This is a genomic window from Xanthomonas sp. LMG 12459 (assembly GCF_009192905.1).
GTDB classification, from domain to species: domain Bacteria; phylum Pseudomonadota; class Gammaproteobacteria; order Xanthomonadales; family Xanthomonadaceae; genus Xanthomonas_A; species Xanthomonas_A sontii.
Genome location: NZ_NSGT01000057.1, coordinates 1 through 42,281, shown reverse-complemented (window position 1 = coordinate 42,281; position 42,281 = coordinate 1). Strand labels below are relative to the sequence as shown.

Genomic DNA, 42,281 nt, shown 5'->3' with positions numbered 1-42,281 from the left:
CCATCCCGCCCATGCCGTGCTCGAACGCAGCGTGGCCGTGCGCGTCGTACATGCGCCGGCGATTGCCGTCGGACAGCACCTCATAGGCTTCCTTGCATTCCTTGAACGCGGCCTCGGCGGCTTGGTCGCCGGGATTGCGGTCCGGGTGGTACTTCATCGCGCAACGGCGATAGGCCTTCTTCAGCTCGTCGTCGCTGGCGGTGCGGGCCACACCCAGCACTTCGTAATAGTCGCGTTTGCTCATGGCTGGGAATCGGCGATGGGGAATGGGGAATGGTTCAAAACGGGCATCCTGTAGCGATCGGTCATAGCGGCGATGAAACCGGGAACCTTAAAACGGCGAAGGAGCGGAGCCTGAGCACCGCTCCTTCGAAAACCGATTCCTTAAGGCTGGATCACGCCTTCTTGTCGTCCTTGACCTCGGTGAACTCGGCGTCGACCACGTCGTCGGCGTGGGCCGAGGACGCATGCGCGCCGCCGGCGTTGCCGCCCGGCTGCTGCTCGCCCGCCGCTGCGGCCGCGTACAGCGACTGGCCGGCCTCTTCCAGCGCCTTGGTCTTGGCCTCGATCTGACCCTTGTCGTCGCCCTTCATCGCGGTTTCCAGGTCCGCCAGCGCCGACTCGACCTTGCCGATCACGTCGCCGCCGACCTTGCTGCCGTGCTCGGTGATCGCGTTGCGGGTGGCGTGGATCAGGCCGTCGGCCTGGTTGCGCGCCTGCACCAGCTCGTGGAACTTCTTGTCTTCCTCGCGGTTTGCTTCCGCGTCGGCGACCATCCGCTGGATCTCGTCGTCCGACAGGCCGGAGCCGGCCTTGATCTCGACCTTCTGTTCCTTGTTGGTCTTCTTGTCCTTGGCCGACACGTGCAGGATGCCGTTGGCGTCGATGTCGAAGGACACCTCCACCTGCGGCAGGCCGCGCGGCGCCGGCTCGATGCCGGACAGGTCGAACTTGGCCAGCGACTTGTTGTAGCGGGCCTGCTCGCGCTCGCCCTGCAGCACGTGCACGGTGACCGCCGACTGGTTGTCCTCGGCGGTGGAGAACACCTGCGAGGCCTTGGTCGGGATGGTGGTGTTCTTCTCGATGATCTTGGTGAACACGCCGCCCAGGGTCTCGATGCCCAGACTCAGCGGGGTCACGTCGAGCAGCAGCACGTCCTTGACGTCGCCCGCCAGCACGCCGCCCTGGATCGCGGCGCCCAGTGCCACGGCCTCGTCGGGGTTGACGTCCTTGCGCGGCTCCTTGCCGAAGAACTCGGCCACCGCCTGCTGCACCTTCGGCATGCGGGTCTGGCCACCGACCAGGATCACCTCGGTGATGTCGCTGGCGCGCAGGCCGGCGTCGTTCAGCGCGGTGCGGCACGGATCGATGGTGCGCTTGACCAGGTCCTCCACCAGCGCCTCGAGCTTGGCCCGGGTCAGCTTGATGTTGAGGTGCTTCGGGCCCGACGCGTCGGCGGTGACGTACGGCAGGTTGACTTCGGTCTGCTGCGAGGACGACAGCTCGATCTTGGCGCGCTCGGCGGCGTCCTTCAGGCGCTGCAGCGCCAGCGGATCCTTGCGCAGGTCGATGCCCTGGTCCTTGTTGAACTCTTCGACGAGGTAGTCGATGACGCGCTTGTCGAAGTCTTCGCCGCCCAGGAAGGTGTCGCCGTTGGTGGCCAGCACTTCGAACTGCTTCTCGCCGTCGACGTTGGCGATCTCGATGATCGACACGTCGAAGGTGCCGCCGCCCAGGTCGTACACCGCGATCTTGCGGTCGCCGCCCTGGCCCTTGTCCAGGCCATAGGCCAGCGCAGCCGCAGTCGGCTCGTTGATGATGCGCTTGACGTCGAGGCCGGCGATGCGGCCGGCGTCCTTGGTCGCCTGGCGCTGGCTGTCGTTGAAGTACGCCGGCACGGTGATGACCGCCTCGGTGACGGTCTCGCCCAGGAACGCCTCGGCGGTCTTCTTCATCTTCTCCAGCACCTGCGCGGAGATTTCCTGCGAGGCCAGCTTGCGCCCGTCGGCGGTGGCCACCCAGGCGTCGCCGTTGTCGTGCTGGACGATGCTGTACGGCACCAGGCCGATGTCCTTCTGCACTTCGGCGTCGGTGAACTTGCGGCCGATCAGGCGCTTGACCGCGTAGAAGGTGTTCTTGGGGTTGGTGACGGCCTGGCGCTTGGCCGAGGCGCCCACCAGCACTTCGCCGTCCTTGGTGTAGGCGACGATCGAAGGCGTGGTGCGGTCACCCTCGGAATTCTCGATGACGCGGGCCTTGCCGCCGTCCATGATCGCCACGCACGAATTGGTCGTGCCCAGGTCGATGCCGATGATCTTGCCCATTGCAATGACTCCTGAAAGGTCGTGTAGCCGGCCAGTGCCGGGATCTGGTTCGGATATAGGGATGGCTGCAGGTCATTCAAGCCATCGCCGCAAATTAGCGTTCCACCGCCGCCGCGCCGGGTTCAGGCGCGGGCGGCCGGCGCGCTCAGTCGTGCTTGGCCACCACCACCAGAGCGGGCCGCAGCAGGCGGTCGTTGAGCAGGTAGCCCTTCTGGAACACCTGGATCACATGACCCGGGGCCACGCCCTCGGCCTCTGCCTGGCTGATCGCCTGGTGATGCTCGGGGTTGAACGGCTCGCCGGTCGGGTCGAGCAGGGTCAGGCCGTTGTCGGCGGCGACCTTGAGCAACTGCTTGTAGGTCAGCTCCAGGCCGTCGCGCAGCGGGCTCGGCTCGCTGCCGGCAGCGCTCAGCCCCGCGTCCAGACTGTCGAACACCGGCAGCAGGTCGCCGAGCAGGCGCTCGTTGGCGAACTTGCGCGCCTGCTCCACGTCGCGGGCGATGCGCTTGCGCTGGTTCTCCAGGTCGGCGCGCTCGCGCAGGGCGTCGGCCTTGACCAGGGCCAGTTCGCTGCGCAGCGTCTCGATCTCCGCCTGCAGCGGATCGGTCGAGGGCTGCTGCGCCTCGGTCAGGTGTTCGGAATCGAATTCGGGGTGCTCTTGCGTCATGTCCGGGTCCCTGGCGGGGTACGTCCCGCCTTACCGGACCACCTATGTGGGCGGCGCGAGCGGATTCAAGTGAGGCCGGGATGATCAGCCATTCGGCTGCTGAAAAGCGGGGATTGGGGATTGGGGATTCGCCCGGGCGCGGCGGCGCTTTGCTAGTGCTGGCTCAGCGGTCGCCGGACGGGGATGGGTCGAGGCGGGCGCCGAGGACGTCGGCGGCGGTCTGGACCAGGGGGATGACCCGGTCGTAGTCCATGCGCTTGGGGCCGATCACGCCGAGCACGCCCAGCACCTGGCCGCCGGCCATGTACGGAGCGGTCACCAGCGACACGCTCTCCAGCGGCACCATGCCGGTTTCCTCGCCGATGAAGATGCGCACGCCAGGCGCGCGGATGGTGCGTTCGAGCAGTTGCAGGAGTTCGCGCTTGCTGGCGAAGACCTCGAACAGTTCGCGCAGCCGCTCCAGGTCCGACAGGTCCTGCACGCCCATCAACTTGGTCTGCCCGGCCAGCACCATGTCGTCGCCGGCCGGGGCCAGCGCCTGCTCGGCCAGCTCGACGCTGTGTGCCAGCAACTGCTCCATCTCGTCGCGCGCGTGGCGCAGGTCGCGCAGCAGGCTGGCACGGATGTCGGCCAGGGCGCGCCCGGCGAAATGCCGGTTCAGATAGTTGGCCACCCGCTCCAGTTCGGCCGGCTCGTAGGCCTTGCGCGGTTCGATGACGCGGTTCTGCACCTCGTTGTCGGCGAACACCAGGATCGCCAGCACCCGCCGCGCATCCAGCGGCACGAAGTCGATGTGCCGGAAGGCGAACTGTTCGCGCTTGGGCGCGCTGACCACGCCGACGAAGTGGGTCATCGCCGACAGCAGCTCCGAAGCGCTGCCCAGCAACGCCTGGGTGCCGGCGGCATTGGCCATCTCCGCGCGCAGCCGTGCCACCTCGCCTTCGGCCGGCGGGCGCATCTGCACCAGGCTGTCGACGAACACGCGGTAGCCGGTGGCGGTGGGCACGCGCCCGGCCGAGGTGTGCGGCGAGCTGAGCAGCCCGGCGTCCTCCAGGTCGGCCAGGATGTTGCGGATCGTCGCCGGGCTCACATCCAGCCCGGCATGGCGGGCCAGGGTCTGCGAGCCGACCGGCTCGCCGTCGCGGATATAGCGCGAGATCAGCGTGCGCAGCAGCTGCCGGGCACGCGGATCGAGGCTGGAATGGACCGGGGAAGCGCGCATGGAATCAACCCGTGAGACTGGTCCTTAGATAATGTCTGCACGCCGGCTTGGCAAGTCATTGGCCCACCTACCCGCGCATGCTAGCGTTGCGCGGCTCCGGATGCAGACCCCATGCTCAGACATCTCTCGATCAAGGATTTCGCCGTCGTACGCGGCACCGAACTGGAATTCGGCCCCGGCATGACCGTGGTGTCCGGCGAAACCGGCGCCGGCAAGTCGCTGATGGTGGACGCGCTCGGCTTCCTGTCCGGGCTGCGCGCCGACAGCGGCGTGGTCCGCCACGGCGCCGACCGCGCCGAACTGTCGGCCGAGTTCGTGCCCCCCGCCCAGGCGCGCGCCTGGCTGCGCGAGAACGAACTCGACGACGACGAACACTGCCAGCTGCGGCGGGTGATCCGCGCCGACGGCGGCTCGCGCGCGTGGATCAACGGGCGCCCGGTGACCCTGTCGCAACTGGCCGAGCTGGCCGGCCACCTGGTCGAGATCCACGGCCAGCACGAACACCAGGCCCTGCTCTCGCGCGGCAGCCAGCTCGGCCTGCTCGACGCCTACGCCCGCAACGACGCCGAGCGGGCCGCGGTGCGCGCCGCCGCCGCCCGCTGGCAGGGCCTGCTCAGCGAGCGCGAGACCCTGCTGGCGCAGGGCGACGTCAGCGACCGCATCGGCTTCCTGCAGCACCAGCTGGCCGAACTGCAGCGCGAGGACCTGGACCCGGCGGCGATCGCCGCCCTGGACGCCAACCATCGCCGCCAGGCCCACGCCGCCGCGCTGATCGGCGCCTGCGAAGGCGCGGCGCAGCGGCTCAACGGCGACGAGGCGCCGGCGGTGCTGGACCTGCTGCAGCAGACCCGCCACGAACTCGGCAAGGTCGGCGAGTACGACCCGCGCCTGGCCGAAGTGCAGGCGCTGATCGACAGCGCCAGCATCCAGTTGGAGGAAGCGCTGGCGCTGATCGACCGGGTCCGCGACGACCTGGACGCCGACCCGGCGCAGTTCGACGAGATGGAACGCAAGCTCGGCCGCCTGCACGACCTGGCGCGCAAGCACCGGATCAGCGTGGACGCGCTGGCCGACCACCGCGACGCCCTGCTCGCCGAAGTGGAGAGCCTGCGCGGCGCCGGCGAGCGGCTGGACGTACTCGACGCCGAGATCGCCCAGGCCACCCAGGCCTGGCGCGACGCCGCGGCGGCCCTGACTGCCACCCGCGACCGCGGCGCGCAAGCGCTGTCGCACGACACCACCGCCCTGATCGGCGAACTGGGCATGGGCGGCGGCCGCTTCCTGATCCAGCTCGAGCCGCACGAAAGCGAACGCCCGGACCCGGCCGGCGCCGAGCGGGTCGAGTTCCTGGTCGCGGCCAACGCCGGACAGCCGCCGCGCGCCCTGCGCAAGGTCGCCTCCGGCGGCGAACTGTCGCGCATCTCGCTGGCGATCGAGGTCGCCGCGCTGGGCCTGGACGCGGTGCCGACCATGGTCTTCGACGAAGTGGACTCGGGCATCGGCGGCGCCGTCGCCGACATCGTCGGCAAGAAATTGCGCGCGCTCGGCGAGCAGCGCCAGGTGCTGTGCGTGACCCACCTGCCGCAGGTCGCCGCGCAGGGCCACGCCCACTACCGGGTCAGCAAGGCGCCGGTCGAAGGCATGACCCAGAGCTCGGTGGAACTGCTGGCCCCGCGCCAGCGCGAGGAAGAACTGGCACGGATGCTGGGCGGGGTCGAAGTCAGCAAGGAAGCCCGCGCCGCGGCCAAGCGGCTGCTGCTCAGCGCGGGCTGAGTGGCTGGCGATCGGGCAGCGCCTGGCAGTGCAGCCCTGCCCAGGCGCCACAGGTCACTGAAAGCATCAAAGGCCCCTCTCCCACCGGGAGACGGGTTGGGGTGAGGGTTCGGCGCAGAGCGACCCGCTGACGTGATCCACGAGGCGGCACCCGCACCCTCATCCGCCCCTGCGGGGCACCTTCTCCCGACGGGAGAAGGGAGACGCTTTAGCCCCTCTCCCACCGGGAGAGGGGTTGGGGTGAGGGGCCGGCGCGGAGCGACCCGCTGAGGTGATCCACAAGACGGCACCCGTACCCTCATCCGCCCCTGCGGGGCACCTTCTCCCGGCGGGAGAAGGGAGAAGCCGTAGCCCCTCTCCCACCGGGAGAGGGATTGGGGTGAGGGTTCGGCGCGGAGCGACCCGCTGACGTGATCCACGCGGCGAAACCCGTACCCTCATCCGCCCCTGCGGGGCACCTTCTCCCGGTGGGAGAAGGGAGAAGCCTTAGCCCCTCTCCCACCGGGAGAGGGGTTGGGGTGAGGGTACGGCGCGGAGCGACCAGCTGACCGATCCAACGGGCGACACCCGCACCCTCATCCGCCCCTGCGGGTCACCTTCTCCCGGCGGGAGAAGGGAGAAGCCTCACCCCTTCTTGCCGCTCGGCCGCTTGCTGCGCACATACAGCACCAGGGAATGCTCCTCCAGCTCGTAGCCGTGATCGGCGGCGATCTTGCGCTGCAATTCTTCGATCTCCGCGCTTTCGAACTCGATGATCTTGCCGGTATCCACGTCCACCATGTGGTCGTGGTGGCCGCCGCGGTCCAGCTCATACACCGCCTGGCCGCCCTCGAAGTTGTGCTTGAGCACGAGCCCGGCCGCCTCGAACTGCGTCAGCACGCGGTACACGGTGGCCAGACCGATCTCGTCGCCGTGGTCCAGCAGCTGCCGGTAGATCTCCTCGGCGGTCATGTGGTGCCGCGCCGACTTCTGCTCCAGCAGCTCAAGGATGCGCATCCGGGGGTGCGTGACCTTCAGGCCGACTTTGCGCAGATCGTGGGATTCCATGGCGTCTCCGTTCATAGCTGGTTTATCGCCAGCTGCCTGGGAATGGGTCGCGGCGGTCGCCGGGAGTGTATCATCGACGTGATTTCATTCAGCCATGTCCCCGATGCGCAATCTCCTGCTGGTCGCCGCTGTTGCCCTGTCCACCGCTGGCTGCGGCATCATTTACAAGCAGCCCATCTACCAGGGCAATCTGATCAAGCCGTCGGCCGTCGAACAGCTGAAGGTCGGACAGAGCAAGCAGCAGGTCAGCGCGCTGCTGGGCAGCCCCTCGATCCCGGATCCGTTCCATGCGCAGCGCTGGGACTACACCTCCACCGAGCGTGTCGATCGCGTGGGCCGTACCGAGATCAAGAACTTCGTCGTGTTCTTCGACAACGACATGGTCACCCGCTGGGAAGGCGACTACTTCCCGGACCAGGACGAAGAGCTGGCCAAGAACAGCGTGCGTCAGTTCGGCCGCAACCTGGCCAAGGACAAAAAGAAGCAGCGCCGCGGCGAATGAGCCGGCGGCCGCGTCGCGCCCTGCCGCTCAGCGCGGCTTGGCGCGGCGTCGCCTGGCGTCCTTCGGGTCGATCAGCAACGGCCTGAGCAGTTCCACCCGGTCGCCGTCCTGCAGCAGCCGCGTCGCTGCGGCGACTTCGCCATAGACCGCGCACGGCATGCCGGGCGTCGCTTCGGGCAACGCAGCGGCGGCCAGCGCATCGGCCACGGTCGCGCCCTCCGGCAGCTCCAGCCGCCGCGACACGAAGCGCTCCGGCCAGGCCAGCACCACCTCGACCTGCATGGCGGCTAGGCCTGTTCCCGGTCGGCCACGCGCACGAAGTCGTTGACCATGCGGTCGGCCAGGCTCTGGAAGCCCAGCGCCAGCGCCGGCCCCAGCAGGCGCGAGGCGGGTTCGAAGTCGAGCATCAGGCTGACCTTGCTGGCGTGCTCGTTGAAGCCCTGGAAGGTCCACTGCCCCTGCAGGCGCTTGAACGGACCGTCGCGCAGCTGCATATCGATGCGATCCGGGCGCTGCAGGCTGTTCTCGGTGGTGAACCAGGTGCGGAACGAGCCCAGCCCCAGGTCCAGCCGCGCCACCAGGACGCGGTCGTTCTGCTCGAGGATATGGGCCGCGTCGCACCAGGCGAACCGGCGCGGATAGGCGGCGACGTCGTTGACCAGATCGAACATGCGCGTTGCGGCGTGTTCGACCAGAGCGCTGCGGCGGATGATAGGCATTCGGGACGGAAGTGGGACCAAGACGTTCGGGAGGCCCCGAATCGGAGACAATAGCAAGATGAGCAAGAAACCCGCCAAGGATAAAGCAAACGGCGCGACGGCCAACAAGACCATCGCCCTGAACAAGCGCGCGCGCCACGAATACCACCTGGAGGACCGCTACGAGGCCGGCCTGGCCCTGCAGGGCTGGGAGGTGAAGTCGATCCGCGCCGGCCGCGCCAACATCGGCGAGAGCTATGCGTTCGTGCGCCAGGGCGAGCTGTTCCTGTTCGGCGCGCAGATCACCCCGTTGATCCAGGCCTCCACCCACGTGGTCGCCGACGACCGCCGCACGCGCAAACTGCTGCTGCACCGGAACGAGATCGACAAGCTGATCGGCCGCGTCGAACGCGACGGCTACACCCTCGTGCCCACCGCGATGTACTGGAGCAAGAACAAGATCAAGCTCGAGATCGCGCTGGCCAAGGGCAAGCAAGACCACGACAAGCGCAACGCGGCCAAGGACCGCGACTGGGCCCGCGACAAGCAGCGCATCATGCGCCGGCACAACAAGAATGCCTGAGGAGCTGGGATTTGGGATTCGGGATTGGGGATTCGCAACAGCGGATCTCCTACCCTCCCCAGCTGCCCTGCACGCCTCGCCTTTCCCATGGGAGCGGCTTCAGCCGCGACACAGTGAAGCCGGGATTGGGGATTAGAGAGTCGCAACCGCAGCTCCCATTCCCACAAGCTCAGCCGTAAGTGCGGCGCCGTAACGCCGTGGCACGGCAGCCGCAAGAGCGCACCGCGGTGCATGGATGCCCTTGTGGGAGCGGCTTCAGCCGCGACGCGATGAAGTCGGAACGCGACGTGATTCGGTCGCACCGGCCGCAGAAGACGCGCAGCCCGTTTCATGCCCTCATCCGGAAACATCGGCAGTCACCCGTTGCGGCGAAAGCAGATTCCGACATGAAAGGCGATGCGCGCTCCGAACCTGTTTCGCCCCTCGATCCCCGCCCCCAAATCCCGGCCTCACCGCGTCGCTGCTGAAGCCGCTCCCACACGGGAAACCGCGCAGCCCAGGGAGCCGCCGTTTGCGAATCCCAAATCCCGAATCCCCGGCTTTTCAGCAGCCGAATGGCTGATCATCCCCGCCCCACTCACGTCCCCCCAAGCATCCGCATCAGGCTCGGCAGCCCACTGCCCTGCATGTAGCGATCGCGCTGCAGGTCCAGGCACTGCGCCAGCACCAGTTGCTTGACCCGATCCGGCGCACCGATGAACTCGCGGCGCACCGACAGAAATGCGGCGATCAACCCGGACACATGCGCCGCAGCCATGCTGGTGCCGCTCATCTCCACCATCCAGGTGCCGGGATCCTCGAGCGCATAGCCGTGGTGCGCCGACAGGATCTTTTCGCCCGGCGCGACCAGATCCGGCTTGTAGCGGCCATCGGCGGTCGGGCCACGCGAAGAGAAGTACGAAATGCCGTAGCTGTGCGGGCTGCTCTTGTGCACCGAACCCACCGCCAGCGATTCCTCCAGGTTGGCCGGGTCGCCGATGCTCAGGTCCAGGTTCAGCGGGTAGGCCTCGCCATCGCCCTGCATCAGCCAGGCCAAGCCGTCGTTGCCGGCCGCGATCACCACCACCACGCCCTGCCGCCACAGCCGGCGCAACTCGTTGCATAGCGGGGTGAAGCCGCAGCCGTAGCTCTCGGCGTCGAAGTAGCCGCCCAGGCTCAGGTTGACCCCGTGCACCACCAGCTCGCCGGCGCGCTCATTGAGTTCGGCGACCTGCTGCACGCCCTTGATGATCCACGAGTCGCGGCCGTTGCCGTCGTCGTCCAGCACCTTCAGCCCGTACAGCCGCGCCAGCGGCGCCATGCCGGCGAACTGCAGTAGCGCAGTGGCCGGCAAACCGGGCAGCGGCGCTTCGCACTGCCCGGCGATGATGCCGGCCACGTGGGTACCGTGACCATTGCCGTCGAGCGTGTCGAAGCCGGCCTCGCCCGGGCGCAACGCGCGCGGGCGTCCGCGCTGGGTGCAGTCCCATTGGGCAAGCACGGTCGCCGGTTGCCCGGCGGTATGGAAGTGCGGATGCGCCGCGGCGATGCCGCTGTCCAGCACCGCCCAGCCGATGCCGCTGCCGAGCGCGCGATAGGCCACCTGCGCCGCGTCCACCTGGATCGTGCTGCGCGACTGGTAGATCAGCGCGCGCTTGCCCGCATCGCGCCACAAACGCTTGAGGTTGAGGTCGCGATAGCGCTCGCGCAGGCTTTCGATCTCGAACCGGGTCAACCGCGCCGACACGTAGCGCTGCAGCGTGTCCTCCAGTTCGATCTGCGCATCCAGCGCCTCGCCGTGCAGGCCGGTGGAGGCCTCGGTGAGCGTGCGCAACGCGGCGATCAGCTCATGCTTGCGCTGCGCCGGATCGCCGGTCTCGGACAACCGCTCGAGCTCGATCAGCACTTCATGCCGATAGTCCGGCGCGCGCGCCTCCAACTGATCGGACAGGTCCTTGATCAGCACCGGATGCGCGATCGGCTGGTCGAAGCCTACCCCCACCGCGCGCCTCACCTCGGCGCGCACGTCGGGGACGGACAGGTAGCCGGCGGCCGAATGCGGGTTGTGCTGCCAATCCGGGTTGATCTTCGACCCGGCGATGTTGTGGAAGCGCCCGCCGGCATCGGCGATGTCGTCGCTGAGATCGTCGTCCAGGGCCACCGGGTCGCGGCGCTCGGCGACGTTGACCCAGCGCGCCACGCAGGGCGGGAACGGCAGCTTCGGCGTGCCGGTCCACTCCTTGAACATGCTGCGCACCACCGGCAGCCCCAGCGGCGAGCCGAGCGTGAGCAGCAGCGACACCTCGCAGTCCTGCGGCTGCAGCTCGCGTAGCACGTCGTAGGCGATCAGCGAGCCCTGGCTGTGCGCGATGACCACGAACGGGCCGCCACCGGCGCGGATGCGCTGCAGCAGGCTCTCGCGCATCTGCGTACGCCGCGCCGGCACGAAGAAGAAGTCGTGCACGTCCTGCAGCAGCGCTGCGGAGATCAGCTTCAGTAGTGCGCGGTTGAGTACGTCGACCACGCCCTGCGCGTGCACGTCGGCGGCTGCAGCCGCCGGTGCCGGCGCCGCCGCCTCCACCTCGTCCAGCACCTGGTGCAGCAGTGCGCGCTCGGCCTCGCTGGCGGCCAGCGTGTCGGCGAGCTGGCGCAGATCGGCCAGTTGCGGGGCCACGCCGAGTGCGCTGAGCACGCGCTGCTCGGCCTGGTTCAACACCGGGCCGCGGTCCTGATCCTGGCAATCGCCGGGCTCCGGCGACGGATAGCGTTCGCGGTTGACCCAGTAGGCCATGCGCGTGCGCTCGCCCATCGCGCGACCGAACAGCGCGCGATCCCATTGGCAGCGCAACACCTCGGCCGGCGGTTTGTTGCCGATGCCATGGATGTAGACGACCGTGCGTGCCCGACCCTGCGCCAGCGAACCTTCGCCGGTGGCCTTGGGCCGCAGCGCGTTGCCCGCCGGTAGCGCGGCGGCGGGCGTCGCCGAGGCAGGCCTGCTGGCGCCGGGAGCCGCGGCGTTGGATCTGGACGGTGCTGCCGGCCTTGCCGATGCAGGTCCCTTCGTGGATGGAGCTGCCGATGCCGGCGTCGTCTTCTTCGCCGCCTTGGCAGCCCGCGTACCGACCGCTGGCGTCTTGCGCGCTGTTGCTGTCGGCTTGGCGGCAGATCTCGCCGGCGCCTTGCCGGGGGTGGACGTCGAGGACGTGACGGGTGCCTTGGGCGTACGCCCGCTGCTGCGGCCACGCGGCTGTCTGCTTGCCATTGCGCTGCTCCATGCCTGGGGGAATGCCTGGGGGACGGCGGCGTGACAGGGCCGGCGTCGCAGTGAAGCCAGCTTAAGCGCGGCCTGTCTCAAGACTTGTGACTGCCCTCCCCGATCCCTACACTGTGCAGGTCAGCGTTTGACGTTGTCCCCGGGGGTGCACTGGTTTCGACGGGGGTTGCAAAATCGCTTGGCGCATGCCGAGGGGGCAGCTTTCCTCGTAAATCCAGCCGCAAACTTATAGTTGCCAACGACGACAACTACGCACTGGCCGCTTAAGGCCTAGCCCCGAAATCGCTTGTGTCCGTGCTCGCGACGTAGGGTCATTATCACGGAATCGCCGGTGGTGGCTGCCTGTCAGCCATTGGCTAAATCAAGCAGGCTGGTCCCGGGATGCGCTTCGCACATCGTGCTGTTCCGGGGCGAGATCCAACGATGAGCTAAGCATGTAGTGCCGGGGATGGAGTGCCTTCGGACGGCGGTTCGATTCCGCCCACCTCCACCATCTGATCGCGGAAAAGAGCAGTAAACGCTTGATTCTGCGAAGGTTTGGCCCGGGGTTTGATGATCGATTTGAGCCTGGTCCAGGTATCAAACGAGGGATCAAACCCCGTGCCGAAGCCTTATTTTCTGCGCCGCCCGGCTGTGCCATAGGCGCGCATCTTCGCTCCCACCGATCTTCGGACCCTCGCTGGCCCGCGCCACTTGGTGCACCCCGTTTTCTACCGATGGGCGATGTCGCCCGTCTGGCTGCCTCGCGTGCCGCTGCAGCACCCTCGGGGGCATTCGATCGGATGCGACAGGACGCGAGCATGAACGACGATTTCCCGAGCCAAGCGCTGTCCGCGTTGCGAGGGAAGCAGGCGCGCCCCCTACATCATCAAGGCCGGGGGCATGGAACTCCCTGCCCATGGGGCTGAATATGAAAACCCAATCGCAAATGCCAATGAGTTTTCGCCTATTTTCATTGGCGAGTTTAATAATTGTACATATTCAATAAATACAATCATTTCCATATTCATCGCCTATGGAGCCATCGTCTTGAGAAATCTGCTGGAGTTCTGGAATTGAAAAATCTGCTCTGTCTATTCTGTCTCATCATCTGTCCTTCACTGGCCTGGGCAAACGACCCACCAGATTTTCTTTTCAGATGCGATACGCGGTCACCCGATGAAATTCAACAAGCCGGTGGGTTCTATCCGCACAACAACGGCAGGATCCGCGATTACGACCTCGCCCATCACTTCACCGGAGAAAGTGTCGAGCATTACACCTCCGCCTTCGTATCGACGAGCTCGGATTTGGAAGCAGCCGTCAACCATTGCCTGAGCATGGTCGATAGAGGTCAGAGCGCATGGATCTACATGATCGTGCCGGGCAACAATTTCTATAGCGTTCCGTCCTCCCTGCAAAGAGCCCGTGACAGCCATGTGGCCGGCTCCCCGGAATGGCAGAGAATCAATCAACTCATCAGCGACTATGACGGCATGTCCGAATATGTGGCGGTCGATGGGTTTCCTTTCGGCAGAGTCATCAGTCACGCCGAGCTCAACCAAGAGATGGTCGACGACTATTACCATGACGAAGACTCGGTGCTGTACTCGCCCGACTTTTGGGACAATCGATGGAATTTTTCGGACGCTTTCAACGCTGATTTCGATGGAGAACAGCCCAACGATTCACCATACCTGGTGGTGGACGAACCAGCGAGCCAGGTGGTACTGGCGCTCAATGAGCATGCGATGGAACTACCGCTGCGCTTCGTCTGCGACGCGGCGAACGGCTTTCCGGCATCGAGCAGATCGATAGCATCCTCGCATTCATGCCCCAGGTACGAAATCATCAAAAGGCTCTATGACAAACAAATAATATCCAGCATTATACTTTGACCATCGACAGACCAAAGTCCGTCTCCAGCGCAGTATTTCCCTGAAAAACCGAACCACTGTCACCCAGCGGGCATTGCGCTTGCCGGGAGAGTGGGTGGTGCACGTTCCATCTGATGCCCCCAAAAATACTATAGACGGCCACAAACCAAACAGGTGTCCACACCCACACGAGTCTGCGCATTGCAGTCGTTCGTTTTAGTGGACCCACACGAAAAAACAGGAGCACGACAATGAAAATCAAGCCCCCAGCCTTTGCAATCGCAATCTGCCTTTCGTCATTGAGCCTGAATGCAATGGCAGGCGAATATACCGAAACCGGATACCTGAGAAATGTCAAGGCGAACAATACCGGGAGCACCTGTTTCTTTCAGATCGCGGGGTCACCCACAGGACATAACTTCCAGGGCGGAGAGTGGTATTGCGGAGATATTGCAGGCCAGAACATTCTGAAACTGGCGCAAACCGCACAAATCCTCCAGATGAAGGTCAAAGTCATCCTGGAAGGAGACGGAGCCGCGTACAAGCCGGTAAAGGCCGTTGAATTAGCCAATTAGAACGACTGGGTGCCAGGCGGGCGTGGACGACGCGCAGGAGCCGGAGCATACGTGGGGGACCTGAGGATTCCGAGGCCGGCCGTGCCCCTGCTCTCGCACAGCACCGCCAGCCGGGCCTTGCGCTCCACCAGCCTGCCCACGCACGAACGGTTGAACGCGCCCTTGATCAGGTCGCCCTTCCCAATGCCTCGGCACCAGGCGTTGCTGCACCTGCTCCGGACGATGCACGATGCACGGCTGTTCGGCACCCACGAGCGTCTGAGGCGACCATGCGCGGCAGGCCGCGCATGGCCTTGCGCAGCGCCAGCTGACATGCCAACGCACCAGCAGGCGATCTACCTGCCGGTGCGCGAAGAAAGTGGTCCAGCCGCGGATGCCTGCATCCTTGAAGCAGCCCCAGGCATCGCCTCGGCCGCACAGCTGGTAGGCGCATCATGCGTCCGTGTCCGTTACGCCGGCGTCCTTGAGGCGTTGCGAAATGATGTCGGCGGCGTCGTTGCCGTGCGATGACGACGCATGCCAACCGCGCCGCCGCCAAGAGCGCCTAGGCGGGCACTGGCGATGGCGGCATCGGCGACGCGCCGACATACCCGTCACCGCCGGTCTGTACGGTGGCAGACGCCCTCCTCGATTCGGACACTCCCCATGCCATTGACCCAGGAACAACGGCGCATCCTGCAGGACATCCATGCCACCACCCCGGTCAGCGAAGCCGAGGCGACCTGGGCGGTGCGCGAGGACTACGCGGCGCAAGGCGAGGACGGCGATCTGGCGCTCAGCCAGAAGGGGTTGAAGGCCATCGACGGCAGCGAAGCGTAACCCGCCTCCTGGCCGGGACGTCTTGCGGATCCCATCACGCCGGTGACGGTAGCGCTGCAGAGATAGCCCGTCCGGTCGGCGCTGCGTCCATCTGCACACAGCGCCGCCCCCACGCGACCACAGTACGGTTCGCCGGCTAGCGCCCGCGCGTCGCCCGTCCCCTCATCCGGCGCTGCGTGCCACCACGTCCCGCAGGGAGAGGATCAGGCGCGAGCATCCTTGCATCAGCGCCGCCCTACATGCCGCCAAACAACGTCTGCCGCGTGACGCAGGTTGATCGGCGCGACGCCGATCCCTCCGCCAATGCGACGTCGTCGTGATGCCGTGCGTGTCGGCAATCCCGCTGCGTCGCGGTCAGCTTCGGGATATCGACCACAAAAGAATTTCAGGCATGGAACTTGCAGTTGCCACCGCAACGCCTCTTCGCCAGCCTGATGTCGCCATGCTCGTTGCCCGCCCTCGCCAGCCCGCCTGCAATGACCGTGCGCCGCTCCGGAGTCCAGCACCGTGAGCGCCGGATTGACCCTGCGTCGGCACTTCCGGCTCGGCATCATCAAGACACTCGGTCCGTCCACGGCCGGGGTGCTGCTGCTGTTCGCGGTCTATCAGATGGCGATCGGCGCGCCGTGGACCGCGCTGGCCGGCGCCGCGCTGGCCGGTCTGGCCGCGCTGGCGACCTGGCTGGCGCTGCACCGTGGCGACGGCCGCATGGATCCGCTGCTGTCGCTGAGCTGGTTGCTGGGGAGCGCCCTGGCCTGCCATGCACTGCGCCACGCCGCGGTGCCGTGGCTGTACCTGGTGATGATGAGCAATTTCTTCGTGGTGACGCGCCATGTCGCGCTGGCCTGCAATGCCACGCTGATCGCGGTGCTGCTGGTGGTGACCCCGAGCACCCTGGGTGCCGAGCACTTCTTTTCGATGATCTCGGTGTCGTTGCTGATCACCGGGCTGGGCTACATGCTCGCGTTGCGGGTGGAAGGCGATCGCGTGCAACTGGAGCAACTGGCGTCGCACGATTCGCTGACCGGGCTGCCGAATCGTCGCATGCTCGAGCGCAGCCTGTCGCAACGGGTGGCCGATCCGCGCCGCGCGACACGCCGGCATGGGCTGATCGTGCTCGACATCGATCACTTCAAGGAGGTCAACGACCTCTACGGCCATGCCGAGGGCGACCGGGTGCTGGCCGAACTGGCCGCGCTGCTGCGCGCGCAAGTACGTGCGCCGGACGAGGTGTTCCGGTTCGGCGGCGAGGAGTTCGTGGTGGTGGCACGGCTGCAGTCCGCGACCGAACTGTCCGCCTTCGCCAGGCGCCTGCACGATGCCACCCGCTCTGCGCTGCGCGGCCCCAACGGCACCATCACCGTGTCGCTGGGTGCGGCGATGCTGTGCGACGAGGTGCAGTGGCACGACTGGTTCTCGCGCGCCGATACCGCGCTGTACCAGGCCAAGAACAACGGTCGCGACCGCTATGTGATCGCCGAGGACGTGGCGCAGGACTGAACGACCAGCACCCGCGGCGATCTGCCGCATGCCCGGCTGGTCTTCGGTCCGGTCGCCGTCACCAGGGCCGCTCCGATGGCGGGAAGCATCCTGTGGGCACCAACTGCGATGCCGGGCGAAGTGGCGTGCGTTCCGATGGCGCAATGCGTCGGGACTGAAGTCCCTCCCACAGCGCACCCGCAGGGCTCGCCGCAAGCCATTGCGGGAGTCGCCTGCCATGCAGCCGCGCCGGGCTTCAGCGGGAACGCCCGGCGCGGCTGACGCCGCTCCTGCAGACAAACCTGGGACGCGGCCGGATGGCGGCGAGAGCACATGGCGAGCGGTGCCGACCAGGCGCCGCGGTGCGAACGGTCGGCCCGCACCGCGGCAGCTGCAGCGCCCTGCTCAGGGCGCCTGCACCGCGGACGCCGCCACCGCGGTGGTCGCGACGTCCCTACTGCCGGCCTCCGTGCCCGCGTCCTGCCCCCAACCACCAAGCGCCTTGTACACCCGCACCACGCCGATGTTCACCGCCGCTTCGGCGTCGGCCAGGGCCGCCTCGGCGGTCAGTTGCGTGCGCTGCGCATCGAGCAGGGTCAGGAAATCCTCCGAGCCTTCGCGATAGCGGATCTGCGCCAACGCCTCGGCACGCTGCGCCGCCTGCGTCTGTTCGGCCACGATCGCCAGCCGCGCTTGTTCGTGGGCATAGGCGGTCAAGGCGTTCTCGGTGTCCTCCAGTGCGCCGAGCACGGCTTTCTCGTAGTCGGCTGCGGCGCCGTCGGCCTGCGCTTCGCTCGCGCGCAGGCGTGCCCGCACACTGCCCAGGTCGAACGCCGCCCACTGGATCGACGGGGTCAGCGACCAGGCCTTGCTGCGGCCGTGCAGCAAGGCGCCGGCGTCGCCGGACAGGAAGCCGACGAAGCCGGACAGGCTGATCCGCGGGAACAGGTCGGCGGTGGCCACGCCGACCCGCGCGGTCGCCGCCGCCAGACGGCGTTCGGCGATGCGCACGTCCGGACGCCGGCGCAGCAACTGCGTGGTATCGCCCAGCGGCAAGGCCCGTGCATAGGCCGGGGTCGGCTGCGGCGCCAGCAATGCATCGAGCGCGCCCGGCGGCTTGCCCAGCAGCACCGCCAGCCGGTGCCGCGCCTGTGCGGCATCGACTTCCAGCAACGGGATGTCGGCCTCGATCGCCTTCAGCCGCGCGCGGCTGCTCTGCACGTCCAGTTCGCTGCCGGCGCCCAGTCGCCAACGGGTCTCGGTCAGCCGCTGGGTGTCGCGCAGGTTGTCCAGCGTGGTCCGCGCCAGCGCGATGCGCTTCTGCGTGCCGCGCAGGGCGAAGTAGTTGCGTGCCACCTCCGCGGCCACGGTGACCTGGGCGTCGGCCAGGCCGGCCTGTTCGGCTTCCAGGTTCGCACGCGCCGCTTCGCTGGCGCGGCGCTGGCGCCCGAACAGGTCCAGCTCCCAGCCGGCATCGAAGCCGAGCCGGTAGCTTTCGGTGAGCACGCGCGCGCCGCCGGCGTCCGCGTCCGGGGCCTTGCCGCGGGTGTAGTCGCCGCCGGCGGTGACATGCGGCGCCTGGTCCAGGTGCTGCTCGGCGAAGACCGCGCGCGCCTCGTGCACGCGCGCCAGGGCGAGGCGCAGGTCCAGGTTGGCGACCAGGCCGTCGTGCACCAGCTGTTCCAGCACCGGGTCGTCGAACTGCGCCCACCAGGATGCGACCGGCGAGTCGGTCGCGAACACCGGCGACGCGGCGCCCTGCAGGGCCACGGGCGGCTGCGCCGGTGCGCGGTAGTCGGGGCCGACGCTGGCGCAGGCGCTGAGCAGCGCCAGCGCCAGTGCGCCGAAGACGGGACGGATCACCATGGCAGCACCTGTCCGACATGGGTGTAGCTGCCGGTGGGGCCGTCGGCGTCGAGCAACGCCATCATCACGCTGCTGCGCGCGCCGTCGGCCACTTCCAGCTCGCCCTCGCCCGCGTTCATGTCGGTCTTCACGTAGCCGGGGTGGATGGTGTTGACCTTGATCGGGGTTTCGCGCAGTTCATAGGCCAACTGGATGGTCCAGGCATTCACCGCGCTCTTGGACACGTTGTAGGCCGGCACCTTGAAGTCGTAGATCGGCGACCCGGGCTGGCTGTGCAGGGCGAGCGAACCGAGCACGCTGGAGACGTTGACGATGCGCGCGGCCGGCGCCTCGCGCAGCAGCGGCAGGAACCCCTGGGTGACCGCGATCAGGCCGAACAGGTTGGTGTCGAAGGTCTCGCGCCAGGTCTCCAGGCTCTGCTGCGACACGCTCAGGCGCGGGTCGTCGCGCAGGATGCCGGCGTTGTTGACCAGGATGTCCAGCCGCCCATGGCGTGCGCGCACCGTCTCCACTGCGGCGGCGATGCTGGCGGCGTCGGTGACGTCCAGGGTCAGCGGCTCCACCGGCAGGCCCTCGCCCTGCAGTTCCAGGGCCGCGGCGCTGGCGCGGGTCGCGTCGCGCCCGGCCAGCAGGGTGTGCACGCCGGCTTCGGCCAGCTGCCGCACGGTGTGCAAGCCGATGCCGCGGGTGGCGCCGGTGACCAAAGCGATCTTGTGTGCTGCGTTCATTGCGAAACTCCTGAGAAGGATGGGAAAAGGATCAGCCGTGCGCAGGCGCGTCGGCGTGGGCCGGCGCATGCGAGACCAGCGGCCGCCCGGCCAGCTTGCGCAGGGCGACATAGAACACGGGGGTGAGGAACAGACCGAACAGGGTCACGCCCAGCATGCCGGCGAACACGGTGATGCCGGTGGCAGAGCGCACTTCCGCGCCCGCGCCATGCGAGAACACCAGCGGCACCGTGCCGGCGATGAAGGCGATGGAGGTCATCACGATCGGGCGCAGGCGCAGGCGGCAGGCCTGCAGCGCCGATTCGACGATGCCCTTGCCCTGCAGTTCCAGTTCGCGGGCGAACTCGACGATCAGGATCGCGTTCTTGCACGCCAGGCCCATCAGCACCACCAGACCCACCTGCACGAACACGTTGTTGTCGCCGCCGCTCAGCCACACCCCGAACAGCGCCGACAGCAGGGTCATCGGCACGATCAGGATCACCGCCAGCGGCAGCGTCCAGCTCTCGTACAGCGCGGCCAGCACCAGGAACGCCAGCAGCACCGCCAGCGGGAACACCACCAGCGCCGCATTGCCCTGAGTCGCCTGCTGGTAGCTCAGGTCGGTCCACTCGATCTCCATGCCGTTGGGCAGCACCTGCTTGGCGATCTGGGTGATCTTGGCCATCGCCTCGGCCGAGGACAGCGAGCGCGCATCCGCTTCGCCGGCCAGGTCGGCGGCCGGATAGCCGTTGTAGCGCAGCACCGGGTCCGGGCCGTAGGTCTGCTTGATCGTCACCATCGAGCCGATCGGCACCATTTCGCCGTTGGCATTGCGGGTGCGCAACCGGGCGATGTCCTCCACGCTCTCGCGGAACGGCGCATCGGCCTGGGCGATCACCTGCCAGGTGCGGCCGAACTGGTTGAAGTCGTTGACGTAGGTCGAGCCCAGGTAGGTCTGCAAGGTGTCGAACAGATCGGTCAGGGCCACGCCCTGGGCCTTGGCCTTGACCCGGTCGACCTCGGCATCGAGCTGCGGCACGTTGGCCTGGTAGGTGCCGATCGGGAAACTCATGCCCGGGGTCTGCGCCACCGCGCCCTGCATGGTGCTGACCGCGTTCTGCAGCGCGCCGTAGCCGAGGTTGGCACGGTCCTCGATGAACAACTGGTAGCCGTTGCCGTTGCCCAGGCCGAGGATCGGCGGCGGCATGAAGGCGAACGACATGCCCTCGCCCAGCTGCGAGATGCGCTGGTTGATCTCGGCATTGATTTCCAGCGCGCTGCGGTGGCGCTCGGCGAACGGCTTCAGTGGCAGGAACACCACGCCGGTGTTGGGCGTATTGGTGAACTGCAGCGCGTTGAGGCCCGGGAACGAGATCGCGTGGGCCACGCCGTCGGTCTGCATGGCGATGGTGGCGACCTTGCGCAGCATCGCGTCGGTGCGCTCGATCGAGGCGCCCTCCGGCAGCTTCACACCGGCGATCAGGTACATCTTGTCCTGGGTCGGGATGAAGCCGCCCGGCACCGCCTTGAACATCAGCCCGGTGACCAGCAGCAGCGCCACGTACACCGCGAACACCGCGCCGCGGCGGCCGAGGATGCGCGACACCGCACCCTGGTAGCGGTCGGAACTGCGGTGGAAGAAGCGGTTGAACGGACGGAACAGCCAGCCGCCGAACAGCCGCTCCATGCCGCGCGACAGGCGGTCCTTGGGCGCGTCATGGCCTTGCAGCAGGCGCGCGGCCAGCGCCGGCGACAGGGTCAGCGAGTTGATCGCCGAGATCACCGTGGAGATGGCGATGGTCACCGCGAACTGCTTGTAGAACTGCCCGGTGACCCCGGACAGGAACGCCATCGGCACGAACACCGCGCACAGCACCAGCGCGATCGCGATGATCGGGCCGGACACCTCGCGCATCGCCTGGTGGGCGGCCGCCAGCGGGGTCAGCCCCTCCTCGATGTTGCGCTCCACGTTCTCCACCACCACGATCGCATCGTCGACCACGATGCCGATCGCCAGCACCAGCCCGAACAGGGTCAGCGTGTTGATCGAGAAGCCCAGCAGGTACAGCGCGGCGAAGGTGCCTACCACCGACACCGGCACCGCGATCAGCGGAATGATCGAGGCGCGCCAGGTCTGCAGGAACAGGATCACCACCAGCACCACCAGCAGCACCGCCTCCAGCAGGGTGTGGACCACCGCGCTGATCGAGTCGCGCACGAAGATGGTGGTGTCGTACACCGCTTCGTACTTCACGTCGTCCGGGAACTGCTTGGTCAGTTCGTCCATCTTGGCGATGACCTGGTCGCGGATCTGCAACGCATTGGCGCCCGGCGCCTGGAAGATGCCGATGCCGACCGCGTTCTTGCCGTCCAGCTGCGCGCGCAGGGTGTAGTCGCCGGCGCCCAGCTGCAGGCGGGCGACGTCGGACAGGCGCACGGTCTGGCCGTCGGCGCCGACCTTGAGCACGATGTCGCCGAACTCCTGTTCGGTGCGCAGGCGGCCCTGCGCGTTGATCAGGGTCAGGAACTTGCTCTCCGGCATCGGCTCGGCGCCGAGCTGGCCGGCGGAGACCTGCACGTTCTGCTCGCGCATGGCCGCGACCACATCGCTGGCGGTGAGCCCGCGCGCGGCCACCCGCTCCGGATCCAGCCACGCACGCATCGCGTAGTCGCCGCCGCCGAACACCTGCGCATCGCCCACGCCCTGGATCCGTGCCAGCGCGTCCTTGACGTGCAGGCGCGCGTAGTTGCGCAGATACAGGGTGTCGTACTTGCCCTTGGGCGAGGTCAGGTGCACCACCATCAGGAAGGTCGGCGACTGCTTCTGCGTGGTCACGCCCTGCCGGCGCACGTCCTCGGGCAGGCGCGCCTGCGCCTGCGCCACGCGGTTCTGCACCTTGACCGCGGCATCGTCCGGATCGGTGCCCGGGCGGAAGGTCACGGTCATCTGCAGCACGCCGTCGGAGCCGGCGACCGACTTGATGTACATCATGTTCTCCACGCCGTTGATCGCTTCCTCCAGCGGCGTGGCGACGGTCTCGGCGATGACCTTGGGGTTGGCGCCCGGATACACCGTGCGCACCACCACCGAAGGCGGCACCACGTCCGGGTATTCGCCGATGGGCAGCAGCGGGATGGCGATCAGGCCCGCGGCGAAGATGACGATCGACAGCACGGCGGCGAAGATCGGCCGGTCGATGAAGAATCTGGAAAAGTCCATGGGTGGTGGTCCTGGAAACGGATGAAACGGGGGGCCAGGCGCGGACGCAGGCATGCCGGTGGCGACGCCGGGCCATCGCGGGCCCGGCGGGGCGCGGCCGGCAGGTGATGACCCGGCCGGTGCTGCGTCGGCGCCCGCGACTCAGTCGAGGGCGACGGCCTGGCGCGGTGCGGCAGGAGACGCGGTCTGCGCGATCGGCTTGGCCTGCACCGGCATGCCGGGCATGAACACCTTCTGCACGCCGTCGACGATGACCTTGTCGCCGGCGGACAAGCCGCTTTGCACGATGCGCAGGCCGTCGGCGCTGCGGCCGAGCTGCACGTCGCGCCGCTGCGCCTTGCCGTCCTTGTCGACCACGTAGACGTACTTGCGGTCCTGGTCGGTGAGCACCGCGCGGTCGTCGATCAGCACCGCGTCGAAGCGACCGCTGCCGAGCAGCCGCACCCGCGCGAACAGGCCGGGGGTGAAGCGGCGATCGGCGTTGTCCAGCAACGCGCGCACATGGATGGTGCCGGTGCTGCGCACCAGTTGGTTGTCGAGGAAATCGACCTTGCCGGCATGCGGATAGCCGTCCTCGCCGACCAGGCCGACCTGCACCGGCAGGCTGCCGTCGCGCTCGCTCGGGCGCTGGCCGTCGCGCGCCATCTGCGCATAGCGCAGGAAGGTGCCCTCATCCGCGTCGAAGTACACATGCACCTTGTCCAGCGACACCAGCGTGGTCAGCACGCTGGCGCTGTCGCCGGCGCTGACCAGGTTGCCGGCGGTGACCATCGCGCGGCCGGCGCGGCCGGCGATCGGCGCGCGCACCTGGGTCCATTCCAGGTTCAGGCGTGCGCTGTCCACCGCCGCCTGCGCGGCCAGCACGTCGGCCTGTGCCTGTTCGGCCGCGGCACGCCGCTGTTCCCAGCTCTCGGTGGAGATGGCCTGCTGTTCGGACAGGGTCTTGGCGCGCGCGGCCTCGCTGGCGCTGAGCTTGGCCTGGGTGCGTGCGCGCGCCAGGTCGGCCTCGGCGCGGGCCAAGTCGGCGCGGTAGCTACGCGCGTCGATGGTGAACAGCACATCGCCCTTCTTCACCTCCTGCCCTTCGACGTAGTTGACCTTGTCGATGTAGCCGGACACGCGCGGGCGCAGGTCGACGTGCTCGACCGCCTCGACGCGGCCGCTGAACTCGTCCCACTGACTGATCTGCTTCTGCAGCGCGGGCGCCACGCCCACGCTCGGCGGCGGCGGCGCGCCCTGTTCGTTGGCCTTGCCGCCGCAGGCGGTGAGCGTGGCGACCAGCAGCGCCACCGCCAGCGGGCGCAGTGCGCCCGGCAGCAGGCGCGACGGCATCGGAATCGGATTCATTGAGAGACCTCGTGGGTGGAGAAGGAAAACGGCAAGGGGGTGAGCAAGGCGCTGCGCGGCTGGGCAAAGTGGCGGCGGTCGATCTCGACCAGGGCGCGGTCCGGCCGCTGCGCATCGGCAAGCAGGTGAACCACGGCGCGGCCGACGCCGAGGGTGGTGAACCACTCCGGGCAGTCGCCGATGGCGTCGTCGCTGCGGCACACCGGGGCGGACAGCGACAGCAGATGCACGTGCACGCCGAGCGGCTTGGCTTCCTCGTGCAGCACCTGGGCAAGCATGCGGATCGCTGCCGCCGTCACCGAACTGTCGCCATGCCCGGACCAGGCACGCAGCGCGCAGGGACTGCCCAGCAGCACGTAACGGGCGCCGCGCTCGTGCTGCCCCAGCAGCGGCAACAGATGCCGGGCGGCAGCCAGATGCGGCAGCAGATCCGCATCCAGGCGCCGGCGCAGCGCGCCCAGCGGCCGCTCCAGCAGGCGCCCGGGGCGCAGCGGACTGCCCAGGGCGGCGACCACCGCGGCCAGCGGCCGCGGCCGCTGCGCGATCTCGGCGACCAGGGCCGCGGCAGCAGCGTCTGTGCCGACCGAACCGCTCAGCACGTCCAGCCCGGGTTCGTCGCGGTGGCGATCGCGCAGCGCGGTCAGGCGGGCGCGGTCGCGCGCCACCGCCAGCACCGGGCTGCCCGCCTCCAGCAACGCCTGGACCACCCCCTGCCCGACCGTGCCGCTGCCCCCGAGGACCAGGACTTCGGGGGCCAACATCCCGCTCACGGGACTTTTCCTCCCGCGGACGGGACAATCGCAATCCGACCCAGGCGGTCGCGACCGGACGCGCCCAGGCGCAGGCTGCTGCCGCCCTGCCGCCGCGGCGGCGGCGTGAACTCGCGAAACGCCCTCGGGTAAAGGGATTGCGCCGTCGCCACCGGCGCGGAACGGCGCCGCGGCTGGCGATCGGGGCAGGCGAAAAACTGGAACAGCGTGCGCATCGACATGGGCAAAGCTCGTCGGTGATGGCGAATGCGGACAAATTAGGCGCCAAAGCCGCACTTGATTAGTCCGAATTAAGGGGAATAATCGTCCCGCTATCGGTCCAATCGTCTCCACCTCAAGGAACCGCCATGAGCCACGATCTGAACGACACCCTGATCTTCGTCAAGGTGGTCGAGCAAGGCAGCTTCATCGCCGCGGCCAATGCCCTCGGCCTGCCCAAGACCACCGTCAGCCGCAAGGTGCAGGACCTGGAGGCACGGCTGGGCGCGCGCCTGCTGCACCGGACCACGCGCCGGCTCGGGCTGACCGAGGCCGGCGCGGTCTACCACGAGCATTGCCAGCGCATCGCCCGCGAACTGGAGGAAGCCGAGAGCGCGGTGGGCCAGCTGCAGGCCGGCCCGCGCGGCTGGCTGCGCTTCAGCGTGCCCTATTCGGCCGGCATTTCCTGGGTGGCGCCGATCCTGGGCGAATTCCACCGCCAGCATCCGGAAGTGCGCCTGGAGATGATCATGACCAGCGACAAGGTCGACCCGATCGCCGAAGGCGTGGACGTGGCCCTGCACATGGGCACGCTGCCGGATTCGACCATGGTCGCGCGCAAGCTCGCCACCTTCCGCACCCAGGTCTTCGCCAGTCCCTACTACATCGAGCGGCATGGCGAACCGCTGCATCCGGACGACCTGCAGCACCACCGCACGCTGGCGCTGAGCAACGGCCGCGGCGGCGGCACCCGGCTGTGCTGGCCGCTGCGCAACGGCAAGCAGAGCGGCGAATTCCTGGTCCAGCCGATCCTGCTGGCCAACGATTCGGCGGCGCTGATCGGCGGCCTGGTCTGCGGCGAAGGCCTGGTGCTGGCCAGCGACGCGACGATCAAGCCGCTGATCGAGGCCGGCAAGGCGCGGCGCGTGCTCGGCGGCTGGGTCGGGCCGGACCTGGACTTCAACGCGGTGTTCCCGGGCGGGCGCATGCTCTCGCCGAAGGTGCGCGCCTTCGTCGACTTCCTGGTCGACAAGCTCAACTTCGACGTCAGCTACATGATGGCGCAGTGCCCGGCCAAGCTGGCCACACAGCAGGCCGAGGACGGCGCGGAGTTCACTTTGTGCAGCGGCGTGGCGATGAACACGCAATCGCTGGCCAGCCTGCCGCGCGTCGCAGCCACACCGGCGCCGGTGCCGGCGACGCTGGAGACGGAAGCCGAGGACGAAGAGGACGCGGCACTGGTCTGAGCCGCGCTGCGCACAACGCGTCGCAGCAGCGCAGAAACGCGAACGGGCCGCAGTGCGGCCCGTTCGTCGTTGCGGTCGGCGGATCGGTCAGCCGGCCGAGGCGCGCAGCGGCACCACGCGGATCTCCACGCGGCGGTTCTGCGCGCGACCGGCCTCGGTGCTGTTGTCGGCGATCGGGTACTTCTTGCCCGCGCCCAGGGTCTGGATGCGCTCGGGCTGCACGCCCTGCGCGGTCAGGTAGGCGGCCACCGAGGACGCGCGCTGTTCGGACAGACGCTGGTTGACCGCATCGCTGCCGATGCTGTCGGTGTGGCCGACCACCTCGATCATGGTCTGGTTGTATTCGCCCAGGGTCTGGGCCACGCCGTTGAGCGCCGAATAGAACTGCGGCTTGAGCGTGGACTGGTTGAAGTCGAAGGTGATGCCGTCGGGCAGATTGAGGGTGATGTTGTCGCCGTCGCGGCGCACGTCGATACCGGTGTTGGCGGTGCGCTCGCGCAGCGCGCGTTCCTGCCGATCCTGGTAGTTGCCGATCGCCGCGCCGCTGAGCGCGCCGATGCCGGCGCCGATCATCGCGTGCTGGCGGCGCTCGGTGGCGCTGCTGCCGCTGAGCAGGCCGGCGGCGACGCCGACCGCGGTGCCGATCAGCGCGCCGCGGCCGGTGCGGTTCTGCTGCTCGGTAGGATTGCCGTACTGGTCGCGCTGCACGTAGGAGCCGCCGGTGGCGCAGGCGGACAGCACCAGCGCACTGGCCAGGGCCACGGACACGCCGCGGAGGGTGGTCGTTTTCATCATGTTCTCTCCGAACCTGGTTTGACGTGGCGGCAGCATAAACAGGGCCACGCGAGGCGCGGATGAACGCAGCCCGGCGCGCGATGCGCCCGGTTCAGGAAGACGGCAGCAGGTCTTCGGCGTCGGCCGCGCGCAGCGGCTGCTCCCAATCGCCCATCAGCGCCAGGTACAGCAGCTTTTCGAATTCGGCGCCGACCCGCCGCATCACCGCGTCCGGATCGGGAATCAGCCGCGCATCGCCGATCAGGCCGAAGTGCACGCGGTGGTTGTAGCTCATGATCGACACGCCGACACCGATCGAGCCGGTCTGCGGCACCCAGAACATCATCTCGCGCACGCGGCTGCCGGCCAGGTACAGCGGCTGCTGCGGCCCCGGCACGTTGGTCGCCACGGTGGTGGCCTTGCGGCTGAACAGGTCCAGCGCAGCCGACTGCAGCGCCGCCGGCGCCATGCCCACCGCCGCCAGCAGGCCGAACACCACCATCGCCTGCCGCGACTGCTTGAGCTGCTGCATCGACTCGGCCACGCACTGCAGGCGCCGCACCGGGTTGGCCTCGCCCACCGGCAGGTCCAGGAACACCAGGCCGAAGTGGTTGCCGAGCTTGCGCGCGTGCTCCAGCGGGCGCAGGTTGACCGGCACGGTGGCGCGCAGGGTCACCCCGTCCAGGCGTTCGCCGCGTTCGAGCATGTAGTCGCGCAAGGCGCCGGCCATGGTCGCCATCAGCACGTCGTTGACCGTGCAGTCGCAGGCGCGGCCCACCGCCTTGACCTCGTCCAGGTCCAGCGGCTCGGCCCAGGCCACGCGCTTGCTGACGCCGAGGCGGCCGCGCAGCAGCGTCGGCGGATCGTCGGCCAGCAGCAACGCATTGACCAGTTCGCGGCCGATCAGCCCGCCTTCGCGCGCCAGCATCTGCGGCAGGTTCGGGTCCTGCGCCATCGCCCGGCCCTTGTCGAGCATGCGCCCGCCGAGCTTGAGGTAGCGGTCCACCGCGCCGACCCGGCGCACCACCTCCTTGCCGTCGTCCTTGAGCCAGGCGCGCCCGAGCTGCGCCGACGGCTCCGGGGTGCGCTGGGTATCGGTCAGCGACAGCAGCACCTGCACCAGCGCGATGCCGTCGGCGTAGCTGTGGTGGATGCGCGCCACCAGCGCCGAGCCGCCTTCGTAGCGCTCGATCAGGTGGAACTGCCACAGCGGCTTGGTCTTGTCCAAGGGCGTGGAGGCCATCTGCCCGGCGAAGCGCTCCAGCGCCTTCTTCTGCCCGCGCCCGGGCAAGGCCGACAGGCGCACGTGCCAGTCCAGATCGAAATCGTCGTCGCGCTGCCAGTAGGCGCCGGTGGCGGTCTCCACCGGCTTCTGCAGGAACCGCGGGAAGGCCAGGAAGCGCTTGCGCACCAGTTGCTTGAGCGCAGGCAGGGTCAGCGGCTCGTCGAACATCAGCACGCCGGTGATCATCATCGGATTGGTCGGCCGGTCCATCCGCAACCAGGCGGTGTCCACGCGCGACATCGGTTCGCGCTGCGGCTTGCGGCGAGCTGAGCTGGTGGCCATGCGGGCTCCTGTCCGAGCCCGGAGTGAATCATGGCCCCGCGAAGGGCGTCAATCGCGCCTGCGGCCGTGCTGCGCCGCGCAACACCGCGCCCGTGCTCAGCCGGCGGCGGTCTCGCGATAGGCGGCCAGCGCCGCATCGCGGCCGGCGGCCAGGTCCACGATCGGCTGCCGCGGATACTGCGGGGCGGCGTGCGCCAGCCGCTGCGGCGCCTGCCAGGGCGCGAAGCGGTCGGCCACCGGCAGCGCCGCCAGTTCCGGCACCCAACGCGCGATGTACTCGCCCTTCGGATCGAACTTCTGCGCCTGGGTCACCGGGTTGAACACGCGGAAATACGGCGCGGCATCGGCGCCGGTGCCGGCCACCCACTGCCAGCCCAGGGTGTTGTTGGCCAGGTCGGCATCGACCAGGGTGTCCCAGAACCAGCGTGCGCCTTCGGACCAATGCACGCGCAGGTGCTTGCACAGGTAGCTGGCGACGATCATGCGCACGCGGTTGTGCATCCAGCCGGTGTGCCACAGCTCGCGCAGGCCGGCATCGACGATCGGCACGCCGGTGCGTCCGCGCTGCCAGGCGTGCAATGTCGCCGCATCGGGCCTGGCCCAGCGAAAGCGCTCGAAGCGCGGATTGAGGTTGCGCTCGGGCGTGTCCGGGAAATGGTGCAGCAGGTGGTGGGCGAAATCGCGCCAGCCCAGTTGGCGGATGTAACCGTCGATGGCCGCGGCAGTGGCGGCACGGCGATGGCGCTCCAGGGTGGCGACGATGCGCCACGGCGCGATCTCGCCGAAATGCAGGTGCGGCGACAGCCGCGAGGTGCCGACCTGGTCGGGGCGGTCGCGGCCATCGAGATAGTCGCGCAGCGCGCCGTCGACGAACACGTCCAGCGCCTCGTGTGCGCCCGCCTCGCCCGGCTGCCAGACCTCCCAGAAGCCGCGGTCCCAGTCCAGCGCCGGCGCCAGGCCGAGTCGTTCCAGCGGCAGGCTGTCCAGATCCTTGGGCGGCGCTGGCAGCGTCTTCGACGCGGCCTGCAACGCGGGCACCTGCCAATGGCTCAAGGCACTGCGCCAGAACGGGGTGAACACCTTGTACGGGCCGCCCTGCTGCGTCGCCAGTTGCCAGGGTTCGAACAGCAGCGCGCTGTTGTGGCTGTGCACCTCCAGGCCCTGCTCGCGCAGTTCGCGCTTGAGCCGCGCATCGCGCGGCTGCGTGGCCGGCTCGTAGCGGCGGTTCCAGTACACCGCCACCGCGTCGCAGTCGGCGATCACCTGGCGCAAGGCGGTCTCGGCCGGGCCCTGGCGCAGGATCAGGCGCGAACCGCGCGCGCGCAGTTGCGCGTCCAATGCCGCCAGCGAGCGCTGCAGCCAACTGCGCGAAGCCGCGCCGGCGGCCCAGGCGCCCTCGTCTTCCGGGCTGTGCAGATACACCGGCACCGGCGTATGCCCGGCATCCAGCGCGGCCTGCAGGGCAGGTTGATCGTGCAGGCGCAGGTCGCGCCGGAACCAGACGATGGCGTAGCTCATGCGAGGGGACGCAGCGAAGGACGCGCCATGATACGGATCGGGTGCAGCGGCCAGGTGAGCATGCGGCGCGAGTCGCACATGCTTCGACACCGCCGATCCTGGCGCAGCAAGTGTTGCGCTGGCCGGATTTCGTAGACATCGCCGCGCGCCGCGCACGCGCGCCTCGTCCGCCCTGCTATAACGCCGTGGCGGGCGCCGTCATGTCGAAACGGCGCCGCGACCGCTGCTGATGGATGACGTTCCGGGGAAGGACGTCATCCGTGCTTTCGCTGCACCGCGCACGACATGGCCACGGCCGTCTCGCGCGCACTGGGGGAACATCCGCCATCGCCTCTGCGATCTCACGGTCATCACGGCCGGCGAGCGCGGCTGCGTGCGGCCCGAACCGCCCGCGCCCGGACCTGCATCGACAGGGCCGCGACGCGCTGCGGGCAGCCAACGGCGCAGCACGGTCATGCCCATCGCAGACATCCGCAAGACTCTCAGGAGAGCAAGATCCATGGACAAGCGCATCGCAAAAGCCACCCTCACCCTCGCGCTGAGCCTCGCCGCCCCGCTGGCGATGGCCTGCACCGCCGAACCCATCCAGCTACAGAACGAGGTCAGCCTCGACAACGGCATCGAGTGCGGCGGCGGCGGCGGCGGTGGCAGCACGCCGGTCTACACGCTGCAGGGGGTGATCCAGAACCAGGGCTACGAGTCCGACGGACGTCCGGCCGGCGGCAAGCGCCTGAAGATCCGCGCGTACTCGCGCTTCGCCAACGCCAACAACGACCGCGTCGATGCCAACTACATCAACGTGCGCTGCAACGCCTACGACCAGATCGGCAACGGCTACACCACCGACTACGACGAGGAAGGCAACGGCGCGCTGGTCGACGTGCACTTCAAGTCGAACTTCGTCTACGGCATCTATCGCAAGATCACCGTGGTCTGCACCCACCACGCCGAGTACGGCGCCAACACCTACGACGCCACCAGCAACGCCGAGATCGAGATTCCCTACTGATCGCTGCATCGCGCCCTCAAGCCGGCGCCCGGAACGTACCGGGCGCCGCACTCGCAAGATGACGTGCGCGTAGCGCGCAGGCTTACTCGAACGCGCCCACCGAGTCGTGGGCGAGATTGTCGAAGCGGGTGTATTCGCCGAAGAACTTGAGCTTGCACGACCCGGTCGGGCCGCCGCGGTGCTTGCCGATGATGATTTCGGCCAGACCCTTGTCCGGCGAATTTTCCTTGTTGTAGTAGTCGTCGCGGTAGATGAACACGATCATGTCCGCATCCTGCTCGATCGCGCCCGATTCGCGCAGGTCGGCCATCACCGGGCGCTTGTCGGTGCGGGTTTCCAGCGAGCGGTTGAGCTGCGACAACGCGATCACCGGCACCCCCAGCTCCTTGGCCAGGCCCTTGAGCGAGCGCGAGATCTCCGAGATCTCGGTGGCGCGGTTCTCGCTGTTGCCGGGCACCGACATCAGCTGCAGGTAGTCGATCACGATCAGGCCCAGGTCGTGCTCGCGCTTGAGCCGGCGCGCCTTGGAGCGCAGCACTTCCGGCGACACGCCCGGCGTGTCGTCGATGAAGATCTTGGTCTCCTTGAGCATCTTGATCGCGCCGGTGACGCGCGCCCAGTCCTCGTCCTCGAGCTGGCCGGTGCGCAGGCGCTGCGCGTTGATGCGGCCGTTGGAGGAGATCAGGCGCATCGCCAGCTGCGAGGCGGACATTTCCATCGAGAACACCGCCACCGCCTTCTTCGACTTGATCGCCGCGTACTCGGCGATGTTCAGCGCGAAGGTGGTCTTGCCCATCGCCGGACGCGCGGCGAGGATGATCAGGTCGGTCGGCTGCAGGCCGGCGGTCATCGCGTCGAAGTCGTTGTAGCCGGTCGGCAGGCCGGTGATGTTGCCGCCGTTCTCGAAGCGGTTGCGCAGTTCCTCGAACGCGTCCTTCAACGCGCCGGGCATCGCCACGAAGTCGCTGCGCCCGCGCGCACCGGCCTCGGCGATCTGGAACACCGCCTTTTCCGCCGACGCCAGCAGTTCCGAACTCTCGCGCCCTTCCGGCTGGAAACCGTCGTTGACGATGGTGGTGCCGACCTCGATCAACTGCCGCAGCACCGCCTTGTCGCGGACGATCTCGGCGTAGGCGACGATATTGGCCGCCGAGGGCGTGGTGCTGGCCAGTTCGATCAGGTAGGCGCCATCGCCGACCATCTCCAGCTTGCCCTGCGATTCGAACCACTCGCCCAGGGTCACCGCATCGAACGGGCGTCCCTTCTCGGCCAACTCGCGGATCGCGCGATAGATCAACTGGTGATCGCGCCGGTAGAAATCGTTCTCGGTGAGCTGGTCGTTGACCCGGTCGTAGGCGTCCGGTGCCAGCATCAGGCCGCCGAGCACGGCCTGTTCGGCCTCGATCGAGTGCGGCGGCACGCGCAACTGGTCGAGACGCGGCTCGCTGCGTTCGCTGCGCTCGCTTTTGCGATCGCCGCGGTAGCCGGGACGGGCGGACATAGGCTGGGTCTTCTCTGTGGGGCGCGGGCGCCGGGCGCGGCCTCACCGCGGCCCGGGCGCCGATTTTAGTCGCCGCGCCCGGCCGGGGCTAGGGCGACGCTCGACACAGGGCGCCTGCCTGAGCAGCGGCACCTGCGTCGTCCCGCCTCGCCAGAGGCTGGGGACAAGTCTGGGGACAAGCGGTTGAGAACCTCGCCGAGGCCGCGTCGCACAAGGCCCGCCCTGCCCCATCCGCGCACCACGGCACGCGCCGCGGTGGCGCTTCAGGCCTGCAGTTCGTCGATCCAGGCGATGAACTTGTCGACGAAGCCGGCGAGGAACTTGCGCGTGCGCTCGTCGTCGATCGCGCCGTCCTCGGCGATCAGGCCCTCCTTGAACTGCAGAAAGATCTCCGGCTGCCCCAGCACCGGCATGTCCAGGTAGGCCAGCACGTTGCGCAGGTGCTGCTGCGCCATGGCGGTGCCGATCGCCCCCGGCGAGGTCCCGCACACCGCGGCCGGCTTGCCGGCGAAGGCGCTCTCGCCGTACGGCCGCGAGCCCAGGTCGATGGCGTTCTTGAGCACGCCGGGAATGGAACGGTTGTATTCGGGGGTGACGAACAGCACCGCGTCGGCGCCGCTGACCTGCGTCTTCAGGCGCCGGCCCTGCGCCGGATAGTCGTGGTCGTGATCCTGGTTGTACAGCGGAAGGTCGCCGATCTCGACGTACTCGAAACGGGCGCGGTCGCCCGCAAGTCGCTCCAGCGCGTGCGCCAGGCGCCGGTTGAACGATTCCTTGCGCAGGCTGCCGACGAACACGGCGATGCGGTACTGGCTCATGGCGTTACTCCTGACCGAATGGACCTGCAGGCTAGCCGCCGGCGCGCGGCAGTCAGGTGAACGCCACGTCTGCACCGGCATGCGCCAGGCGGGCGCGCACGTCCTCCGGCAGCGGCGGCAGCGCCACGAAACCCGGCGTCGCGCGCACCCGCTGCAGCCAGTCGCACAGCGCCGGATACTGGGTCAGCGCGATGCCGGCATCGCCGGCGCAATGCGTATAGGCGAACAACGCGATATCGGCGATGCCGTAGGCCGGCCCGGTGAACCAGGCCTGCGCCTGCAGGTGCTGCTCCATCACCGCCAGCGCCCGCGTCGCGCCCTCGCGCAGGCGTGGGAGTTCGGCGCGCCGCGGCGAGTCGGGCGGCGTCCAGCCGCAGACGAAGCGCGCCACCGCCACATAGGGTTCGTGGCTGTACTGCTCGAAGAACAGCCAGCTCAGCGCCTGCGCGCGCTGCCAGGGATCGGCGGGCAGATACCCGGTGCCCTCGGCCAGCCAGCACAGGATGGCGTTGGATTCGGCCAGCACGCGCCCGTCCTCGCGTTCCAGCAGCGGCACCTTGCCGTTGGGATTCTTGGCCAGGAACGCCGGGGTGCGGGTCTGGCCGTTGGCGCTGTCGACCTCGACCCAGCGGTAGCCGCAACCGAGCTGGTCCAGCAACAGCCGCACCTTGTAGCAATTGCCGGACAGCGCCATGCCGTACACGGTCAGGGGAAAACGTTCGGATGCCATGTGCTGCTCCTGTGTCGAATGCTGCCGTCGTCGTGGCTCAGCGCCGCGCCTGCCACTGCGCGCGCGACTGGCCCCACACTTCCACCTCGAACACCTGCAGCGGCTCGGGCAGGCGGTCCTGGCGCAGGTAGCGCGAGCCTAGCTTGGCCGCCACCGCCTTGGAGTTGGCGTTGTCCGGCACGATGGTGTGGATCACCTCGGTCCAGCCCAATTGCGCGAACGCCCAGTCGATCGACGACGCGGCCGCCTCCGGCGCATAGCCCTGGCCCCAGAACGCGCGGGCGATGCCCCAGCCGACCTCCGGACCCGGCCAGCCGTGCGGCTGCCAGGGACCGACCCGGCCGATCCACTGCCCGCTGCGCTTCTCGATCACCGAGAACATCGCAAAGCCCTGCAACTGCCAGCTGCCGACCAGCGAGGTCAGGCTGCGCCAGACCACCGATGGCGCCTGCACGCCGCCAAGGTGATGCATGGTCTCGGTGTCGGCGGAAAAGGCGCAGAACGCCGCGAAATCCTCGGCAGTGGGCGGGCGCAGCACCAGGCGCTCGGTTTCCACGCGCACATCGAAGACGCTCATCGTCGGTTCTCCTGTGAACAGGCCCGCAGCCGGCCGCGGGCGATGGCTTCAAAACGCATTGATGCCGGTCAGTTCGCGGCCGACCACCAGTTGGTGCACGGTCTCGGTGCCCTCGTAGGTGATCACCGATTCCAGGTTCAGCGCATGCCGGATCGCGCCGTAGTCGGTGGTGATGCCGGCGCCGCCGAGCAGGTCGCGGCATTCGCGGGCGATGTCCAGGGCCATGCGCACGTTGTTCCACTTGGCCAGCGATACCTGCGCCGGCTGCAGCGTGCCGGCGTCCTTGAGCCGGCCCAGTTGCAGCGCCAGCAACTGCGCGCTGGCGATGCGCCGTGCCATGTCGGCCAGCTTGATCTGCGCGCTCTGGGTCGCCGCCAGCGGCCGCCCGAACAGCATGCGCTCGCCGGCATAGGCCAGCGCCTCGCGCAGGCAGGCGATGGCCGCGCCGATCGCGCCCCAGCTGATGCCGTAGCGGGCCTGGGTCAGGCAGCCCAGCGGCCCCTTCAAGCCGCGCACGCCGGGCAGGCGCTGGCTGTCGGGCAGGCGCACGTCGTCGAAGAACAGCGCCGAGGTCACCGAGGCGCGCAGGCTCATCTTGTGCGCGATGTCCTGGGTGCCGAAGCCCGGGGTGCCGGCCTCGACCAGGAAACCCTGGATGCCATCGTCGGTCTGCGCCCACACGATCGCCACGTCGGCGATGCTGCCGTTGGTGATCCACATCTTGCTGCCGCTCAGGCGCCAACCATCGCCGTCGCGCACCGCACGGGTCTGCATCGCCGCCGGGTCGGAGCCGCCCTGGGACTCGGTCAGGCCGAAGCAGCCGATCGCCGTGCCGGCGGCCATCGCCGGCAGCCAGCGCTGGCGTTGCGCGTCGCTGCCGTAGGCATGGATCGGGTACATGCACAGCGAGGACTGCACGCTGACGAAGCTGCGCAGGCCGCTGTCGCCGCGCTCCAGTTCCTGGCAGATCAGGCCGTAGCAGACCGCGTTGAGGCCGCCACCGCCTTGCCCGGCGGGCAGGCTGGCGCCGAGCAGCCCCAGTTGCGCCAGTTCCGGCACCAGTTCGCGCGGGAATCGCGCCTGGTCGAAGGCCTCGCCGATCACCGGCAACACCTTGGCATCGACGAAGCGCGCCACCGCCTGCTGGATCGCGCGCTCCTCCTCGCTGAGCAGCGCGGCTACGTTGAACAGGTCGTCGCAAGGCAGGGGCATGACGGCATCCACGGCGAAAACCGCATTGTATCGGCCCCGCCCGCGCCGCCGCCCGCAGATAGACGAAGGCCGACGCAAGCGCCGGCCTTCGGAGGTGCAACCGCGCTGCGACTCAGCGCTGGCTGACGGCGACGTCGCCGGCCGAGGCGGTCTGGGTGACCAGGCGGCCGTCCAGCACCGGCAGGCGGTCGCTGTTCGGGCGGTCGTCCATGCGCACGGTCTTTTCCTGGCCGTCGTAACGGTAGGTCACGTCATAGCCCTTGACCACGTCCTGCGTGCCCATGGCGATGCGGCTGCCCGGCTTGCTGTCCATGCGCATGGTGCCGGTGGTGCCGTCGTCGTTGCGGTAGGTCACGTTGTAGCCGGTGATGGTCGAGGACTGCGCGGTGCTGTTCTCGGTGTGGCACTGGCGCTCGGTACGGTCGACCACGCGGCCGCCTACATGGTTCTGGTCGATGCGGTTGCCGATGAAGCCACCGGCCACCGCGCCGGCCGCAGTCGCGGCCTTGCGGCCGTTGCCATGGCCGATCTGGTTGCCGAGCAGGCCGCCGACCACCGCGCCGACCACGGTGCCGCCGACATTGCCGTCGCGCTCGGGCAGGCGCTCCTGCACCACCACGTCATTGCACACCTGGCGCGGCGTGGTGGTGGTGGAGGTCTGGCGCAGCGGCTCGGTGCCGATCACCTCGGCGTAGCGCTGCTGCTTCTGGGTGATCGGGTCAACCCGGACCACGTCGGCGTACTCGAGCTTGCCGCCGACGCTGTTGTCCATCGCGCTGTCGCCGCGGGTATTGTCCAGGGCCGGGCGCACGTCGCCGCTGGCGACGTCCACGGGTTTGTCGCGATTGTTCATGAAGGCCGCGGTGGCGACGCCGCCGACCAGCAAGGCGCCAGCCGCGACCAGAACGGTTGTCGTAGTGCTTTTCATGTGTGCTCTCCTGCGGGCTGACCGCGTTGTCTACGGTGCTGTGATTACCATGCCGAAGCTGAACCGATCCGCTCCCTATTCAGTAACGCGGCGTACACGCAACTGGTAACGCCCCCGGAACGTCGCCATATCAAAGCTGTTAGCGTTTCCACCGCTGCCCCGGAGCACCTGACATGTCCAACCCGATCGTCTATCCGCTGCTGCGCTGGGCGGGCAAATTGCGCTACCCGACGCTGTTCAAGATCACCGCCGGGCTGTTCGTGCTGAGCGTGCTGCTGCCCGATCCGGTGCCCTTCATCGACGAGATCGTGTTCGGCCTGGGCACCCTGCTGCTGGCCAACTGGAAGACCCGCACCCCGGCGCCGGCCACCGAGCCGCTGAACTCGACCGCGCAACGCGCGCGCCGCTGAGCGCCGATGCCGTTGATCGACAGCCACTGCCACCTGGACGCGGAGGAGTTCGATCCGGACCGCGACGCGGTGATCGCGCGCGCGCAGGCGGCGGGCGTGCAGGCGCAGGTGGTGCCGGCGGTGACCGCGGCGTCCTGGGCGAAGCTGCGTGCGGTCTGCGCGGCCGCGCCCGGCCTGTATCCGGCGTATGGCCTGCATCCGCTGTTCCTGAACCAGCACCGGCCCGAGCACCTGCCCTTGCTCGGCGAGTGGATCGAACGCGAGCGTCCCTGCGCGATCGGCGAATGCGGCCTGGACTTCTTCGTCGAAGGCTTGGACGAAGCCGAGCAGCAGCGCTACTTCACCGGCCAGCTGCAACTGGCACGCGAGTTCGACCTGCCGGTGATCGTGCATGCGCGGCGCGCGGTGGACGCGGTGATCCTGGCGATCCGCAAGGTCGGGCGCCTGCGTGGCGTGGTGCACAGTTTCGCCGGCAGCGCCGAGCAGGCGGCACAGTTGCGGTCGCTGGATTTCCTGATCGGCCTGGGCGGGCCGGTCACCTACGCACGGGCGCAGCGCCTGCGCCGGCTCGCCGCCACGGTGCCGTTGCAACAGCTGCTGCTGGAAACCGATGCGCCGGACCAGCCCGATGCCGCGATCCGCGGCCAGCGCAACGAACCGGCACGGCTGCGCACGGTGCTGGACACCATCGCCGAGTTGCGCGACGCACCTGCCGCCTCCATCGCCGCGCAGACCACGGCCAACGCGCGGCGGCTGTTCGGCCTGCCCGACGTGCTTCCCGACACAGCCGCGCCGGGCTGACGCAGGGCTGTCCCGCAGACACAGCGCACACCGCTCGCCGGCGTGGCGGCGCCCCGCGGAAGCGCCGCTCGGCACGCAGGCACGCTGGCCAACGCGCAGCTCCACGCTGCAGCAATCCGCGCGAACGTCGCTTGCCGCGCATCTTTCGTACGAAACTGTGAACTGGGCTACCGGATCACGGTCTTTCGACAGGGTTTCCGCCTGCTGGCTTCTGCTACTGTGCACCGCGCTGAACGGCGACCGGATCTTTTGTCCGCCAGGCACCGGAGTGTGAACCCGTTCGCTCTCAGCAAAAGGCTCGGCGGCCGGCTCGATGGCACGCGTTCTGGCAGATCGGATCATCCTGGCGTGAAACAACCGGCAAGCCGTATCCCCTACCCGCTTCTCCACAGCGCGCGGCGCACGCGTGCGATCGCCTCCTCCGCGGCCGCCCCGGCGCGAGCGGAGCCATCGCGCATGCGAGCGCCACGACGATGAAAAGCGCCGCGAGTTCGGAGAAACACGTCTCCAACGGCGAAAGCTGGGTCTCCCTGAAATTCCGCGACAGCAATCGCAGCCGCAAGATGCGCAGCACCCTGACCCTGGCCGGGGTCTCGTGCACCACGCTCGGCGCCTTGTGGACCGTGTGCTACCTGTACTACGGCCGGCCGGAACTGGCGCTCGCCTTCGTCGGGCTCACGGCGGTCGGCCTGCTCGCGCTGTGCCGCCGCCGCCATTGCGACGAGGCTTCGTTGTCGCTGGTGGCGCATGGCGTGTTCGTGGTGGTGCTGGTGATCTCGTTCATCGATGCGCCGATCGGCACGGTGCCGCGCTCGGTGCACACCTTCTTCCTACCGCTGGCGGCCGGCGCGCTGTTCGTGTTCGACCGCAGCCGCCGCTACCGCGCGCTGGTGTTCCCGCTGGCGTGCCTGGGCGCCTTCGTCGCGTTCGGTTCGGGAGAACTGGACTGGCTGGCGCCGGCGTCCTCGCCACCGCTGGGGATGCGCCGGCTCGGCGCGATCTCCAACATGGCCTGCGCGGCCGGCCTGCTCGCGGCGATCCTGCACATCTACCGCAACGACGTGAACGCGCGCATTTCGCTGGAGCGGGAACTGGCGCGCGCAGTCGGCAACGGCGAGATCGAGGTGCTGTACCAGCCGCAGGTGAGCGCGAACGGCAGCATGCTCGGCGCCGAGGCGCTGGTGCGCTGGCGCCATCCCAGCGGCAAGCTGCTGACCCCGGACAAATTCATCCCGCTGGCCGAAGAGAGCCAGCTGATCCGGGACGTGGGACTGGAAGTGCTGCGTCAGGCCTGCAGCACGCTGCGGCGCTGGTCGCACGAGCAGGATCTGCGTGCGCTGGTGGTTGCGGTGAACGTCAGCCCGGTACAGCTGCTCGATCCCAACTTCGTGGCGTCGGTGAAGCAGGTGATCACCAGCGAGGGGGTGGCGCCGGCGTCGCTGGAATTCGAGCTGACCGAATCGGCGCTGTACGTGGATACCGCCGGGGTGCGCGCCAAGATGCACGAACTCAAGGCGTTCGGCATCGGCTGGGCGCTGGACGATTTCGGCACCGGCTTCTCGTCGCTGGCCATGCTCAGGACGCTGCCGGTCACCAAGCTCAAGATCGACCGGCAGTTCGTCAACGACGCCAAGGCCGATGAGTCCTCGCGGCGCCTGCTGGCCAAGATCGTGGAGATCTCGGAGGTGATGGGCATGGTCGCGCTCGCCGAAGGCATCGAGGATGCGCAGCAGTGCGAGATGCTTTCGGCGATGGGTTGCCGGCACTTTCAGGGCTTCCTGTTCGGACGGCCGCAGCCGGCGCACGACCTGGAACGGCTGGCATTCCTGCAGGCCGGCACCGAGCGCAACCTGATGAGCGGCGCGGCCACGCGCGCCCCGGACGCGCCGCCGCCGTCCAGCGCGCGCTAGGCGGCCGCCGCCTCGCGCGCCACCGCGCGCTTCAACAGCATCTCCAGCGCCTTGCCGACCGCGGCGAAGGCGAACGCACCGGTAATGTGGGTGGCCGCGCCCAGCCCGGCACCGCAGTCCAGGTTCAAGGCCGCATCCGGCCCCAGCACCGGCCGCAGTCCGCAGACGCTGCCATCGGCCTGCGGATAGCGCACGTTCTCCAGCGAGTACACCGCCGGCACGCCGAAATAGCGCTGCGGGTTCTTGGGGAAATTGAACTCGCTGCGCAGCTTCTTGCGGATCAGCGCCAGCATGGCGTCGTGCTCGGTGCGCGACACGTCGCGGATCCGCACCAGGGTCGGATCGGTGCGCCCGCCGGCCGAGCCCACGGTCAGCAGCGGCAGCTTGCGCCGCCGGCACCAGGCGATGGTCTCGACCTTGACCCGAAAGCTGTCGCAGGCATCGATCACCAGGTCGAAGCCGGCATCAAGCAACTCGGCGATGTTGGTCGGGGTGAGGAAAGCCTCGACCGCCACCGCCTCGATCTGCGGATTGATCGCCACGCAGCGCTCGGCCATCGCCACCGCCTTGTTGCGCCCGTACTGACCGGCCAGTGCCGGCAGTTGCCGGTTGGTGTTGGACACGCAGATGTCGTCGGCGTCGATCAGGGTCAGATGCCCGACGGCCGAGCGCGCCAGCGCCTCGACCACCCACGAGCCGACCCCGCCCATGCCCACCACCGCCACCCGGCACTGCGCCAGCCGCGCGATCGTGCCTTGCCCGTAGAGCCGGTCGATGCCGGCGAAGCGTTCGCGCCATTGTTCGTTCATCCGCGCATTTTAGGGGATTGCCTGGGGAGCCGGGATTGGGGACTGGGGATTCGCGGCGTGGCTTGGCGGCCCGCGCGCGACGCGTCGCCGCAGGCGTACCATCGGCACTTCATCCCGCCGTGTATGCCACCCATGGCCAAGCCGCCCCCGCCCGCTTCCGCGTCCCGCTATCTGTTCGTGTTGCTGGCCGGGCTGCTGCTCGGCCTGGTGCTGACGGTGATGGCGCTGCGCGCGGTGCAGGCGCGGCAGGATCCGTTCCCGCGCAGCCTGATGCAGGTGATGGGCAAGCAACTGGCGCTGCTCGAACGCGACACCGCGCACCGGCAATGCAGCGGCGCGGGTCCGCAGGCGCGGCTGCGCACGCTGCGCCTGCTCGGCGACGAACTGGGCACGGCGTTTCCCGACCTGGCCGACGACAGCCGCTTCCGCGAGCACGTCGATGCGCTGCGCGCCGGTGTGGACGCGGCGCTGGCACAGCCGCCGGCCGACTGCGCCGCGCTGGCGCAGGCGCGCCAGCAGATCGACGAACGCTGCGACGCCTGCCACCGCGATTTCCGCTGAGCGTTCGCTGAGAGCCGCACCGAGCTTGCTGCAGGGGTTTCGCTGACGGACCGACGCAGGCCTCGCTGCGGTGGCGGCGTGGCAACGCCGCGCACGTGCCAGTGCGCGTCTCGATGAATTGCCGCTGACGCGAGCCGGCGCGAGGCTGAACGGCACCTGCCAGGGTTGGCGTTGCATTCACGCAGGGGTGGACAGGATGCGTGCGAACGCGGCGCTGCCGCCGCGCTCCATCACTGTCGAGGAGAGCACCCATGAAGATTCAACTGATGGCCACCGCTGCCGTGGCGACCCTGGCGCTGGCAGGCTGCGCCACGTCCCCGGGCTATGGCGGCGGTTACGGCGGCGGCTACAGCCAGCCGGCGCGCGGCGGTTACACCCAGACCCGCTGCGCCGACTGCGGCATCGTCACCCGCATCGACACCGTACCGTCCGGCCGCACCGCGCCGTCGGCCACGGGCGCGATCCTGGGCGGCATCGTCGGCGCGGTCGCCGGCCACGAGATTTCCGACCACACCGGCGGCAGCAAGGGCAACCAGAACGTGTCGGCGGTGGCCGGCGCGGCGGCTGGCGCACTCGCCGGCAACCAGATCCAGAAGAACGTCACCAGCGACACCTACGACGTGCATGTGCAGATGGACGACGGCCGGGTGATCGTGGTCAACCAGCGCGACCTGGCCGGTGTGCGCGAGAACACCTATGTGCGCGTGGTCAACGGGCGCGTCGTGCCGCGCTGATCGGCCTCGGCGACCTGCCCCGAAACGCAAAAAGGCCCGCAGTGCGGGCCTTTTTGCTGCGCGCGACGCGGCGCGCGACAACGCCTCAGAGCGGCTGCACCGCGTCGGCCTGCAGGCCCTTCTGGCCCTGCACCACGGTGAAGCTGACCTTCTGGCCTTCCTTCAGGCTCTTGAAGCCCTGGGTCTGGATCGCCCGGAAGTGCACGAACACGTCCTCGCCGTTTTCGCGGCTGATGAAACCGAAACCCTTGGCATCGTTGAACCAC

General features: G+C 68.5%; 41 protein-coding genes, 1 other RNA gene and 1 pseudogene. 17 read left to right on the top strand and 26 right to left on the bottom strand.

Annotated elements, in window-relative coordinates:
• From CEK65_RS13680 to hrcA, 4 genes are all read right to left on the bottom strand, one after another.
• Positions 1-244 (bottom strand): DnaJ domain-containing protein (locus tag CEK65_RS13680; protein WP_152182083.1); only part of this gene is annotated, 244 nt, incomplete at its 3' end.
• A gap of 151 nt (positions 245-395) precedes the next feature.
• Complete coding sequence (gene dnaK, locus CEK65_RS13675; protein ID WP_152182082.1) at positions 396-2,324, bottom strand: molecular chaperone DnaK; 1,929 nt, start codon at positions 2,322-2,324, stop codon at positions 396-398.
• Between the two features lie 145 nt (positions 2,325-2,469).
• Positions 2,470-2,991, bottom strand: a complete 522-nt coding sequence (gene grpE / locus CEK65_RS13670) for a nucleotide exchange factor GrpE (RefSeq protein WP_010344263.1) — start codon at positions 2,989-2,991, stop codon at positions 2,470-2,472.
• A 163-nt stretch (positions 2,992-3,154) separates the two neighbouring features.
• Positions 3,155-4,213, bottom strand: a complete 1,059-nt coding sequence (gene hrcA, locus CEK65_RS13665) for a heat-inducible transcriptional repressor HrcA (protein ID WP_152182081.1) — start codon at positions 4,211-4,213, stop codon at positions 3,155-3,157.
• A 111-nt stretch (positions 4,214-4,324) separates the two neighbouring features.
• On the opposite strand from hrcA, the gene recN reads away from it, so the two are divergent.
• On the top strand, positions 4,325-5,986 hold the full coding sequence (gene recN, locus CEK65_RS13660; protein WP_152182080.1) for a DNA repair protein RecN: 1,662 nt from the start codon (positions 4,325-4,327) through the stop codon (positions 5,984-5,986).
• Between the two features lie 624 nt (positions 5,987-6,610).
• On the opposite strand, the gene fur is transcribed toward recN, so the two are convergent.
• Positions 6,611-7,033 (bottom strand): ferric iron uptake transcriptional regulator, encoded by a 423-nt coding sequence (gene fur, locus CEK65_RS13655; RefSeq protein WP_026143876.1) that lies wholly within the window; start codon positions 7,031-7,033, stop codon positions 6,611-6,613.
• 103 nt (positions 7,034-7,136) lie between these two features.
• Between fur and bamE the strand changes: the two genes are divergently transcribed.
• A complete protein-coding gene (gene bamE / locus CEK65_RS13650; RefSeq protein WP_017908545.1) occupies positions 7,137-7,535 on the top strand; it encodes an outer membrane protein assembly factor BamE in 399 nt (132 codons plus the stop codon).
• 27 nt (positions 7,536-7,562) lie between these two features.
• Here the strand turns inward: bamE and CEK65_RS13645 are convergent, their stop codons facing one another.
• Positions 7,563-7,817, bottom strand: a complete 255-nt coding sequence (locus tag CEK65_RS13645) for an RnfH family protein (protein ID WP_152182079.1) — start codon at positions 7,815-7,817, stop codon at positions 7,563-7,565.
• 5 nt (positions 7,818-7,822) lie between these two features.
• Entirely contained in the window at positions 7,823-8,254 is a 432-nt protein-coding gene (locus tag CEK65_RS13640; RefSeq protein WP_026144297.1) for a ubiquinone-binding protein, read from the bottom strand.
• A 58-nt stretch (positions 8,255-8,312) separates the two neighbouring features.
• Between CEK65_RS13640 and smpB the strand changes: the two genes are divergently transcribed.
• Positions 8,313-8,816, top strand: coding sequence for an SsrA-binding protein SmpB (smpB, locus tag CEK65_RS13635; protein ID WP_010344270.1), 504 nt, complete (start codon positions 8,313-8,315; stop codon positions 8,814-8,816).
• A 577-nt stretch (positions 8,817-9,393) separates the two neighbouring features.
• Here the strand turns inward: smpB and CEK65_RS13630 are convergent.
• Positions 9,394-11,643 (bottom strand): S8 family peptidase, encoded by a 2,250-nt coding sequence (locus CEK65_RS13630; RefSeq protein WP_152182085.1) that lies wholly within the window; start codon positions 11,641-11,643, stop codon positions 9,394-9,396.
• A gap of 82 nt (positions 11,644-11,725) precedes the next feature.
• Between CEK65_RS13630 and CEK65_RS13625 the strand changes: the two genes are divergently transcribed.
• From CEK65_RS13625 to CEK65_RS13605, 5 genes are all read left to right on the top strand, one after another.
• Positions 11,726-12,103, top strand: a complete 378-nt coding sequence (locus CEK65_RS13625; RefSeq protein ID WP_017917064.1) for a hypothetical protein — start codon at positions 11,726-11,728, stop codon at positions 12,101-12,103.
• Between the two features lie 107 nt (positions 12,104-12,210).
• Positions 12,211-12,562, top strand: a transfer-messenger RNA (tmRNA) gene (gene ssrA, locus CEK65_RS13620).
• A gap of 389 nt (positions 12,563-12,951) precedes the next feature.
• Positions 12,952-13,128 carry a hypothetical protein gene (locus tag CEK65_RS21010; protein WP_193314794.1) on the top strand — a complete coding sequence of 59 codons (177 nt, stop codon included), beginning with the start codon at positions 12,952-12,954 and terminating at the stop codon, positions 13,126-13,128.
• Positions 13,125-13,946, top strand: a complete 822-nt coding sequence (locus tag CEK65_RS13610; protein WP_157836490.1) for an enterotoxin A family protein — start codon at positions 13,125-13,127, stop codon at positions 13,944-13,946. The genes CEK65_RS21010 and CEK65_RS13610 overlap by 4 nt, the downstream gene beginning before the upstream one ends.
• A gap of 230 nt (positions 13,947-14,176) precedes the next feature.
• Positions 14,177-14,500: a hypothetical protein gene (locus CEK65_RS13605; protein WP_152182078.1), complete on the top strand. Its 324-nt coding sequence runs from the start codon at positions 14,177-14,179 to the stop codon at positions 14,498-14,500.
• A gap of 92 nt (positions 14,501-14,592) precedes the next feature.
• Here the strand turns inward: CEK65_RS13605 and CEK65_RS21200 are convergent.
• A pseudogene (locus CEK65_RS21200) lies at positions 14,593-14,722 on the bottom strand (IS30 family transposase); the annotation flags it as partial.
• Positions 14,723-15,145: 423 nt separating this feature from the next.
• Here CEK65_RS21200 and CEK65_RS21005 point away from each other — a divergent pair.
• On the top strand, positions 15,146-15,319 hold the full coding sequence (locus CEK65_RS21005) for a hypothetical protein (RefSeq protein ID WP_087963689.1): 174 nt from the start codon (positions 15,146-15,148) through the stop codon (positions 15,317-15,319).
• Positions 15,320-15,826: 507 nt separating this feature from the next.
• Positions 15,827-16,819 (top strand): GGDEF domain-containing protein, encoded by a 993-nt coding sequence (locus CEK65_RS13595; protein ID WP_152182077.1) that lies wholly within the window; start codon positions 15,827-15,829, stop codon positions 16,817-16,819.
• 384 nt (positions 16,820-17,203) lie between these two features.
• Here the strand turns inward: CEK65_RS13595 and CEK65_RS13590 are convergent, their stop codons facing one another.
• The 6 genes from CEK65_RS13590 to CEK65_RS13565 all read right to left on the bottom strand — a co-directional run bounded on the left by CEK65_RS13590 (position 17,204) and on the right by CEK65_RS13565 (position 24,932).
• Positions 17,204-18,664: an efflux transporter outer membrane subunit gene (locus CEK65_RS13590; RefSeq protein ID WP_152182076.1), complete on the bottom strand. Its 1,461-nt coding sequence runs from the start codon at positions 18,662-18,664 to the stop codon at positions 17,204-17,206.
• Positions 18,658-19,392 carry an SDR family oxidoreductase gene (locus CEK65_RS13585; RefSeq protein ID WP_017909475.1) on the bottom strand — a complete coding sequence of 245 codons (735 nt, stop codon included), beginning with the start codon at positions 19,390-19,392 and terminating at the stop codon, positions 18,658-18,660. Before CEK65_RS13585 ends, CEK65_RS13590 begins: the two co-directional genes overlap by 7 nt.
• Positions 19,393-19,423: 31 nt before the next feature.
• Positions 19,424-22,594: a multidrug efflux RND transporter permease subunit gene (locus CEK65_RS13580; protein ID WP_017909474.1), complete on the bottom strand. Its 3,171-nt coding sequence runs from the start codon at positions 22,592-22,594 to the stop codon at positions 19,424-19,426.
• A 141-nt stretch (positions 22,595-22,735) separates the two neighbouring features.
• On the bottom strand, positions 22,736-23,941 hold the full coding sequence (locus CEK65_RS13575; protein ID WP_152182075.1) for an efflux RND transporter periplasmic adaptor subunit: 1,206 nt from the start codon (positions 23,939-23,941) through the stop codon (positions 22,736-22,738).
• Positions 23,938-24,711 (bottom strand): SDR family oxidoreductase, encoded by a 774-nt coding sequence (locus CEK65_RS13570; protein ID WP_193314793.1) that lies wholly within the window; start codon positions 24,709-24,711, stop codon positions 23,938-23,940. Before CEK65_RS13570 ends, CEK65_RS13575 begins: the two co-directional genes overlap by 4 nt.
• Positions 24,708-24,932: a hypothetical protein gene (locus CEK65_RS13565; protein ID WP_152182074.1), complete on the bottom strand. Its 225-nt coding sequence runs from the start codon at positions 24,930-24,932 to the stop codon at positions 24,708-24,710. The genes CEK65_RS13570 and CEK65_RS13565 overlap by 4 nt, the downstream gene beginning before the upstream one ends.
• Before the next feature lie 126 nt (positions 24,933-25,058).
• Here CEK65_RS13565 and CEK65_RS13560 point away from each other — a divergent pair, with 126 nt between their 5' ends.
• Entirely contained in the window at positions 25,059-26,156 is a 1,098-nt protein-coding gene (locus CEK65_RS13560) for a LysR family transcriptional regulator (RefSeq protein ID WP_152182073.1), read from the top strand.
• An 87-nt stretch (positions 26,157-26,243) separates the two neighbouring features.
• Here CEK65_RS13560 and CEK65_RS13555 read toward each other — a convergent pair whose 3' ends face one another.
• The 3 genes from CEK65_RS13555 to CEK65_RS13545 all read right to left on the bottom strand — a co-directional run bounded on the left by CEK65_RS13555 (position 26,244) and on the right by CEK65_RS13545 (position 30,015).
• Positions 26,244-26,951: an OmpA family protein gene (locus tag CEK65_RS13555; protein WP_198526544.1), complete on the bottom strand. Its 708-nt coding sequence runs from the start codon at positions 26,949-26,951 to the stop codon at positions 26,244-26,246.
• 91 nt (positions 26,952-27,042) lie between these two features.
• Entirely contained in the window at positions 27,043-28,497 is a 1,455-nt protein-coding gene (locus tag CEK65_RS13550) for a wax ester/triacylglycerol synthase family O-acyltransferase (protein ID WP_017909015.1), read from the bottom strand.
• A 96-nt stretch (positions 28,498-28,593) separates the two neighbouring features.
• Positions 28,594-30,015, bottom strand: coding sequence for a deoxyribodipyrimidine photo-lyase (locus CEK65_RS13545; protein WP_152182072.1), 1,422 nt, complete (start codon positions 30,013-30,015; stop codon positions 28,594-28,596).
• A gap of 499 nt (positions 30,016-30,514) precedes the next feature.
• On the opposite strand from CEK65_RS13545, the gene CEK65_RS13540 reads away from it, so the two are divergent.
• Positions 30,515-31,024: a hypothetical protein gene (locus CEK65_RS13540; protein WP_152182071.1), complete on the top strand. Its 510-nt coding sequence runs from the start codon at positions 30,515-30,517 to the stop codon at positions 31,022-31,024.
• A gap of 82 nt (positions 31,025-31,106) precedes the next feature.
• On the opposite strand, the gene CEK65_RS13535 is transcribed toward CEK65_RS13540, so the two are convergent.
• The 6 genes from CEK65_RS13535 to CEK65_RS13510 form a co-directional block, all read right to left on the bottom strand.
• A complete protein-coding gene (locus tag CEK65_RS13535) occupies positions 31,107-32,525 on the bottom strand; it encodes a replicative DNA helicase (RefSeq protein WP_017909018.1) in 1,419 nt (472 codons plus the stop codon).
• 263 nt (positions 32,526-32,788) lie between these two features.
• Complete coding sequence (locus CEK65_RS13530; protein WP_017912795.1) at positions 32,789-33,343, bottom strand: NADPH-dependent FMN reductase; 555 nt, start codon at positions 33,341-33,343, stop codon at positions 32,789-32,791.
• Positions 33,344-33,395: 52 nt separating this feature from the next.
• Positions 33,396-34,073 (bottom strand): glutathione S-transferase family protein, encoded by a 678-nt coding sequence (locus CEK65_RS13525; protein ID WP_152182070.1) that lies wholly within the window; start codon positions 34,071-34,073, stop codon positions 33,396-33,398.
• A 37-nt stretch (positions 34,074-34,110) separates the two neighbouring features.
• Positions 34,111-34,650, bottom strand: coding sequence for a GNAT family N-acetyltransferase (locus CEK65_RS13520; RefSeq protein WP_152182069.1), 540 nt, complete (start codon positions 34,648-34,650; stop codon positions 34,111-34,113).
• Positions 34,651-34,698: 48 nt separating this feature from the next.
• On the bottom strand, positions 34,699-35,874 hold the full coding sequence (locus tag CEK65_RS13515; RefSeq protein ID WP_193314792.1) for an acyl-CoA dehydrogenase family protein: 1,176 nt from the start codon (positions 35,872-35,874) through the stop codon (positions 34,699-34,701).
• A 100-nt stretch (positions 35,875-35,974) separates the two neighbouring features.
• Entirely contained in the window at positions 35,975-36,790 is an 816-nt protein-coding gene (locus CEK65_RS13510; RefSeq protein WP_026143201.1) for a glycine zipper 2TM domain-containing protein, read from the bottom strand.
• Positions 36,791-36,963: 173 nt separating this feature from the next.
• On the opposite strand from CEK65_RS13510, the gene CEK65_RS13505 reads away from it, so the two are divergent.
• The 3 genes from CEK65_RS13505 (at position 36,964) to CEK65_RS13495 (ending at position 39,911) form a co-directional block, all read left to right on the top strand.
• Positions 36,964-37,200 carry a DUF6116 family protein gene (locus CEK65_RS13505; protein ID WP_152182067.1) on the top strand — a complete coding sequence of 79 codons (237 nt, stop codon included), beginning with the start codon at positions 36,964-36,966 and terminating at the stop codon, positions 37,198-37,200.
• A 6-nt stretch (positions 37,201-37,206) separates the two neighbouring features.
• Positions 37,207-38,001 carry a TatD family hydrolase gene (locus CEK65_RS13500; protein WP_152182066.1) on the top strand — a complete coding sequence of 265 codons (795 nt, stop codon included), beginning with the start codon at positions 37,207-37,209 and terminating at the stop codon, positions 37,999-38,001.
• A 473-nt stretch (positions 38,002-38,474) separates the two neighbouring features.
• Positions 38,475-39,911, top strand: a complete 1,437-nt coding sequence (locus CEK65_RS13495) for an EAL domain-containing protein (RefSeq protein WP_017909026.1) — start codon at positions 38,475-38,477, stop codon at positions 39,909-39,911.
• Here CEK65_RS13495 and CEK65_RS13490 read toward each other — a convergent pair.
• Positions 39,908-40,720, bottom strand: a complete 813-nt coding sequence (locus CEK65_RS13490) for a tRNA threonylcarbamoyladenosine dehydratase (RefSeq protein ID WP_152182065.1) — start codon at positions 40,718-40,720, stop codon at positions 39,908-39,910. The two genes, CEK65_RS13495 and CEK65_RS13490, sit on opposite strands and share 4 nt — an antisense overlap.
• 132 nt (positions 40,721-40,852) lie before the next feature.
• On the opposite strand from CEK65_RS13490, the gene CEK65_RS13485 reads away from it, so the two are divergent.
• Together CEK65_RS13485 and CEK65_RS13480 are read left to right on the top strand one after the other, a co-directional pair.
• Positions 40,853-41,281 carry a hypothetical protein gene (locus CEK65_RS13485; protein ID WP_152182064.1) on the top strand — a complete coding sequence of 143 codons (429 nt, stop codon included), beginning with the start codon at positions 40,853-40,855 and terminating at the stop codon, positions 41,279-41,281.
• A gap of 251 nt (positions 41,282-41,532) precedes the next feature.
• Positions 41,533-42,015, top strand: coding sequence for a glycine zipper 2TM domain-containing protein (locus CEK65_RS13480; protein ID WP_017912805.1), 483 nt, complete (start codon positions 41,533-41,535; stop codon positions 42,013-42,015).
• An 85-nt stretch (positions 42,016-42,100) separates the two neighbouring features.
• Here the strand turns inward: CEK65_RS13480 and CEK65_RS13475 are convergent.
• Positions 42,101-42,281 (bottom strand): cold-shock protein (locus CEK65_RS13475; protein ID WP_152182063.1); only part of this gene is annotated, 181 nt, incomplete at its 5' end.

Excerpts from the sequence above, each read along its gene's own strand:
- dnaK (WP_152182082.1), bottom strand. The coding sequence starts at position 2,324 with ATGGGCAAGATCATCGGCATCGACCTGGGCACGACCAATTCGTGCGTG.
- grpE (WP_010344263.1), bottom strand. The coding sequence starts at position 2,991 with ATGACGCAAGAGCACCCCGAATTCGATTCCGAACACCTGACCGAGGCG.
- hrcA (WP_152182081.1), bottom strand. The coding sequence starts at position 4,213 with ATGCGCGCTTCCCCGGTCCATTCCAGCCTCGATCCGCGTGCCCGGCAG.
- recN (WP_152182080.1), top strand. The coding sequence starts at position 4,325 with ATGCTCAGACATCTCTCGATCAAGGATTTCGCCGTCGTACGCGGCACC.
- fur (WP_026143876.1), bottom strand. The coding sequence starts at position 7,033 with ATGGAATCCCACGATCTGCGCAAAGTCGGCCTGAAGGTCACGCACCCC.
- bamE (WP_017908545.1), top strand. The coding sequence starts at position 7,137 with ATGCGCAATCTCCTGCTGGTCGCCGCTGTTGCCCTGTCCACCGCTGGC.
- CEK65_RS13645 (WP_152182079.1), bottom strand. The coding sequence starts at position 7,817 with ATGCAGGTCGAGGTGGTGCTGGCCTGGCCGGAGCGCTTCGTGTCGCGG.
- CEK65_RS13640 (WP_026144297.1), bottom strand. The coding sequence starts at position 8,254 with ATGCCTATCATCCGCCGCAGCGCTCTGGTCGAACACGCCGCAACGCGC.
- smpB (WP_010344270.1), top strand. The coding sequence starts at position 8,313 with ATGAGCAAGAAACCCGCCAAGGATAAAGCAAACGGCGCGACGGCCAAC.
- CEK65_RS21010 (WP_193314794.1), top strand. The coding sequence starts at position 12,952 with ATGGAACTCCCTGCCCATGGGGCTGAATATGAAAACCCAATCGCAAAT.
- CEK65_RS13605 (WP_152182078.1), top strand. The coding sequence starts at position 14,177 with ATGAAAATCAAGCCCCCAGCCTTTGCAATCGCAATCTGCCTTTCGTCA.
- CEK65_RS21005 (WP_087963689.1), top strand. The coding sequence starts at position 15,146 with ATGCCATTGACCCAGGAACAACGGCGCATCCTGCAGGACATCCATGCC.
- CEK65_RS13590 (WP_152182076.1), bottom strand. The coding sequence starts at position 18,664 with ATGGTGATCCGTCCCGTCTTCGGCGCACTGGCGCTGGCGCTGCTCAGC.
- CEK65_RS13585 (WP_017909475.1), bottom strand. The coding sequence starts at position 19,392 with ATGAACGCAGCACACAAGATCGCTTTGGTCACCGGCGCCACCCGCGGC.
- CEK65_RS13580 (WP_017909474.1), bottom strand. The coding sequence starts at position 22,594 with ATGGACTTTTCCAGATTCTTCATCGACCGGCCGATCTTCGCCGCCGTG.
- CEK65_RS13575 (WP_152182075.1), bottom strand. The coding sequence starts at position 23,941 with ATGAATCCGATTCCGATGCCGTCGCGCCTGCTGCCGGGCGCACTGCGC.
- CEK65_RS13565 (WP_152182074.1), bottom strand. The coding sequence starts at position 24,932 with ATGTCGATGCGCACGCTGTTCCAGTTTTTCGCCTGCCCCGATCGCCAG.
- CEK65_RS13560 (WP_152182073.1), top strand. The coding sequence starts at position 25,059 with ATGAGCCACGATCTGAACGACACCCTGATCTTCGTCAAGGTGGTCGAG.
- CEK65_RS13555 (WP_198526544.1), bottom strand. The coding sequence starts at position 26,951 with ATGATGAAAACGACCACCCTCCGCGGCGTGTCCGTGGCCCTGGCCAGT.
- CEK65_RS13550 (WP_017909015.1), bottom strand. The coding sequence starts at position 28,497 with ATGGCCACCAGCTCAGCTCGCCGCAAGCCGCAGCGCGAACCGATGTCG.
- CEK65_RS13545 (WP_152182072.1), bottom strand. The coding sequence starts at position 30,015 with ATGAGCTACGCCATCGTCTGGTTCCGGCGCGACCTGCGCCTGCACGAT.
- CEK65_RS13540 (WP_152182071.1), top strand. The coding sequence starts at position 30,515 with ATGGACAAGCGCATCGCAAAAGCCACCCTCACCCTCGCGCTGAGCCTC.
- CEK65_RS13535 (WP_017909018.1), bottom strand. The coding sequence starts at position 32,525 with ATGTCCGCCCGTCCCGGCTACCGCGGCGATCGCAAAAGCGAGCGCAGC.
- CEK65_RS13530 (WP_017912795.1), bottom strand. The coding sequence starts at position 33,343 with ATGAGCCAGTACCGCATCGCCGTGTTCGTCGGCAGCCTGCGCAAGGAA.
- CEK65_RS13525 (WP_152182070.1), bottom strand. The coding sequence starts at position 34,073 with ATGGCATCCGAACGTTTTCCCCTGACCGTGTACGGCATGGCGCTGTCC.
- CEK65_RS13520 (WP_152182069.1), bottom strand. The coding sequence starts at position 34,650 with ATGAGCGTCTTCGATGTGCGCGTGGAAACCGAGCGCCTGGTGCTGCGC.
- CEK65_RS13510 (WP_026143201.1), bottom strand. The coding sequence starts at position 36,790 with ATGAAAAGCACTACGACAACCGTTCTGGTCGCGGCTGGCGCCTTGCTG.
- CEK65_RS13505 (WP_152182067.1), top strand. The coding sequence starts at position 36,964 with ATGTCCAACCCGATCGTCTATCCGCTGCTGCGCTGGGCGGGCAAATTG.
- CEK65_RS13500 (WP_152182066.1), top strand. The coding sequence starts at position 37,207 with ATGCCGTTGATCGACAGCCACTGCCACCTGGACGCGGAGGAGTTCGAT.
- CEK65_RS13495 (WP_017909026.1), top strand. The coding sequence starts at position 38,475 with ATGAAAAGCGCCGCGAGTTCGGAGAAACACGTCTCCAACGGCGAAAGC.
- CEK65_RS13490 (WP_152182065.1), bottom strand. The coding sequence starts at position 40,720 with ATGAACGAACAATGGCGCGAACGCTTCGCCGGCATCGACCGGCTCTAC.
- CEK65_RS13485 (WP_152182064.1), top strand. The coding sequence starts at position 40,853 with ATGGCCAAGCCGCCCCCGCCCGCTTCCGCGTCCCGCTATCTGTTCGTG.
- CEK65_RS13480 (WP_017912805.1), top strand. The coding sequence starts at position 41,533 with ATGAAGATTCAACTGATGGCCACCGCTGCCGTGGCGACCCTGGCGCTG.